The sequence below is a fragment of the Sphingobium terrigena genome, assembly GCF_003591655.1.
Taxonomy (GTDB): domain Bacteria; phylum Pseudomonadota; class Alphaproteobacteria; order Sphingomonadales; family Sphingomonadaceae; genus Sphingobium; species Sphingobium terrigena.
On sequence record NZ_QVRA01000017.1, the window covers coordinates 1 to 57671 of the forward strand.

Sequence of the window (57671 nt, forward strand, 5' to 3'; positions counted from 1 at the left end):
TTCTGGGAGAGCAAATCAAGCTCCTCAAGGCCCGATAGATTTTGCCATCCAGGGTGGGGCTCGCCCCACCCTGGATGAAATGCTACGCATCCCATGGATGTCGCGCTTCAAATCGAAACCGCCGATTTTCAGCAGGAGGACCATGCGGGCGACCGTATGGCCCTCCTTATCGGCTGACCTATCGACGCTCGATTGCAAAGGCCGGTTGCCCTCTCATGACTCCGTGATACATCGATGCCGCTGGCAGTCGGCTTTGTTGCGGTGCGAAGATGCTTCAATCTCCGTTCACATTCGGAATGCCAGAGAGAATTGCACACTGGTAGAGAATCAGCGGCAAAGTGAAGGGATGAATTGAAGCATGACAATCGCGCGGAGCTTGACGGGACTGACAATCGCTGTAACCGCCATGGTCGCTACGCCCGTGCTGGCCCAGGCTGGCGATGCCGCCAAGGGCAAGATTGTCTTTGCGCGCTGCGCGCTGTGCCATGATGTCAAGCCCGGACCCAAGAAAATGGGGCCGAATCTGGCGGGCCTGTTCGGCCGCACATCGGGTACGGTGGCGGGTTTCGCTTACTCGCCCGCGATGCAGAAGGCGAAGATCCGCTGGGACGCCAAGACGCTTGATGCGTTTTTGACGAAGCCAAGCGGCGTTGTTCCGGGTAACCGCATGGCCTTTGCCGGTGTGCCGCAGGCGGCGGATCGTGCCAATTTGATTGCCTATCTCAAGGCCGAAGCGAAATAGGCTAGCTGCTTAAACCTGCGTGCCGACAATGCGTTTCCCCCCGGCCCCGTTCGTTTCGAGCGAAGTCGAGAAACGGTGGCGCGGGGTTTCTCGACTTCGCTCGAAACGAACGGATGAAGGGAGAGCCATCGCCCGCGAGGGGGATCGGGTGCTGTACAGCTAGCCCTTCATGTCGATGGTGGCGATCAGGCCGCCGTCATCGGCATTGCGCAACCGCACCGACGCCTCGAAACTCATCGCCAGCGAGCGGGCGATGGTAAGGCCGATGCCGGTGCCGGTGCGTCCGCCCGGCTGACCGGTCGCGCCGCGCGTGAAGGGTTCAAACATCTGGTCGAGCCGGTCCGCGGGGATGCCCGGTCCACGGTCGCGGATATGGATCAGCACCCGCCCCCCTGCCCGCGCGCAGCTGATGTCCGCGCTGCCGCCATAGCGCACGGCGTTATCGACCAGATTGGCGATGCAGCGGGTCAGCGCATTGGGTTTGACCCGGACGGTGCCACCGCAACCAGTCAGGAAGCGGACCGGCGCACCCAGTTCCTCGGCATCCTCGGCCATGCTGGCGAGCAACGAGTCGATGTCGAGGACCGACCATTCTTCCCGCGCTTCAGTGCTGCTGGCCAGGTCCAGCCCCTCGCGCACCAGTCGTTGCATCGCTTCATGATCGGCCAGCAGGCGCGCGCGTAGCTCCTCATTCTCGACCAGTTCCAGCCGCAGCCGCAACCGGGTGAGCGGTGTCTGTATGTCATGGCTGATCGCGGCGAGAAGCTGGGTCCGTTCGGCAAAACCCGCGCGGGCGCGCCGCTGCATCAGGTTGAAGGTGGAGAGCGCGGCGCGCACTTCCTCTGGCCCGCGTTCGGGAATTTCCTCCGGGTCGAGCGAGACCGAAAAGGCCTCTGCCGCCTGCTCGAGCCGCCGCAATGGCTTTGACACGAAGCGGGCGACGAATATCGCAAGCCCGGCCGACGCGGCGACGATGACCAGCAAATAGAGCGGATTGAAGATGGTGCTGGGCGGTTTGGCCAGGCGCGGGAAGCTGAGCGCCATTTCGCGGCGTTGACCGGCATGATCGGTGAAGCGGACGATCCAGCAGTCGGGACGCGGCGCATCGACCAGGCCTGCCGCCCGTTCCCATCGACCGGTATAGGTGGCAAAGCACAGCCCGGTCGGCACCTGCCCGGCTTCGGGTTGCGAACGCGGACCAAAGCGTTCGACAAGCGACTGTTGCAGGGCCGTATCCGGCTCCGTCAGCGAGATGCCGGGCGGCACCGGCGCTGCGCCCATGATGCTGTGATCGGCCATCATCGATTCGATCCGGGCGGGATCGCGCCGCAGACGGTCGGCTATATCGACCGCGCTGGCAACCACGCGCTGCCGCCGCACCCGCTCAAAATCATGGCGACGGGTCTGTTCGGCGACCAATAGCGCGATGATGGCGGCGATCGTCATGCCCAGCGTCAGGATGACGAAAATCTGCCCCGCCATCGAGCGGAAGAAAGTGCGGACCCGGCCGCCCAGCCGCCTGATCATGAATAGTCCACCGCGCTGGCCAGCACATAGCCTTCGCCGCGCACCGTCAGGATCAGTTCGCTGCCGCCCGCCACGTCGGCCAGCTTCTGGCGCAAACGGCTGATCTGGAGGTCGATCGAACGGTCGAACGCGGCAGTGGCGCGCCGTTCGGGCAGCAAGGCTTCGCGCCCCAGCACAATATTGGGTTGCTCGATAAAGTGGCACAGCAGCCGATATTCGGCTGACGACAGCATCACCAGCCGATCGTCAGGTGCGATCAGCCGTCGCTGCACCAGGTCGAGCCGCCATGGGCCGAAATGGGCGTAGCGCATCGTGCTTGCCCTGCCCTGCGTTCCGGTGTCGCCCCGGCCCCGGCGCAGCAGGTTGCGGATGCGCACCAGCAATTCGCGCGGCTCGAAAGGCTTGGTCAGATAATCGTCGGCACCCAGTTCCAGCCCCAGCACCCGGTCGATCGCGCTGCCCCGCGCAGTCACCATGATGATCTGCACGTCCGATCCCTCCCCGCGCAGTTCGCGGCACAGCGACAGGCCGTCGCCATCGGGCAGGTTGAGATCGAGGACGATCAGGTCGACCGGATGATCACGCAGCATTTGGCGCAATTCGCCAAGGTTCGCCGCCGCCAGCAGCCGGTAATTTTCCTGGGCCAGTTGGCCGACGATCAATTCCCGAATGTCCGCGTCGTCATCGACGACCAGCACGGTAGCAGCACGGGCAGGAGCAGTGTCAGGCATCCCCCTTTCCTAGCGCGTTGCGGGGCGAAAGTCTGCCCGGCGGCCAGCGATGATACAGGCTGATACAAAGCGATACGCTATGCCGCACAGTGCCACAGATCGAAGCCAAATTCCGCTATGCTGCCGCTGCCAAAATAGCCAAGAGGCTGAGGTCGGCTGGCCCCCTCGCCGACACCATGCGGAGTCCTTGCGATGCCTGTCGGTCCACCGGGACGGACAATCGTTGCGATCGATCCGGCCGTCAGCGTGCGTCCTCCTCCCCCTCGTGCGCCCCGGCAGGTCGAACCCCGCGCGAAAGCGCATCGCAAGGCTCCGCCTGGTCAACAAGGAACCTGCCCGACGATGTTAGCACCTTTTTCTGCCCGCTCCCTGCCACTGCTGGCGCTTTGCCTGGCCGTCGCGGCCTGTGGCGACAAGCCGCCGCCGCAAAAGGGACCGGTCGAAGTGGGCGTGGTGACGCTGACGGCGCGCAATGTCACGGTGGCGAGCGAATTGCCGGGCCGCACCGTATCCACCATGATGTCGGAGGTCCGACCGCAAGTGGCGGGCGTCATCCAGAAGCGGCTGTTCACCGAAGGATCGCTGGTGAGCGCGGGCCAGCCGCTCTACGAGATCGACCAGCGGCTGTATCGGGCGTCGCGCGACGAGGCGATGGCGGCGCTGGCAAGCGCGCAGGCGACCGCCGCGGCGGCGCAGGCGAAAGCGCGGCGCTACGCTACCTTGTCCGACAATGAAGCGGTCAGCGCGCAGGATCGCGATGATGTGACCGCGACCGCGCGGCAGGCCGCCGCCGCTGTCCAGCAGGCGCGCGCCAGTCTGGCGACCAGCAACGTCAATCTGCAATTCACGCTGGTTCGTGCGCCGATCAGCGGCCGGATAGGGCGCACCCTGTTCACGCAGGGCGCGCTGGTGACCGCCAGCCAAGCCGATCCGCTGACGACGATCCAGCAGCTTGACCCCATCTATGTCGATATCACCCAGTCGAGCGCGCAGCTGTTGCAGTTGCGCCGGTCGCTGGCGGCGGGCAAGACGCTGCCGGCCAGCGCGACGATCCGGCTGAAACTGGACGATGGCAGCGATTATCCGCAGGAAGGCCGAATTGAATTTGCCGAGCCGATCGTGGACGTCAACAGCGGCACCGTAACGCTGCGCGCCCGCTTCCCCAATCCCGACGGGCTGTTGCTGCCCGGCATGTTCGTGCGCGTCGTCGCGCCGCAATCGGTCGTGCCCGGCGCAATCCTGGCCCCGCAACAGGGCATCAGCCGCGATCCCAAGGGCAATGCGACCGCGCTGGTGGTGACGAAGGATGATAAGGTCGAGCGGCGGATCGTCACAGCCGATCAGGCGATTGGCGACGCATGGCTGATCACCGACGGGCTGAAGGCGGGCGACCGGCTGATCGTCGAGGGCACTGACAAGGTGAAACCCGACGACAAGGTCAAGCCCGTCACCATCGCGACGAAGAAGTAGGGACCGGATCTTGCTCAGTCGCTTTTTTATCGAACGGCCGATTTTCGCCTGGGTCATCGCCATTGGCGTGATGATCGCGGGCATGGGATCGATGCTGTCGCTGCCGATCGCCCAATATCCCGACATCGCGCCGCCTTCGGTGGGTATCAACGCGACCTATCCGGGCGCGTCGGCGGATACGGTGGAAACCAGCGTCACGCAGGTCATCGAGCAGCAGCTGACCGGCGTCGATGGCCTCATGTATTTCTCGTCTTCCTCCTCGGCGACCGGGCGATCATCGATCACCGTGACGTTCGAGAAGGGGACCGATCCCGACACCGCGCAGGTGCAGGTGCAGAATAAGGTGCAGCAGGCGCTGAGCCGTCTGCCCAATGCAGTGCAGCAGCAGGGGCTGACCGTCACCAAGTCGCAAACCGACTTTTTGATGCTGGTCGGCATTTATGACGAGACCAACCGGGCGTCGCAGTCCGACATTTCCGACTATCTGGTCAATAATTTCCAGGATTCGATCGCGCGGATCAGCGGCATCGGATCATCGCAGATTTTCGGATCGCAATATGCGATGCGGATCTGGCTGGACCCCTATAAGCTCGCCGCCGTCAAGCTGATGCCGTCCGACGTGCAGAGCGCGATCAGCGCGCAGAATGTCGAAGTGTCTGCGGGACAGATCGGCGCCGATCCTGCGCCTGCCGGGCAGCAGCTCAACGCCACGGTGACCGCGCGCGCGCGGCTCCAGACGCCGGAGCAATTCCGCAATATCATCGTCAAGACGCAGAGCGACGGGTCGATCGTCCATCTGTCCGATGTGGCGCGGGTGGAGCTGGGCAATGAAAGCTATACCACCGCCGCGCGGCTGAACGGCCATCCGGCGTCGGGCATGGCGTTGCAGCTGGCACCGGGGGCCGATGCGCTCAAGACCGCCGAAATGGTCAAGGTGCGGGTGGCGGAGCTTTCGACCAACCTGCCCGATGGCTACAAGATCGTGTTCCCGCGCGACACCACGCCCTTCATCAAATTGTCGGTCGAGGAGGTCATCAAGACGCTGATCGAGGCGGTGCTGCTGGTCGTCGTCGTGATGTTCCTGTTCCTGCAAAGCTGGCGGGCGACGCTGATCCCGGCGATCGCGGTGCCGGTGGTGCTGCTCGGTACCTTCGGCATATTGGCGCTCTTTGGCTATTCGATCAACACGCTGACTTTGTTCGGGATGGTGCTGTCGATCGGCCTGCTGGTGGACGATGCCATCGTTGTGGTCGAAAATGTCGAGCGCATCATGGCGGAGGAAGGGCTTTCGGCGCGCGAGGCGACGATCAAGTCGATGGAGGAGATTGGCAGCGCGCTGGTCGGTATCGCGCTCGTCCTGTCCGCGGTGCTGCTGCCCATGGCCTTTTTTGGCGGATCGACCGGGGTGATCTACCGGCAATTTTCGATCACCATCGTGTCGTCGATGCTGTTGTCTGTGCTGGTGGCGCTGATCCTGTCGCCTGCCTTGTGTGCGACGATCCTGAAACCGATTGCGGAGGAACGGCGGACCCAGGGCTGGTCGGGCAAGTTCAACCGCTGGTTTGAACGGCTGACCAACGGCTATGTCTGCCGCACCACGCAGATGCTGGGCAAGCGGACCTTATTCTGGGGTGGCTATGGCGTGATCATCGCCATCCTGATCCTGTTGTTCGTGCGGCTGCCGTCCAGCTTCCTGCCGGTCGAGGATCAGGGGCAGGTGATGGTGCAGCTGACCCTGCCCGCCGGTGCGAAGTCCAGCCGGACCGCCCATGCGGTCGAACAGATGCAAAATTATTTCCTGAGTGACGAGAAGGACAATATCTCCTTCGCGTTCGTGATGGTGGGGTTCAGTTTTGCCGGGCAAGGCGAAAATACCGCGCAGGGCTTCATCAATCTGGCACCATGGGGCGATCGACCGGGGGCGGTGAACAGCGCCAATGCGATTGTCGGGCGCGCCAACAAGCAGCTGGCCGCCATCCGTGATGCGCGGGTGCTTGCGATGACGCCGCCTGCCATTCGTGGCCTCGGCCAGTCCAACGGCTTTACCTTCGAACTGCTCAACACCGGGGGGCTGTCGCGGGCGCGCTTCCTGGAGCTGCGCAACCAGCTGCTCGCCGCCGCGCAGAAAGACCCGGTGCTGGCCGGGGTGCGCGCCGCCACGCTGGAGGATACGCCGCAGCTCAAGGTCGATGTCGATTCCGAAAAGCTGGCCGTGCTGGGGCTGACCCAGGGCGATGTCGACAATGTGCTGACGTCCGCCTGGGGCAGCCGCTACGTCAATGATTTCGTGGATCGCGGGCGGGTGAAGCGTGTCTATATGCAGGCCGACGCGCCATATCGCGCGCTGCCGAGCGATCTCGACAAATGGATGGTGCGGTCGAGCGCGACGGGAGAGATGGTTCCCTTCTCCGCCTTTGCCACGACGCACTGGACGATGGGACCGACGACGGTTGCGCGCTTCAATGGCCAGTCGGCCTATGAGATTCAGGGACAGGCTGGCCCCGGCGCGAGTTCGGGCGAGGCGATGGACCGGATCGTGGCACTGCAAAAGCAGCTGCCGGCCGGCACCAGCTATGCCTGGAGCGGCCTGTCCTATCAGGAGCAATTGTCGGGCGGGCAAGCGCCGTTGCTTTATGCGCTGTCGGTGCTGATCGTGTTCCTGTGCCTGGCTGCGCTCTATGAAAGCTGGTCGATCCCGTTCGCGGTGCTGCTGGTGATCCCATTGGGCCTGGTCGGCGCGGTGGTCGCGGTGTGGGCGCGCGGGCTGGAGAATAATATCTATTTTCAGGTCGGGTTGCTCACGACCATGGGGCTGGCCGCCAAGAACGCGATCCTGATCGTGGAATTTGCCGAGCTGGCGCACCGGCAGGGCAAGGATGCGCTGTCGTCGGCGCTGGAGGCCGCGCGGCTGCGGTTCCGGCCGATCCTGATGACCAGCCTGGCCTTTATCGCGGGCGTCATGCCGCTGGCCATCGCCACAGGTGCGGGCGCGCAGAGCCGCATCGCGATCGGCACGGCGGTGGTGGGCGGCATGGTCACGGCGACGGTGCTGGCGATCTTCTACGTGCCGCTCTTCTTCGTCACCATCGCCCGGCTGTTCGGCAATGACCGGCCCGTGCGGCCAGACCCTGGGCCGGAACCGACACCGCCCGGCGCAGGCGTGCCCGCATGAGCCGCGCCGTCCTTCCGCTGATCCCGGCGCTGATGCTGGCGGGTTGCAATATGGCCCCGGCCTATGTCCGCCCTGCCCCGCCAGTGCCTGCGGCGTTGCCGACGGGTGAGGCCTATGCGCCGACACAGCCGGGCGTGCAGGCTGGGCTGGCCTGGGGGCAGTTGGTGAGCGATCCGGCACTGCGCACGGTGATCGAGCGGGCGCTGGCCAATAATCGCGATTTGCGCGCGGCGCTGGCCAACATCCTGTCGGCGCGCGCCCAATATCGGGTGCAGCGCGCGGCGCAATTGCCGACGCTGAGCGGGGACGCGGGCGCGAATGTGACGCGGCAGAATGACAGCTATAGCGCGGATATCGGCATCAGCGCGTTCGAGATCGACCTGTTTGGCCGGGTCCGCAACCTCAGTGAGGCAGCGCTGGAAAATTATCTGGCGACGCAGGAGGGTGCGCGGGCGACGCGCATCACCCTGATCGCCGAAACCGCCACCGCCTATGCGACGCTGGCGGCGGATCAGGAATTACTCGCCGTGTCGCGGCAGACGCTGGCGAGTGCGCAGCGCAGCCTGACGCTGACCCAGTCGCTCAAGGGCGCGGGGCTGAGCGGCGGACTGGACGTCTATCAGGCGCAAACCATAGTGGAACAGGCCGCGTCCGACGTCGCCGCCAATGTCACGCAGGTGGCGCAGGACCGCAATGCGCTGAACCTGCTGGTCGGCGCGCCAGTCGAGGATGCGCTGCTCCCCGCTTCGCTCGACGGCCTGATCGCAGGCGTTGCCAGAGTGCCTGCCGGTCTGTCGTCCGACATGCTGCTCCAGCGTCCCGACGTGTTGCAGGCAGAGCATCAGCTCAAGGCCGCCAATGCCGATATTGGCGCAGCGCGCGCGGCGATGTTTCCCAGGATCAGCCTGACATCGGCCATCGGCGTCGCGAGTTCCGCCCTGTCATCGCTTTTCACCGGCGACGCCTTCACCTGGTCGGCCAGCCCGTCCGCCAGCCTGCCGATCTTCGGCGGCCCGGCGCGCGGCAATCTGGACTATAGCAAGGCGCAGCGCGATCTGGCGGTGGCGCAATATGAGAAGGCGATCCAGACGGCGTTTCGCGAGGTTGCCGATGCGCTGGCGCGGGACGGCACGATCGACGCGCAGCAAGCGGCGCAACGCCGCCTCGTCACCGCCAGCCAGCGCGCCTATGACCTGTCGGAACAGCGCTACCGTTCGGGGATCGACACGTTTCTGAATACGCTCGTCAACCAAAGATCGCTCTATTCTGCGCGCCGGTCGGCCATCGCGACCGACCTTGCCCTCGTCAGTAACAGGCTGCTGCTCTACCGGGTGATCGCCGCCGACCAGTAGAGTCGCATGGTGGTGCCGGCGCTGCTCACCCCTTCAAGGCACGCAGATACTCCGCTGACCGCCCGATCGCTTCCAGGCGCGGTATCGTGAAGGGCGGTTCCTGCTCGACATAGAAATGCCGCACTCCGGCCTTATAGGCAGCAGGCAGAATTTTGCCCCAGTCCAGCACGCCACTGCCCACTTCGGCAGGCTTCATCGACAGCGCGAAATTCTGGCTGTTGTCAGCCGCGACATCCTTGACGTGCATTTGCAGGACGCGGCCCTTGAGCTTTTGCAGGAAGGCGACCGGATCAAGCCCCGCCGTGGCGATCCAGCCTGCGTCAATTTCGAAATGGACCAGGCGTGGATCACATTCGGCCAGCAATATGTCCCAGCCGGTTGTGCCACCGGTGGGCGCAAATTCCAGATTATGGTTGTGGTAACCCAGCCGGATTCCAAACGGCTTGAGCGCTGCTCCGCGTTCGTTGAGCATCGCGGCGGTCCGCTTCCACAGGTCCGGCCCCGCCTCCGCCATGCCGCGGCTGATGGCCGACTGGAATGTTTCGCCAGGCTGCCGCTTGATATTGGGCGGGAAGATCATGATCGGCATCACCACCTTGTCCGCGCCCAGAGCCTTGACGGCTTGCGCGATGGTTTCGGCGGGACTGGTCAGCATCACGCCGGTGGCGGTGCCGAACGAGCTGGCCGAAAGGTGCAGGCTGCTGATCGCGACACCGGCGCGATCAGCAGCGGCGCGTATGTCGGCAGGCTTGCGGTCATAAAGTCCGGGCAATTCGATGTCCCGATAGCCCAGAGCAGCGACGCGCGCGAAGGTGGCGTCGATGTCCCGCCCCGCTTCATCGCCCAGCGTGTAGAGTTGCAGGCCCATCGGGCGCCCGGTCCGCTCGAAAAAGGGCTTCCGGCTGGCGGCGTGCACGCTACTCTCCATCATCGCTGCGGCGATGATGGCACCAAGGCCGGTGGTGAAAGACCGGCGATTCGATAGCATGTCCATGGGCAATCCTTTCCTGCACCCTACCCGGATCATGGAAACGGGCGGCTTAAATATAGCGCTACCATTATGCAGCTTGACCTTGGCTTCTACACGGGCATATTCGAACCAACAAGTTCGATAATGGTGCTTGGCAGTCAAGGCTGCGGCGAAAGCACCGGGAGAGGAAGATGCGCCGCCTATGTCCGAGTCAGACACGTCCCTTGCCCGCCAGTCATGCGATTGACGTGATGAGCAGCCCATGGGTGTTAGCGCAATCGTCGCTGGCGGCAGTCAGCATCGGCTGCCTTGCCGGTCGCATTGGTGGAGACCGGGCATGAAACCTGTCCGTTACGGCATGATCGGTGGCGGGCAAGGCGCGTTCATCGGCGGTGTCCATCGCATGGCAGCGGCGATCGCGGGCAATTGGCAACTGGTCGCCGGCGCTTTTTCATCCACCCCTGAAAAGTCGCGCGCATCCGGCGCGGAGATCGGGGTGGCGGCAGACCGCACCTATGGTTCATGGGTCGAGATGCTGGAGCGCGAGAAGGCGCTGCCCGACGATCAGCGGATCGAGGTGGTGGCCATCGTCACCCCCAACCATATGCACGCCCCGCCCGCCATTGCCGCGCTGGAGGCCGGTTTCGACGTCATCATCGACAAGCCGCTGGCGGACACGCTGGCCAATGCGCGCGCGATCGCCGACGCCGCCGCACGCACGGGGCGTAAAATCGCGGTCACCCACACCTATACCGGCTATCCGCTGGTCAAGCAGGCCCGCGCGATGGTGGCGAGCGGCGAATTGGGCGCAATCCGCCGCGTCATGGTCAAATATACCCAGGACTGGCTGTCGCGCCCCGACGACCTGATCGGCAACAAGCAAGCCGAATGGCGGGTCGATCCGGCGCGATCGGGGGAAGCCGGGGCGTTTGGCGATATCGGCACCCATGCCGCCAATCTGGTCGAGTTCATCACCGGCGAACGCATCACCGCGATCTGCGCTGAACTGGCCATGCTGCCCGGCCGCCGGATCGATGATGACGGCGCGGCGCTGTTTCGCCTGTCGGGCGGTGGCAGGGGGACGCTGACCGCCAGCCAGATTTGCGTGGGCGACGCCAATGACCTGGCCATTTCGGTCTATGGTGAAAAAGCGGGCCTGCACTGGCGGCAGGAACAGCCCAACAGCCTGACCGTCGGGCGGCGGGACCAGCCGACGCAAACCTGGCACGCGGGCGCCAATCGCGCCTATCTGTCCCCTGCCCTCCAGGCGATCCAGCGCACGCCGGGCGGCCACCCGGAAGGCTATCTGGAAGCCTTCGCCAATATTTATGCGGCCTTCGGGCGATCCATTCGCGGCGTTGCGAGCGAAGATGGCGAACCCGGCTTTGCCACAATGGACGATGCAATTGCCGGCATGACCTTCATCCGCGCCAGTCTTGATTCCAGCAGCAAGGGTGCTGTCTGGGTCGATCTTTCCACCATAATCTGAAGGACATAAGAGGATGAAGGGACCGGCTATCTTCCTCGCCCAGTTTGCGGGCGATACGGCACCGTTCAACTCGCTCGATGCGATTACCCGCTGGGTGGCGGACCTGGGCTATAAGGGTGTGCAGATCCCGACCTGGGACGCGCGCCTGTTCGATCTGAAACTGGCAGCCGAGAGCCAGGATTATGTCGACGAGATCAAGGGCATCTGCGCCGCGAACGGTGTCGAGATTTCCGAGCTGTCGACCCATTTGCAGGGGCAATTGGTCGCGACCCACCCGGCCTATGATACGCAGTTTGACGGCTTTGCGCCCGCCGCGCTGCATGGTGATCCGGTTGCGCGGCAGGCCTGGGCGGTCGAGCAGGTGAAGATCGCCGCCCGCGCCAGCCGCCGCTTCGGCCTTTCCAGCCACGCGACCTTCTCCGGCGCGCTGATGTGGCACATGATCTATCCCTGGCCGCAACGCCCCGCTGGGCTGGTCGAGGCCGGCTTTGCCGAACTGGGCCGCCGCTGGAAGCCGATACTGGACGTGTTCGAGGAGGAAGGTATTGACGCCTGCTTCGAACTGCATCCGGGCGAGGATCTGCATGACGGCGTGACGTTCGAGCGGTTTCTGGACGCGGTGGACGGCCATGCCCGCGCCAACATCCTGTATGATCCGTCACACTTCCTGTTGCAGCAGCTCGACTATCTGGCCTTCATCGACATTTATCATGAACGCATCAAGGCCTTCCATGTGAAGGATGCCGAGTTCCGCCCCAATGGCCGCGCGGGCGTTTATGGTTCCTATTCGGGCTGGGTCGATCGCCCCGGGCGCTTCCGTTCGCTGGGCGACGGGCAGATCGATTTTGGCGCGATCTTCTCGAAATTCGCCCAATATGGCTATGCCGGATGGGCGGTGCTGGAATGGGAGTGTGCGCTCAAACATCCCGAACAGGGGGCGGCAGAAGGCGCGCCCTTCATCGCCCGGCACATGATCCGCAAGGCGGAAAAGGCATTTGACGATTTTGCGGGCACAGGCGCGGATGAAGCGGCGATCCGCGCCGCACTGGGACTGAACGCCAACTAAATAATCAGAATATATAAGGGGTTGAGGGACATGGAAGGCGATACGCATAACCGCAGGGCCATATTCTGGATATGCGTGCTGGCGCTGTTCACGGCGGCTTTGTCCTTTTCGATCCGCACCGGCGCATCGGGCGCGATCAAGGCGGCGCTGCTGGATTCGGCGGTGCCGCTCCATTCGGGTGAGATGATCGCCGCGGCGCTGGGCAACAGCTTCCTTGGCTTCGCGCTCAGCCTGCTGGTCATCAGCCCATTGCTCGACATTTTCGGGGCAAAGCGGGTCATATTGTTTGCGTCGGCCTGCTTCATCGTCGGGCCGCTGCTGATTTTGCTGTCGCCGCGTATGGACGGCATCGACGCCATATATCGGCTGCTGACCATGGGCATGGTCGTGTGCGGCTTTGGCTGGGGCGCGACCGAAGCGTCGATCAACCCCGTCACGACCGCGCTTTATCCCGATGACAAGACCGGGCGGCTCAACATATTGCACGCCTGGTGGCCCGCGGGAATCGTGGTCGGCGGGCTGACCAGCATTCTGTTCTTCGAGCAGCTGCATCTGGGCTGGCAGGCGCTGGTCGCGCTGATCGCGGTGCCGGGCATCATCTTTGGGCTGTGGACGATGACCCAGACCTTCCCCAAGACCGAAAGCACCGCGCTGGGCGTGCCGTTCCGCGACATGCTGGCCGAACCGTTCAAGCGGCCGACCTTCTGGATTTTCCCCGCAATCATGTTCCTGACCGCGTCGGCGGAGCTGGCACCCGGTTCCTGGGTCGACATCGCGCTGACGCAGAGCGTGGGGATGCCGGGCATTTTGGTGCTGGTCTATGTGTCGGCGATCATGTTCGTGATGCGCCATTTTGCCGGTGCGCTGGAACATCGCTTTTCGGACATGGGCCTGCTGTGCGTCTGCACGATACCGGCGGCGGCGGGGCTGTATCTGCTCAGCCTTGCCTCAACCCCTTTTACCGCGATTGTCGCCGCGACGCTCTGGGCGTTTGGCGTCTGCTTCATGTGGCCGACCATGCTGGCGGCGTCTGCACGCCGTTTCCCGCGTGGTGGCCCGTGGAGCATCGGCATTGTCGGTTTTGCCGGGGCCATGGCGATCTATTTCGTTCTGCCCGAAATCGGTAAAATCTATGACAAGGCCAAGCTGGCCAAGGCTGGCGGACAGACCGCGTTCGAGGCGCTGCAGCCGGGACCGGAGTTGCAACAGGTTCTGGGCTTTGCCGCGCAACAATCCTTTCAGGTGATCGCGCTGGTGCCGATCGCGCTGTTCTTCATCTTCGGCGCGGTCTGGCTGGCCGAACGCAGGCGGAAAGGCTGAACCCCATGAAAGTCGGCATCAACATGCTGCTTTGGACCGGCCATGTGACGGACGCGCATATCCCGGTTCTCCAGGCGATCAAGGACACAGGCTTTGACGGCGTCGAAATACCGGTGTTCGACGTCAGCGACCCGGCGCATTATCGCTGGCTGGGCGGTGTGCTGGACGACATTGGGCTGGAACGCACGGTCGTCGCCATCATCCCCGATGCGGCGCACAGCCCAATCTCGCCCGATGCAGCGGACCGCGTTCGCGCCGTGGAGCATTTGACGCGGGTCATTGATTGTTCGGCGGCGCTTGGCGGCACGGTGCTGGCCGGGCCGTGGTTTCAGCCGCTCGGCGTGTTCAGCGGAGAACGGCCCAGCGACACTGAACTGGACCATTGCGCCGATGTCCATCGCCAGATCCTGCCGCTGGCGCGCGCTGCGGGGATCATCGGAGCGCTGGAGCCGCTCAACCGGTTCGAGGCGCATCTGCTCAACACATGCCAACAGGCGATCGCCTATGGCGAGCGGCTGGCAGAGCCGGGCTTTGGCATCCTCTACGACACGTTCCACGCCCATATCGAGGAGAAGGACCCGATCGTGGCGCTGCACGCCGTCCATGCGTCGGGGGCACTGACCCATGTCCACATTTCCGAAAATGACCGGGGTACGCCGGGACGTGGCCATGCCAGGATCCGCGAGACGATCGCGACGCTCAAGGCGCTAGGCTATGATGAATGGCTCACGATCGAGGCCTTTGGCCGGGGCGTGCCTGAACTGGCGGCGGCGACCCGCGTGTGGCGCGATTTCTTCGCCGATCCAAGCGATGTTTATGTCGAGGGCCATGCCCTGATCCGCGACTGCTGGGCGCAGCCGTCATGATGCGGCCATCACATCCCGCCCAAACCCCATCGAACGACGACAAGGAGTGAAGCTGATGAACGACCTGATGGCCCTTGATCGCCGTTCCCTGATCCAGCAGATGCTCGCGCTGGCAGGCGCTGGCGCCGCCGTTGGTTTCAGCCCGGCTGCGCTGGCGAAAGCGGCTGCGCGCGCCAAGCCCTATCTGTCGCCGACCCATTATGCGCTGGTGACTGCGGTGGCGGATACCATCATCCCGCGCACGGATACGCCCGGCGCTGTCGATGCCGGCGTGCCAGCGACATTCGACGCGCTGATTGCCAACTGGGCATCGCCCGACCGGCGTCACCAGCTAAGCCACGCGCTGGGCGAGATCGACGCGCTGGCGCGCGAGAAGAAGGGCATGGGCTTCGCGCAATTGTCCGCCACAGAGCGGCTGGCGTTGCTGACCCCCTATGATGCCGAAGCATTGCAGGTCGTGCCGAGTCCGGCCGGTGGCCGCGGCCTTTCCATGATGCGTGGCCCCACATTCGCCAACCCTGGCTATGGCAAGCTCAAGGAGCTGATCGTCATCCTCTATTATATCTCGGAAACCGCGCTGACGCATGAGCTGACCTATGACCATACGCCCGGCGAATGGCTGCCTTCCGTCCCCGTGACCCCCGATACGCGCCCGTCTGGCGGCGCCGGCCTGTTTTGAACGGAGTGTTCGACAATGTTTGATGCAATCGTAATCGGTTCGGGCATGAGCGGTGCCATCGCCGCCAAGGAATTATGCGAACGCGGGCTCAAGACGCTGGTGATCGAGCGCGGCCGCAAGATCGAGCATGGCGTGTCCTACACCGACTCGTTGCAACCCTGGGAGCTACCCAATGCAGGCATGGTGCCTGAAGAGGAGGTCGCGCGCGACTATCCGGTGCAGAGCCATTGCTATGCCATGACGTCGGCGAACAAGGCATTCTGGGTCAAGGATAGCGACCATCCCTATTCGACGCCGGCCGACAAACCGTTCGACTGGATTCGCGGCAATCATCTGGGCGGCCGCTCGCTGATGTGGGGACGGCAATCCTATCGCCTGTCGCCGATGGATTTCGAGGCCAACGCCAAGGACGGCCATGGGTCGGACTGGCCGATCCGTTATGACGACCTGGCCCCCTGGTACGATCATATCGAACGCTTCATCGGCGTCGCAGGATCGAAGGAAGGACTGGCGCAATTGCCCGACGGCGAATTTTTGCCGCCCTTTGCGCTCAACGATGCCGAGGTCCTGTTCAAGCAGGCGGTGGAAAGCAAATTTCCCGGTCGCAACGTCATCCCCGGTCGCGTCGCCAACCTGTCCAAAGCGCAGCCCCATCATGAGGAACTGGGCCGCGTCAGTTGCCAGGTGCGGTCGTTGTGCGAGCGCGGGTGCAGCTATGGTGCCTATCATTCCAGCCTCAGCTCATCGCTGCCCGCCGCGACACGCACCGGCAACCTGACGATCGTGACCGACGCCATCGTCCATTCGATCGTGCATGATCCCAAGACCGGCAAGGTCACCGGCGTGCGGGTGATCGATGCCAATACCAAACAGGGCCAGCTCTACGAGGCGAAGATCATCTTCAGCTGTGCCTCCACCATCGGCACGACCCAGATCCTGCTCGGATCGACATCGGAAGCCTTCCCCAACGGTCTGGCCAACAGGTCCGACATGGTGGGCCGCAATCTGATGGACCATCTTTATGGCCTGACCGTCGCAGGCGTGCTGCCCAAGGGACCGAATACATTTTACAAGGGGCGTCGCCCGACCGGCCTCTACATACCGCGCTTCCGCAATGTGTCCGAACCCGGATCCTTCCTGCGCGGCTACGGCTATCAGGGCGCTGCGTCGCGCATGGGCTGGCGATCGGCGGCGCTGGGGAAACCGGGGCTGGGCACCGATATCAAGGACCGTACCCGTAAGCTGGGACCATGGATGCTCTACATCTCCGGCTTTGGTGAAATGCTGCCCAACCCCGAAAATCGCGTTACCCTGCACCCCACCCGCACCGACAAATGGGGCATCCCGATCGTCCATATCGAATGCGCCTTTGGCAGCAATGAGCAGGCCATGACCAAGCAGATCATCGCCGACGGCAAGGCGATGGTCGAGGCCGCTGGCGGCATGGTGGTCAACACCAGCGCGACGCCCGGTACGCCGGGACTGGGCATTCACGAAATGGGTACTGCCTGCATGGGCAAGGATCCGGCGAAGTCGGTCCTTAACGGCTTCAATCAGGCGCACGACATTCCCAACCTGTTCATCACCGACGGGTCAGCCATGGCGTCGAGCGGATGCCAGAACCCCTCGCTCACCTATATGGCGCTGTCGGCGCGGGCCGCCCATCACGCCACGGAATTTCTGCGCGGAGGCAAGATCTGACATGCGCAATATCCCCTCTAAAGGATCAAAGATCATGGCAATAAAACAGGCTATTGTGGGCTGTATTGCAGTTCTGGTCTCAACAATCGCGACTCCTGCTATCGCAAAGCCCGTCACTGATTGCCCAATGCGCGACATGCCTTTTTCGGCGGCCACGCCGCTGATCGACATATTGCTCAGTCCCGCGGCGCGGGCCGTGCTGGACAAGGCTGTGCCTGGCCGGTTCGACAAGCTGCCGCCGCAATTTGCAGGCACGACGCCACCGACCTTTGCTGCCATTCTCTCGCTGCGCGAAGCCGCCGGTTTTCTGCAGATCAAGCCGGACACACTCGCGACGATAGAGGCCCAGCTCACCGCCTTGCCGGTGACCGCCGCTGACAAGGTTGCGCGCTGCGCACGCTACGACAATGACGTGCCCAAATTCACGCTGCCCGCTGGCCGCCCGCGCCTGCTGCTGTTCGAGAAAATCAACGGCTTTCGCGACGTGCCATCGGTTAATGCCGCGCGCGAAGCCTTGCTGGCCATGGCCAAGCACAAGGGCTGGTCGATGGTCGTCACCGACAAGGGCGGCGCGATCAATCCCGCCACGCTGCGCAAGTTCGACGCGGTCATCTGGAACAATATCAGTGGCGACGTACTGACGCTGTCACAGCGTCGCGCGCTCCAAAACTATCTGGCACGGGGCGGCGGCTTTGTAGGGATGCACGGCTCTGCTGGCGACCCGGTCTATTTCTGGGACTGGTATGCCGACACGCTGATCGGTGCGCGGTTCAAAGGGCATCCATCCAAGCCGCAATTTCAGGAAGCGCGTATCGCCGTGAACAAGGCGCATCCGCTGGCAACCGCCCTGCCCGCCGAATGGCGCATGACCGACGAATGGTATTCTTTCCGCACCAACCCGCGCACGGCGGGTGCCGATGTGCTGCTGACATTGGACGAAAGCACTTACCAGCCCGCCGGGATGATGAACCAGGATTTGCGCATGGGCGACCATCCACTGGCCTGGACCAACTGCGTGGGCAAAGGCCGGATGTTCTATTCCGCCATCGGTCACATGCCTGAAACCTATAGCCAACCCCAGCATGTCGCGCTGCTGGAAAGTGCGATCGGCTGGACCGTCGACCGTGGTGCGGCGTGCAAGGCCAAGGGTTGAGCCGATAGGGCGACCGGGGCATGAAATGGCATGATGCACCATAGCAAACCGCCAAACCGTCCCGGTCGCCCCACGGCTGCGCGCGCAGAAACGATCGATGCCACAATCCGTCGCGCGGCACGGCTGCACTTTCTGGACAAGGGCTTTGGCGCGACGCGGATGGATGACATCGCGATCGCAGCGGGCGTTTCCAAAGGCACTGTCTATACGCGCTATGCCAGCAAGGAAGCGCTATTCCGCGTTGTCGTTGAAGATGTGCTGGGTGCCATGTCGCGGCGCGCGGCACGGCAGAATCATCTGCTCAGCGACGATCTGGAACAACGCCTGCACCATCACGCGCGGGTTCTGATATCGGTCCATGGCTGGAAGGATTATCGGCTGGCGACGCGGATGATTGCGGACGCATCCCGCACTTTCCCGGAAGTCGCCATCGTCTGGGAAGAATTGGGCACCCGGCGCTATATCGACTTTATGGCGGCCGACATGGCCGTTGCCAGTCGCTTGCCGCCAGGCACTGGCCCTGACTGGACGATGCTGGCCAACCTGTTTCTGCACGGCATATCGGGCTGGCATAATCATCAAAGCGCAGTCGGCAAGGTCAGCGAACAGGAAACGGAGGCCTATTGCCGCAAGGTGATCAGCGCGATCGTGACGATCATCGACGCGCAACGGGCGACAGGATAGGCCGGGTTGGCCTGTCCGATACGGTCGGCGGGGCGGGCAAGCCTGTCGCCAGCCCCGCCGTTCCAATCACTTGCGTGGCAGCAGAACCTCCGCCTTGGCTGTTGCCAGCACGGTGCCGGACTGATTGGCCATCCGCACGTCCACCTGTACGACTTCGCGGCCTTCATCATCGACAAACTTGTCGACGATCGTGCCGGTCATGATCGTGATGTCGCCGGTGAAGGCGGGACCGCGATAGGAGGCTACCGAATGGGTCACCATGCCCCATTCGCCTGCCCAGCCCGACAGATAATCGACCACCCAAGCGCCCATCGACGCGCCATAGCCATAGGCGCGCGGCATCCCGATGAAGCGCGCCCAGCGGGGGAAGAGATGCCCGCGCGACGGACCGAAATAGGCGCCGTCGGTCAGTTCCGGGTTGATCCGCTCCATCACCGGATCATTTTCATGGCCCGCCATTTCATCGACAAAGCCCAGCGCGGCCAGATCCAGATCGGTCCGCCGGTGCGTGCCGCCCCAGATGGTGAACAGATAGGCGCGCCATTCGGTGGTGAAGCTGGCGATGCTGTGCGGGCCGAACACCCGTTCGGGCAGGACATCGCCCACTGCGACATCCTCCAGATAGCGTTTGCCATGGCCCAGATCGTGCAGCATCTGGACCCAGCGGAACTTGCGTTCCTGAATCTCGACCAGTTCCTGGTCGGTCCAGACCGGATCCTCGGTATTTTCGACAACCTCAGCCGATGTCTTTTCCCGGCCCGCTTCCGCCGAATAGCGGATCGCGGTCGATCGCTGCTTGGCGATCAGTTCGCCATTCTGGTTGTAATAATTATTGTCGCCGCGCTGGAAGCAGGTGGGACCAGCAAATTTCGTATCCTTGACGACATAGTCGAACGGCACCCGCTCATTATGGACCATATCCCCGCCCTGGATGCGCGGGCCATAGAACCACCATTCGTCACCGCCGAACAGCAGATGCGAATTGGGGATGCTGCCGACACAGGCGGGGCCGGCACCATGGCCATCGTCCATCGTCACGGCGAAGCTCTGCGGCGCGACCAGCTTGCCCCAGCGGCTTTCCTCCGCATAGTCGGCATCATAGTGGAGCAGATTGGGATAATGCATAGCCTGCGCCCAGCGGCGAATGTCATTATTGTGGATCGGCTCGCGCATCCGGGCGGGCTGCATCGGCTTGCCGAGATATTGGTCGATGTCCGAACAGTCGAAGATGGTCTCGCTCACAGGTCAGATGCCTCTCTTACGCAATCATGGCGGTCGCCAGCGCCCTCCGTCATCGAGGCGCATGGCATGGATGCGCATAACAGTCGGGCGCGGCGCATCTGCCAAGAGCGGGGTGCCGGGCGACACCCGCGCCTGGCGTTCAGCATGGCGATTTTTCGGCGGATTTTCGCGGATTTTCGGGCTTTATCGTCGTGCCGATCTTTGCATGTGCATGTGATCATGGTGGCAAAAGCCGCAATCTAGCGCCGAGCTTGCCCATAGGCATGACATTCTTGACTGACAGGACGAATCGCACAGACGCTGTGCGGTCATTTGGGCATTTCGGCCACCACGCCTCTTTGCCCCGAAATGGCGGCAAAGGGTGGCGGCCCGTTCAATTGGATGGTAGGAGCGGTGCAAGGCAGATAGTGACATGATATTCTCACCCTCCCGTCCCGGCATCTATGCACGCGGGACCGAAACGGTCGATCAGATCCTGAAAGCCGCGCTGGCGGTGTTGATCGACGAAGGGTCCGATGCCTTCACCCTGCGTCGCATCGCCGCGCGCTGCGACATGAAGGTCGGCAATGTCAGCTATCATTTCCCGCGCAAGGAAATGCTGATCCAGGTGATGCTGGACGAACTGGTCGATTCCTATGGCGCGATGATGGACCAGACGGTTCGCAAGCCCGGCCTGACTGCCGAAGAGCGGCTGAGGCGCGTCATCATCCTGTGCCTGGACGATATACAGACCAAGCGCACCACCCATTTGTTCACCGAATTATGGGCGCTGGCCAATCATAGCGATTTCGTCGCCGATCGGGTCCGCGCCTTTTACGAGCGGGTTCATGGTGCCATCGGCGAATATGTTGCCGAGCTAAATCCGGCGCTGACCGCCGACGAAGTGCATAGCGTAGCCCTGTTCATCAGCGCGTCGATGGAAGGATCGACCCCGTTTCTGGGCCATGGCAAGCCCTGGGCGCACAAGATGCCGGCTTTCACCGCGCTTGCCGCTACGTCATTTGTGCACCTTGCCAAAACGGTGACGTCGCGCGACCTTGCAGGATTGATAGCGCAGGCCGCCTGAGACCCGCCGATAGCCCGATTTTACGCTACATTGCTGCAACGCAAAATATATTTACGTCCCGCCCGCCAAAGCGCTTGACCAATATCGGACAGCTGTCCAATCTTTGCGCAGACGCTGATATGTGGGCCGTTGAGTCCATCTGTCCGTCCGCACGATCAAGGGGGATCACGCCAGATGCCGAGGACCGCCGCCAGGGGATTGTTCGCCGCCGCCGCATGGGGCTGGGCACTGCTTGTCAGCCCGGCTCAGGCCGCGCCCGCCGATACCAGCGCCGTGCTGGAAATGGAGACGTCCGACGTCCTGACCATCACCCCGCCCAAACCGACCTGGTTCTTTGTCGATGGTGGCTGGGACATGCCCGGCACCAGCATCTTCGACGGCGAAACCGGCAAGATGAAGGGCATGGTCGAAACCCGCCGCCTGGCCGATTTCGCGATCGATCCGGCGGGCAAATTTTATTATGTCGCCGAAACCATCTGGTCGAAGGGCGATCGCGGTACGCGGCAGGACATGGTGTCGGTCTATGACAGCCAGACATTGAACCTGATCACCGAAGTCCCCCTGCCCGGCCGCATCTTGATCGGGTCGCGCAAAAATAACTTCATCGTGAGCGACGATGGCAAGACCGCTTATGTCTATGATTTCAGTCCTGTGTCCGGGGTGAATATCGTCGATCTGGTCAAGCGCAAATTCGTGACTGCGGTGGAACTGCCCGGCTGCGCCAGCCTGATGCCCAATCCCGGTATTGGCTTTTCCGCACTCTGCTCGGACGGCTCGCTCGCCACGGTAGCGATCAAGGGGACCAAGGCGGATATCAGCCATAGCGCGCCCTTCTTCTCGGCGACCGATGATCCGATTTTCGACAACTTCACTTATGACAAGCGCAAGAAGGAAACGACCTTCCTGACCTATACCGGCCAGATTTATCAGGCCAAGCTGGGTGCGACGCCGACCATCTCTGCCCCCTTCTCGATCCAGGCGGCGGCGGGTATTCGTCCGGGTGAAACCAAGCCGCTGGAGCTGAACTGGTATCCGGGCGGCCGCCAACCCATGGCGCTCCACCGTCCGTCCGGCCATCTGTTCGTCTTGATGCATATGGGCGAATATTGGTCGCACAAGGCGTCCGGCACCGAAGTGTGGGAGGTTGACCTGGCCACGCAAAAGGTTGTCAAGCGCCGCGCCCTCAAGGAGCCGATGAACAATATCGAAGTGTCGCAGACCGACAAGCCGCTACTGTTCATGAACGGCGAAGAAGGCAGCGCGATCGTCGTCGACGTCGCGACTGGCGAGGAAAAGCACAAGATTGAGAAGGCCGGGGGCAGCACCATCACGGTTGCGGACCCGTCCTGACCATGGCGCTGGGGCTGGCGATCATGGGATTGGCCGCATCGGTGGGCGTTGGCCTGATCCTGCTGATCGCGGGCTTGGAAAAGCTGCGGCATCGCATAGTGCTGCCGGGCGTGATCGCCAATTACCGGCTGCTCCCCGCCGGGCTGGGCGGGCCTGCCGCGATGATCCTGCCGATCGCTGAAATCGGGATTGGCGGCGCGCTGATCGCGGGTGTTGCGCCCTTGCCGGTCATACTGGCTATCCTCCTCCTGACGCTGTTCGGGGTGGCGATGGCGATCAATATCCGGCGCGGCCGCACCCAGATTGATTGCGGTTGTGGCCGGTCGCAATTGCGCCATCCGATCGGCTGGCCGCTGGTTGCTCGCAATGCCGTGCTGGCCCTGCTGCTGGTGCCGCGCTTGTGGCCTGCGGCGCCGCTCGGTGCGATGGATATCGGCACGGCCATGGTCGGCGGTGTCGCGCTCTATCTGGCCTATCTGCTCTGCAATTCCATCGGCGCGCTGATCGCGTCGCCCGCCGCCTACCGGAGATAAGCATTCATGATGACATCGCTCATTCTCTCGCAAATTCTGTCATGGATCGTGATCCTGGGCCTTGGCGTGGCGCTGCTGGCGGTCGCGCGGCAGGTCGGTGTGTTGCACATTCGGGTTGCGCCCGCCGGAGCGCTGACCACCAGCGGTGGCCCGGCGGTCGGCGACGCCACGGTCAAGGTCGACGCCCGCCTGCTGGACGGCGCGCCGGTGACGATCGGCGGTCATGCGCATGACGTGCCGCTGCGCCTGCTTATGTTCGTGTCGGCGCAATGCCCGTTGTGCAAGTCGATCATCCCGATGGCCAAATCCTTCGCCCGCGACGAGCGGGTTGCGCTCAGCTTCGTCGGTGATGATGACGCCGCCGCCCAGCGGGCGATGATCGCGCAGCACGGGCTGGAGGCCTATCCCTTCGTCAATGGTCCCGAAGTCGGCCAGGCCTTTGGCGTTGCCAAGTTGCCCTATGCCGTGTTGCTGGACGCGGAAGGGACGATCCTGTCCAAGGGGCTGGTGAACAGCCGCGAACATCTCGAAAGCCTGGTTGTGGCCCATGAAATGGGGATCAAAACCGTGCAGGATTATATCGGATCGTTAAAGGCGCAGGCAGCCTGAACGGCATATAGGGGGTCAGTGACATGAAGAAGTTTGACGCCGACGCCATGGGGGAACGCCTGTTGCGCAAGCTGGCTGGCGGCACATCGCGCCGTTCGATGCTCTCGCGGCTGGGGGCGGCGCTGGTGGCGGCGCCCGCTTTCCCGCTCTTGCCGGTCAGCCGCGCCGAAGCGGCCAAGCCCGACCGGTCGCCGGAGGGCAAGACAGGTTTCGCGCGTAACGCCCAGACCAAGGATGATACCAAATGCGATTATTGGCGCTATTGCGCCATTGACGGTGCGCTTTGCACCTGTTGCGGCGGCGGTATCCACAGCTGTCCGCCAGGGGCCGAGCCATCGCCTGTTTCCTGGGTCGGCACCTGCATCAACCCGGACGACGGCAAAGCCTATCTGATCGCCTATCGCGACTGTTGCGGCAAACCCGCCTGCGGCCAGTGCGGTTGCGACAATACCGACCGCGAAACCCAGCTCTATATGCCACAGCTCAATAATGACGTGATCTGGTGCTTCGGCACGACCAGCATGGAATATCATTGTTCGACCGCGGTGCTGGTGGGAACTGCCAGTTAGGGTGCAGACCCATAAATTGCGAGGTCGAGATGGAGACGAAAATGGTTGGTGGGAGGGAGCGAGCGCTGCGAGATAGCGGGACTATCTTGCAAGCGTTCGACCGCTCCACCGGTCATTTTCGTCCCACCCCTCCGGGGCAGGATTGTCCGGGTCCTGTGGCACGTCGAAGCCCTCGACCGGGCAATCTTGCCCGCTCTTCGCGCTTCTCCTCCCACAGAATCCCGGACAATCCTGTCTCGATCCTCGCAATTCATGCGTCTGCACCCTAGGGCTTTATTGCGATGCGCAGACTATTATTCGGCTCCCTGCTCCTGATCGGCGCGGTCGGCATTGGCCGCGCCGCGCTGCCGCCATTGGGCGTGCTGCCTGCTGCGATCACCGACCCGGATATGGCACGGACCGACTATGCCGAACATTGCGGCGGCTGCCATGGAATCCAGGGCAGCGCGGCCCCTGCGGCCCTTCCCGAACTGCGCGGGCGGGTCGGCTGGTTTATGTGTACGCCCCAGTCGCGCGCCTATCTCATCCGCCTGCCCAATATCGCGCATAGCCGGATTAGCGACAATCAGCAGCTCGCCGATCTGGTCAATTATATGGTCTTTGGCCTGGGCGGGGCGAGTGTCCCCAAGGGTTCAAAGCCTTTCACAGCCGATGAGGTCGCGCATGAGCGGCGATTCGCCCTGACATCGGCTTCGCTCAAGGCCGAACGCGCCCGCTATGTCGATGTCGCGATCCGTCAATGCGGTGCGCCGGTGACCATGCGGCTGCTGTATCCGGGGCAGAAATAGGCGGCTCTAAAACCAAATGGGTAAAATAATGCCGCCGGATCGCTGACCCGGCGGCATGTTCAATTTCATCCCTAGCCCGTTAGAATTTCTGGCCGAAGCGGATGCCGAAAAATTGCGGCTTGATGGTGAAGGTGCGCGACGAGCCGGAACAGAAGTCGATCGAACAGAAGGTATTTTTGGTCAGCTGCCCGCGCTTGTCAAAAGCGTTCTGGATGAACAGCGTCAGGCTCCAATTGTCCTTCTTGACGCCCCCGGAAAAGTCGAAGCTGACAAAGCCCTTCGTGTTGCCGAGCAGCGCATTATTGTCGACGTTCAGATCCTGCGTCGCCCCGGTCTGGTAGAGTGCTGCACCCTGCACATAGGCGCTATAGTCGCCCAGATAGGTGTCGTAGCGGATTGAGGTCGTGCCCTTGAACTTGGGCTGGCGCGGCAGGCGGGTGCCGTTTGCGGCAGCGACCTGTGGCGTTGGCGGACTAGATTCCGGCACATCCTCACCCAGCGTACAGCTGGACAGTTGGGAAATGGACGAGGTGTCACGGTCCAACGCGAAGTTACAGAAATTGCCCTTCAACTTGCCGTCATTATAAGCGCCGGAGGTGGAGATCGTCACCTTGCCCAGCTTCAGGTCGGCATCATATTCGATACCCTTGACCACCGCCTTGCCCGCATTGCCGGTCATGCCCGCACCCTGCGCGCCCGACACGACGACACCATATTGGATATTATTCCATTTCTCATAATAGACCGCCGCATTGAAGCGGAAGATATTGTTCCAGGTCGTTTTGACGCCCAGCTCGAAATTGGTGAGCGTTTCGGACTTGAACGGGGCGACATCCACTGGACCAAAGTTACGGATGCGCAGCGGACGGTTGAATCCGCCGGGACGGAAGCCGGTGGAATAGTTGAAATAGACCATCTTGTCGGGCTGGAACTGCCAGTCGAGCGCCACCTTATGCGTCTCGCCCTTTTCCTTGTATCGCCCGGTCTGGTCGGGCGCGCGGAAATTGGTGTTGAGGCATTGCAGGCGCTCGGCAGGAAGCGGGGTGGGGCAGCCCATTTCCCCGGTCGGGACAAAAACCGACGTGACCGTATTGGCCGCAGATCCCGCGACACCGGCAAAGCCCTTGACCGCATAATCGGTCCAGAAATAGCGGATGCCGCCGGTCAGCTTCAATGTCGGCGTGATGTTGTAATGGCCTTCGGCGAAGATCGCCTTGTCATGATAAAGCTGGTTCTGCTCCGTGATGTAGAAGCCGTCACCCTTTACCGCCTGTGTCCCCAGCAGCATCGTGCCAAGCGGATTGCCGTTGGGGTTGATGACGTTGCCGGTGTCGAAGAAGGGGTTGCCATCCTCATCATAGTCAATCCCGTACATGGCCGGGACGCCGATCAGGCCACCCGGCACGTCGCCGCCGCCGGTTGCGGTATAGCCGGTGATCGTGTCCAGCCCGCGAATGGAATAATAGGTGTTCGTCTTGTTCTTCTGCCGCTGGTAAAAGCCGCCGATCGTGACGTCGAACGGCCAGTCCTTGGGCGTCGACAGGCGCAATTCCTGTGTGAATTTGTTGCGGTGCGTATCGGCATGATAGAATTGCGTCGGGTCGATCAGCGAACATTTCTGCGCAGCGCCTGACCCGGTGCAATTGTCGAAAAATTGCAGATAGCTTTCATAGCCCGGCCCGAAGCCGTCATAGGTGACGGTGTAATAAGTATAATCGTTGAGCGTGCGGGTCCGGCGCTTGAAGAAACCGGTGGCGGAAACCAGATCCCAGTCGCCGATATGGCCATGGATGCTGAGCGCCGCCTGATACCAGCGATCGTCATTTTTGGTCTGGTCGTAATCATGCACTTCCAGATCGCCGACGCGGTGATCGAAGCCGAAATAGCCGTTGGCAACCTGCTTTTGCGCCGTGATTTCCGGCGCGACCGACCAGCCATCGACCGGTTCCCACAGCAATTGCACGCGACCGCCAAATTCCTTGATCGTGTTATAATCATCTTTGGCGATGTCGCTATTGTCGAGGTTGAAGAAGGTCGCCGGATTATTGTCGCCCAACGTGTAAACAGCTGGCGCGCCATTGTTGAGCAGGCCGTTATTGGGCGTATTGTCGATATAGCCGCCATCGCGCCGATAATAGCCCATGGCGCGCACGGCCAATGTGTCGCTCAGCGGCACGTTGATGTAGGATTCCAACTGACCGCCAAAGTCGCCCTTGCCATATTTATTGGCCTCGACATCATAACCAAACTCGAACTTGTCCATATTGGGCTTGTTGGTGATGATGCGGATGGTGCCTGCCAGCGATCCCGCGCCATAAAGCGTGCCTTGCGGCCCGGCCAGCGCCTCGACCCGTTCCAGATCATAAGCGTGAATATCGGGCACTTCGGTGCCGGTGATGGGAATGTCGTTAAGATAATAGCCGACCGAGGCATAGGCACCGCCCGCAGGCACGATGCCGCGGAAAAAGGCGGTGTTGCGGCCCGGCCCGATCCCTTCGAACGAAACCGACGGCAGCAGCGCAGCGAAATCGCTCAAGCCCTTGACCTGCCGTTCTGCCAGCGTTTCGGCACCCAGCGCCTGCATGGAGATCGGCACTTTCTGGATGCTCTGCGCGCTGCGGGTCGCGGTGACGACGATTTCAGTCAGGCCGCCGCCTGCTTCATCGGCTGGCAGCGCCATTGCCGGATCGGCGGCGGGGTCTGCAACGGCATCGGCGGCGCGCGCCATACCTGCTGCGCCCAGACCGGCCAATATGGTTGTCACCCCCAATATCTTTACAAACTGCGACCGGCGGCGAGACTGAATCTTCATGGTGTTGGACTCCCCCTTGAAAAGATGCCCTCCACTCTCCCAAATCGCGGTTTCCCCGCGTGATTATGACGCATTGCAGCACATTGTCAGATGGCGCGTCGCAGCCCGCATTTTGCAAGAGCAAAACAACCCCGCGACCAGAAACGGCGCACGCCTCCAGACCTGCCGTACAACGGCACGGCATCATAATTTACCTGTATTCCCCTTGGACTTTCGTCATTTCGTACGTTTGTCCAACTTTGATAATGCTGTAACGATTGCAGGAGTCAACAGCCTAATTTTGCTGTTCCTGCCCTTCAATCGCACCTTTTGTTGCGCAACTGCAATATCCTGTTCATTGTGCAGACGAGAAAGGAAGCAAAACCCGCCATGGAAGCTGCCTCGCGCCCTGCCACCCCCCCTTCCGTTGCGCTCAGGGAGGCGCTTGGCCATGCTGCCACCTTACTGGATGCGCAGCCGGCGGAGGCGCTGGCGCAGGCCGAATCGATACTGAAGCAAGCCCCCGGACTCCCGCCCGCAGAGTTGCTGGCGGCACAGGCGCTGCGACGGCTGGGTCAGGCCGAAACCGCTCTTTCGCGCCTTGCCGCGCTTGCCCGTCGCCAGCCCGGCGTGCCTGCATTGCTTTGGGAACTGGCGCAGGCCGCCAGCGAAACGGGCGACAGCCCGCAGGCCATCGCCGCGCTGGAAAGCCTGACCCGGCAGCAACCCGGCGTGGCAAGCGGCTGGTTTTTGTTGGCTAGGGAATTGCGGAAGGTCGGCCGCACCGACCATGCGTGGCGCGCCGACCTGTCAGGCATCCATGCTTCCTCGCGCGATCGCGACCTGCTCGAAGCGGCGATGGCGATGAATGAGGGGCGTCTGGAGGATGCAGCGACGATCCTTGATACGCGACTTGCGCGGTTGCCAGACGATCCGGCCGCCACCCGGTTGCTGGGCGAAATATATTGGCGGCGCGGGGATATGAGTGCGGCGCTGACGCTGGTCGAACGCGCGGTGGCCACCGCGCCCGGATTCGATCTGGCGCGCGATTTTCTGATCCGCCTGCTGCTCCAGAATAACCGCCTGACCGACGCGCTTGCCCATGCCGAGATATTGGCGCAGTCGCCGCTCGACAATCCGGGCTATGCGCTGCTGCGGGCGTCGGTGCTGGTGCGGCTGGGCGATCAGGCGCAAGCGGCGGCCATTTACGAAGGATTACTGGCGCAAAAGCCGGATCAGCCACAGCTGTGGCAGAATCTGGGCCATGCGCTCAAGACGCTGGGGCGGCAGGCCGACGCCATCCACGCCTATCGTCAGGCGGTATATTATCAACCGACCATGGGAGAGGCCTGGTGGAGCCTCGCCAACCTCAAGACGGTGAAGCTCGACGCGCAGGATATTGCGGCGATGGAGCAGGCGCTCACGACCCTGGCGCCAGAGGCAGCGGCGAAAAGCGAGGATATTTTTCACCTCCATTTCTCGTTGGGCAAGGCGCTGGAGGATGCACACAATTATGCCGCATCCTTTGGCCATTATGATCGCGGCAACCGCCTGCGCCGCACTTTGCTATCCTATGACGCCGATGAATTTGCCACCGAAGTGCAGGCGACCGCAGACTGCTTCACCAGCGCCTTTATCACAAAGAGCGGCAAGGGCGGCTGCCCCGCGCCCGACCCCATCTTCATCGTCGGCCTGCCCCGGTCAGGCTCCACATTGATCGAGCAAATCCTCTCCAGCCACAGCCAGGTCGAAGGGACGATGGAATTGCCGGAGATGATGATCATCGCCAGCCGCCTGCAATCGCGCATCGACGAGGGTGAATTTCCCGATTTCGCCACGATGATCGCGTCGCTCACCCCCGCCGACCGGCAAAGACTGGGCGAGGAATATGTCGAACGCACCCGCGTCCACCGCCAGAGCAACCGGCCCCGTTTCATCGACAAGATGCCCAATAATTGGCAGCATGTCGGGCTGATCCGGCTCATCCTGCCCAACGCCAAAATCATCGACGCGCGGCGTCATCCGATGGGCTGCTGCTTTTCAGGCTGGAAACAGCATTTCGCGCGCGGTCAGGCCTTCACTTACGACCTGAACGAAATCGGCCGCTATTATAGCGATTATGTCGCGCTGATGGCGGCGTTCAATGCCGCCGCACCCAGCCATGTCCACCGCGTCCATTATGAGCAGATGGTCGCCGACACGCCGGGCGAAGTCGCACGGCTGCTGGATTATCTCGGCCTGCCATTCGAGGAAGCCTGCCTTGCCTTCTGGCGGACGGAGCGGGCGGTGCGTACCGCCAGTTCGGAACAGGTACGCCAGCCGATCTTCACCGACGGCGTCGATCATTGGCGGCATTTTGCGCCATGGCTCGGCCCGCTGGAGCAGGCATTGGGACCGGTGATCGCGGCCTATCCAGCCTGAAGCGAGGCGGGCGAGGGGTGCCAGCGCCGTTGCCCCATCACCAGCGCAATGCCCAGCACGAGCCAGCCCAGCATCAGCCAGATTTCCAGTGGTATGCCCGTCGCCATGCCAAAGGGCGCGATGATCGCTGCACTTGTCACGATCGTCGCGCCGATCGCGACAGGCAAGAGCAGCCCCTGCCCGCCCGGCAGAATGAAGGCAGGGCGGGTCTCTCCCCTATCGATCGCGCGCAACCGCATCAGCGCAAAGAGCGCAACCGCCGCGATCGCCGTGGTGCAGATCGTCCCCATCGCAATGATCGGGCTGATCGCGCCGCGCCCGGCCAGCACGCCAAGGCAGGTCCATCCGCCGACCAGCAATGCCGCGCGCCGGGGCGCGCCGCTCTTTGCGTCAACATGGGCAAGCCCCGCTGGCAGGAAACCCGCCCGTGCCTGCGCCAAGATGACCCGCGTCGCCGACAAATGCATCGCGTTCCAGGTTTTGAGCAGCGACGCCATCGCGACCAGCAATATGCCCTTGGTCGCGACGCCGCCGGCCAGCGCATGGTCGAACGCCGCTGCAACCGGCAGCGCGCCCGACGTCAGATCGCGCCAGGGGATGAGCGAGGCGGAGGCGATGATGATGAGGCTGTAGAAGATCGCGGCGACCACAACCGCCAGCATCATCGCCTTGGCTACGGTATGGAAGCTGGTGCCGGGCGCGCGTTCCTCGACGGCGGACGCTGCCGTCTGGAAACCCGACAGCCACATGCCTGCCACGCCCAGCATCACGAACATGCCGCCAGCAAAACTGCCGCCATGGGCAGGCTCGAACAGGGGTTGCCAGTTGGCGGGATCGCCCTGAACGAAACCGATCACCACCAGCAGCGCCGATGCGCCGAGAAAGGCGAAGGTCACCAGCTTTTGAAAGCCCACCGCGACCTTGGCTCCCGCCGCATTGAGCAGCGTCATCACCACCGCCCCTGTTAGCCCGATACCCAAGTCCAGCGCCGTGATCGACTTGCCCAGAAAGCTGTAGAGCGGCGGCCACCCGGCCATCGCCGACACCAGATTTTCGAGGAACCAGGACAAGGCCAGTCCTTCAAAGGCGCAAATGCCCACAAAATAGAGGGTCAGGAACCAGCCGGTGACAAATCCCGGCCACGGGCCGAACGCCTTTTCGACAAAGACGAACTCGGCCCCGGCGCGCGGCACTCGCGCGACCAGTTCGGCATAGGCGGCGGCGACCGGCACCATCAGCAGCGTCATGCCCAAAAAGGCGAGCACCGCGCCGCCCGGCCCGGCGGGCGTCACCCACTCGCCCATCAACACCATCCATGCCGATCCGACGATGGTGCCGAAAGCAAGCGCAAAGAAGCCGGGACCGGTAACGCCGCGCCGCAGCGCCGGTTCGGGTGGAATGCCGGTGTCGCTCATCGGCGCAGATACACCAGGCAAAGCAATTGAAACAGCATTTGCGCGGCAGCCTGCGCCGTCACCGTGCCGGGATCATATTCGGGCGCGACTTCCACCACGTCGCCGCCGATAATGTCGATGCCGGCCAGCCCGCGCAGCAGTTGCAATGCCTCCCGCGTGGTTAGCCCGCCTACTTCCGGTGTGCCAGTGCCGGGTGCGAATACCGGGTCGAGGCCGTCGACATCGAAAGTGACATAGGTGGGGCCATCGCCGACCACCTCCAGCGCCTTGGCCACCACCGCGTTCATGCCCATGGTCGCGACATCTTCGGCATGGATGACCGTCATGCCGCTGGCATAGGAAAATTCCCACAGATATTCCGCGCCGCCCCTGATGCCGATCTGGATCGATCGCTTAGGGTCCAATACCCCGGCCAGCACGGCTTCACGGAAGGGCGCGCCGTGATGGAATTTAGAGCCTTCATAAATGCCGCCCGTGTCGCAATGGGCATCGAAATGGACCATGCCCATCGGCCCGCGCGTGGCCGCCAGCCCCTTCATGATCGACCCGGTGATGCTGTGATCGCCCCCCACCGACAGCGGGATCGCCTTGGTCGCGCCGATCATGGCATAGCAGGCTTCGATATCGGCATGGCACAGCGCCAGATCATAGCGGCTCTGCATCGCCACATCACCGACATCGGCGACCGTCAGATGGTTCATCGGCGCGACCCGCAGCGCATGTTCATAGGGACCGATGCGGTCGATCGCGCGGACGGCGCGCGGGCCATAGCGTGCACCGGGTCGATTGGTGACGCCCAGATCCATCGGCACGCCGATCAGCGCCACGTCCAGTGTATCAAGCGTCTCCGCTGCCAGCCCGCCCGCAATATAGGGCGCATCGAGCAGCGTCGAAGGCTCGGCAAAGGGCCACCGCCTTTTGTCCCCGCTCTTGAACTGAAGCCCAGCCACCTCGCGAAAATGCGAATCGTGAATGTCGGCCCCGCCGCCCCCGGCATAAAGGCGGCGAAGGTCGTCGAGATCGATCGGTTCGTCGGGCATGGCGTCCAGTCTGGACGGCGGCGAAAGGGCGGCAATGGGGCAAAGAACGTATGGCTTCGCGCGCGCGAAGCGTTGCGCCCCGATGCAAAGCAGGAAAGGGTAGTGCCATGACCCATATGGATTTCGACGCGCTGGTCGCGCTGCTCCGCCGCATCTTCCTGGCCAATGGCACGTCCGAAGCGGTGGCCGACATATTGGCCCGCAATTGCGCCAGCGCCGAACGGGACGGCGCGATGAGCCATGGCCTGTTCCGCATGGCAGGCTATGTCTCCACCCTGCGCAGCGGCTGGGTCGATGGGCGGGCGCAACCACAGTTGGAGGATGGTGGCGCGTCCTTCCTGCGGGTGGATGCCGCCAACGGTTTTGCCCAGCCCGCGCTTGCCATCGCCGCGCCAATGGCGATCGACAAGGCGCGCGCGACCGGCGCCTGCGTCGTCGCCATCCGGCGATCGCATCATTTCGCTGCGCTCTGGCCCGATGTCGAACCGTTCGCGCAGCAGGGGCTGGTCGCCATCGCCATGGTCAACAGCATGGCCTATGTCGCGCCGCCCGGCGCGCGGCACCCGGTCTATGGCACCAACCCGCTGGCCTTCGCCGCGCCGCGCGCCGACGAGCGCATTGTCGTGTTCGATCAGGCGGTCAGCGTGCTGGCCCATGGCGACGTGCAAATCGCCGCGCGCGATGGCCATATGTTACCCGCCGATGCTGGCGTCGATGCGGCGGGGCAGCCCACGCGCGATCCGCAAGCTGTGCTGGATGGCGGGGCGCTCCTGCCCTTTGGCGGGCATAAGGGCGCGGCCATTGCGCTGATGATCGAGATCATGGCCGCCGCGCTGACCGGCGGGTTGTTTTCGGCGGAGGTGGATTGGTCCGCTCATCCCGGCGCGCAAACGCCCTGTACTGGCGAGTGCCTGATCCTGATCGATCCCAGCCGGAGCGGATCGGCGGTGGGGTTTGCGGATCGGGTGGAGCAAATGGTCACCGCGCTGCAAGAAGCGGGGCAGGCCCGTATGCCCGGCGACCGCCGCTTCGCCGCGCGCGAAAAGGCAATGCGTGAGGGCATTCCGGTCAGCGCACACATGCTGCGCCAGTTGGAGGCGCTGACCACGGCATAGAGAGCGATAAACTCACCTTGGCCCGTTCGTTTCGAGCGAAGGTTGGGAGTTTTGCTCTAACCTCATCTCGCCCTAAATCTGCACCAGATGCGCGACATCTTTCGCGCTTTCCTCGGCAATCGCGCCCTGCCGGATGATCCGCCCATTCTGCATCGCGCAATAGCGATCGGCAAAGCGCCAGACGAAATCGAGATATTGTTCGACCACCAGCACCGTCATGCCCAGCTGGTCGCGGACATGGACCAAAGCCGCCTCGATCTGCTGCACGACATTGGGCTGGATGCCCTCGGTCGGCTCGTCCAGCAGCAGCAGGCTGGGTTCGCCCGCCAGCGCGCGACCGATCGCCAGTTGCTGCTGCTCGCCACCCGACAGAAACCCCGCCGCGCGGGCGCGAATGTCGTAGAGTTTGGGGAACAGGTCGAAAATATGCGGCGGCACTTTGGCTGCCCCCCCGCCCCGCCCGGTCAGCGCCGACAGACCCGTTTCCAGATTTTCCATCACCGTCAGTTGCGGAAACACATGCCGCCCCTGCGGCACGAAGCCGATCCCCGCACGCGACCGTTTGTGCGCAGGCAGCGCGGTGATGTCCTGCCCGTCGAAGCGGATCGTCCCGCCCGTCACCGGCCGCGTCCCCATGATCGTGTGCAGCAGCGTCGTCTTCCCCACGCCATTGCGGCCGATCAGCGCCATCACCTGCCCGCGCGCCAGCGTCAGTTCCACGTCCCACAAGACCTGGCTCTGGCCATAGGCGCTCGACAGGCCGTCCATTTCCAGCAGCGCGCTCATGCGGTGTGGCCCAGATAGACGGCGGCGACTTCCGGGTCGGCGCGCACTTCGGCGACGCTGCCCTGCTTCAGGAATTTGCCCTGATGCATCACCGTGACCGGCGCGGCCAATTGCTCGACAAAGCTCATATCATGGTCGATCACCAGCACGGTGCGGCTGTGGCCCAGCCCCAATATCAGCTCCGCCGTGCGGCTGGTTTCCGCCGGCCCCATGCCCGCGGTCGGCTCGTCCAGCAGAAGCAGTTCCGCGCCCGTCGCCATCACCATCGCGATTTCCAGCCATTGCTTCTCGCCATGGGCCAGCGTCCCTGCCTCCACCGTGGCGCGATGGGTCAGGCCGACGCTCTCCAGCGCCTCGTCCACCGCTGCGCGCTCGTCCGCCGGGATGCCGGTGCCAAGGCTCTTCCACCAGCGCCGGTCGCGGCGGGCGGCGAGCGCCAGATTGTCGCGCACGCTCAAGGTCGGCAGCACGCCGGGTGCCTGAAACTTGCGGCATATGCCGCGCGCGACGATCGCCTGTTCGGGCAAACGGTGGATTTCCTCGCCCTTGAAGATCACCCGGCCCGTGCTGGGCCGCACCCGGCCGATGATCGTGTCGCACAAGGTCGATTTTCCTGCCCCGTTCGGGCCGATGACCACGCGGGTTTCGCCCCGGTTCAGCCTCATCGAAAATCCGTCCAGCGCCTTGAACCCGCTATAGTCGATGGTGACGCCATCGACGCTCAGGATCAGGTCGGATATGGCCGACCCGCTCACGCTGCCTTGCCTTTGGCGATGCCAGCCAGCCCGCGCGGCAGCAGCGTGACGACGAAGATGAACAGCGCGCCCATCAGATAGAGCCACAATTCGGGGAAAGCGCTCGACACCGCATCGCGCGCCAGATTGACCAGCAAGGCGCCGACGATTGCGCCTGCCAGACTGTAGCGCCCGCCGATCGCTACCCACACGACCATTTCGATCGAGGGGACGACGCCGATCAACGCGGGTGAGACCACGCCTGCGTGCAGCGTGAAGAGCGCACCGCCAATCCCGGCCAGCATCGCCGCGATGGCGAAGGCCGCAACCTTGAAGGGCGTCGGGTTATAGCCCAGGAACCGTACGCGATTTTCGCCATCGCGTGCAGCCCGCAGCAATATGCCAAAGCGCGACGCCAGCAGCCAGCGCAGCGCAACGAACGCCCCGCACAATATGGCCAGCGTGATCCAGTAGAGCATCGACCCGGTGCCAGGGCTCGTCAGCCCCACGCCAAAGATCGAGTAGAAATCGGTGAGGCCGTTAAAGCCGCCGGTCACGTCTTGGCGCGAGATGATCAGCGTCGCAAAGGCAAGGCTCAATGCCTGCGTGATGAGCGCGAAATAGGTGCCTCCCACCCGCCGGTGGAACACCGCCCAGGCGAACAGAGCGCCTGCCAGTGTCGGCACAAGGATGATCGCCGCCAGCGTGAAGGCCGGACTGGCAAAGGGTGTCCACCAGAAGGGCAGGCTCTCGCGCCCGCTCCACACCATGAAGTCGGGCAATTCGCCCGCTGGCAGATCGGCCAGCTTCATGTGCAGCGCGATGGCATAGCCACCGAGGCCAAAAAACACGCCCTGCCCCAGGCTTAAAATACCGCCATGGCCCCAAATGAGGACTAGCCCGAGGGCAAGGATGCCCATCGCCATGAAGCGGGCGAGCAGGTTGAGATCATAGCTGGACAGCGCAAAGGGCGCAGCGATGCCCAGCGCCAGCAACAGCCACGGCAATACCGGTTTGAGCGGCGAAAGGCGGGAGAGATCAGGCATCGAGCTGGCGGGTCTTTACGGCGACGACGCCTTGCGGGCGCACCTGGATGAAGAGGATGACGAACACCAGCAGCAGCATCTGCGCCACGCTGACATCGACGAAGATCTGCGCCAGTGCGGCGAACAGCCCCAATATGATCGCCGATGCGGTCGTGCCGACGATGCTGCCAAGCCCGCCCATCACAACGACCAGGAAGGCGGGGATGATATAGCTTTGCCCGACATTGGGCGTTACCGGACCCAGCAGCGCGAGCATGACGCCAGCCAGCCCCGCGACCCCGGAGCCAAGGCAGAAGATGGTGAAATCGACGCGCTTGACGTCGATGCCGCTGGCCGACGCCATCATCCGGTCCTGATTGACGGCCCGCACCAGTAGGCCGATCCGCGTCTTGAGCAGCAGCAATGCCAGCCCACCCAGCACCAGCGCGGCAATCGCGATGATGAACAGCCGCGCCGACGGCAAAGTGACGCCGAACGCCACGAAGTTGCCCGTCAGCCATTCGGGCGCGCGCACCTCCACCCCGATCGCGCCAAACAGGTCGCGTGCGCCCTGTTGGAGGATGAGGCTGACGCCCCACGTCGCCAGCAGCGTGTCGAGCGGGCGCGCGGACAGGTGGCGGATGAGGGTCGACTGGATGAACCCGCCCATCGCCGCTGCGCCCAAGAACGCGACCGGGATGGCGAGCAAAATCCCCAGCGCGCCCGGCACCACCAGCAATGTCATCCAGGCGAGGTAGCCGCCCAGCATCAACATTTCGCCATGCGCCATGTTGATGACGCGCATCAGCCCGAAGGAGAGGGCAAGGCCAAGCGCGGCCAACAGATAGAGCGAGGCGAGCGAGGCGCCGTTGAACAGTTGGTTGAGGAAAAGGGCGTCCATTATACCACCGCCCGGAAGGATCGTTTCACCCCGTTTTTTCCGTCATTCCCGCGAAGGCGGGACACGAGAGTGCGCCGAAGGCAATCCATCTCCCGACTTCGCGCCGGTCGCTGGGGCCGGAGATGTATCCCCGCCTTCGCGGGGATGACGGGTTTGATCGGCATTTTACAGCTTGCAAGACTTGCCGGGGAAGGCCAGCGCGTCATAGGGTTCGGGGGCGATGTCCTTGCCGCTGTCGGCGATGATCTCGAACTGGCCGTCGGCCTTCAATTTGCCGATATAGGCTTTCTGCACCAGGCTTTGGTTGGCCGCAAAGCTGACCGTCCCCATCGGCGTGACAAAGCCGCCGAGCGAAGCCGCCGCCTTGCGCACCGCGTCGGGATCAAAGCTCTTGGCCTTCTCCACCGCCGCCTTCCACGCATAGACGTCCAGATAGCCATGGACCATCGGGTCGGTGATCGCCGCGTCCTTGCCGAACTTGGCCTTGTAGGCGGCGATGAACTTGGCGTTGGCGTCGCCGGTCAGGCTTTGAAAATAATTCCAGGCGGCATAGCTGCCCTCGACCAGACCCGCGCCCATTGCCTGCGCTTCCTGTTCGCCGATGGAAAAGGACATGACCGGCATCGTCTTGGGGCTGATCCCGGCGGCCTGCATCTGCTTGAAGAAGGCGACATTAGAGTCGCCGTTCAGCGTGTTGATGATGATCGCGGGTTTGGCCTGTGCGATCTTGGCGATGACGCCGGAAAAGTCGGTGCCGCCCAATGGCACATAGGCTTCGCCCAGCACCTGCATCCCGCCCTTCTCGATATGCTTTTTCAGGATCAGGTTGGCGGTGCGGGGATAGACATAGTCGGACCCGACCAGAAAGAAGCTCTTATAGCCCTGTTTCACCGCCCATTCGAGCGCTGGCAGCGCCTGCTGATTGGGCTGCGCACCTGAATACATGATGTTGGGCGAACATTCATTGCCCTCAAACTGCACCGGATACCAGAGCAGGTTCTTGGTCCGCTCGAACACCGGCAGCATCGCCTTGCGGCTGGCCGACGTCCAGCCGCCAAACACGGTGGCAACCTTGTCGCTCTCGATCAGCTTGGAGGCTTTTTGCGCGAAGGTCGACGGATCGGACGCGCCATCCTCGACCAGCGCGTTGATCTGCTTGCCCAGCACACCGCCAGTCGCGTTAATCTCCTCGATCGCCAGCATTTCCGCATTCTTCACGGTGATCTCGCTGATCGCCATCGTGCCGGTCAGCGATTGCAGCACGCCCACCGCCACGCTGTCGCCCGCAGGCGCGCTCGCCTTGTCCCCGCCGGAACAGGAAGCCAGCGCCAGCGCGCAGGCAGAGGTGGCAAGCATGAGCAGCCTGGATCGGATCATGATGTGTAGGTCTCCCCCTGGCAGGCCGGTTGTGGCGCTGCAGCAATCTGGACCGCTAAAGGCTATGGAAAGCCGCCTATCCCCCGTATGCGTCATTTGACGTAGGCACCCGCGCGCAGGCTCATCCTAATATTGCGCCATGGCAGACGGGGCGGGACAGATGGCGACGGACGCGATGGTGGCGAAATCTTCAGCTTCGGCACCCCATATCCTTGCCATGGCGCGCAAGGCCATCCGCGATCCGCTGGTGGCTTTCATGGCTGCCGGAGTAGCGCTGTTCGGCGGCTATTCCATCATCGAACGCGCCCAAAAACCGCCGGTCGTTTTCACCCCGCAGGTCGAACAGGCGATGGTCGGGGAATATGAAACGCTGGTCGGTCGCCCCGCCACTGCCGCTGACAAGGCGCGGATCAAGCGCGATTATCTGGCCGAGGAACTGCTGTTTCGCGAGGCGATCGACCGCAACATGCACCTGACCGACGGGGAAACCCGCAAGCGGCTGGTGGACAAGGTTCGCTACCTGATCGCGGGCGCGCCGCCCGAACCAAGCGAGGAGCAACTGGTCAATCATTATGCCGACAATCTGGCGCAATATCGCGCTGAGCCGCGCACAAGTTTTACCCAGGTCTACTTGGCGCAGAAGCCTGCCGACGCCGCATTGTTACTGGCGCAGCTCAATGCTGGCGAAACCATAGCGGGCGACGATTTCTGGCTGGGCCGGGCCTTCCCGCGCTATGGCGATTCGATGGTGCGCGGCATTTTCGGCCAGCCTTTCGTCGCCACGCTGAAAGCCGCGCCGGAAGGCCGCTGGTTCGGCCCGGTCCGATCTCCGCGCGGCTGGCATTTCGTGCGCAAGAGCGAGAGCATCGCCAGCGCCATGATCCCCTTCCCCGCCATCCGCGATCAGGTGCGGCAGGATTATATGATCGCCCACAGCAATGCCGCCATCGACAAGGCGCTGTCGGGCCTCAAGGAGAAATATGATGTGGAAGAATAGTCTGGCCGCGCTCCTGCTCTTGTTCGCCGCGCTGCTGCCGGGCGCTGCGATGGCCGACATCTTCCTGTCCGCCGATTTCGCCCTGACGCGGGGTGAGGACGCGAACACATATGAATTTACCGCCGCCGTGCCGGAAACGGTCGGCCAGCCTGCGCCGGTCGTCTGGCCGGATGGGTGTAGCCAGACCGCCATGACGCGCCAGTCGAGCGGCGGGCGGGCGCAATATGCCTTTGAATTTGCCTGCGAACGCCCCTTTGCCGCAGGTGACATGATCCAGACGCCGTGGCGCGCCGATGGCGGACGTTTCGTCACCAATGTCATGGGTAGTCAAGTCGATCGCAGCCTGACCGGGGATAGGAACGGTATTGCAATACCCGTTGGTGAAGCCGCTGCAACGCAGCGCCCCCTGACCCAGATCGCGCCGGAATTCCTGGCGCAGGGGGTCTGGCACATCTGGCTGGGCTGGGACCATCTCGCCTTCGTCCTCTGCCTCGCCCTGCTGGCGCGGGGCCGGGAATTATTGTGGCTTGTCAATGCTTTCACCGCCGGTCACTCTGTCTCACTCGCTGTCGCCTTTTTTGAACTGGTTCGCGTTCCCGTCCCCCCGGTCGAGGCCGCTATCGCCCTGTCGATCGCCTTCATGGCCCGCGAGGCGCTGCTGGTCGGGAAGGGGGAACAGGGGTTCGCCTTCCGCCGACAACTGACTGTCGTCTCGCTGTTGGGCCTGCTCCATGGCCTTGGCTTTGCCACCGCACTGGGCGAACTGGGCGTGAAGGCGGGCGAGAAGCTACCTGCGCTGATCTTCTTCAACATTGGCGTCGAAGCCGGGCAATTGCTGTTCGTCGGCGCAATCATCGCGGCACTGGCGGGCCTGCGCGCTATCTCGCTGGCCACACCGGTGCGGGTCGCTGCGCTCTATGCGGTCGGCGCGATCGGCTGCTTCTGGATGGTCGAGCGGGTCGCGGGGTTCGGCATTGCCTGACGCTCCCGCGCGATGATCCCGCTGACATTGGCGACAGCGAAGCTGACCCCGTAAAGATTGCGCCGCTGTTCGACACCGGGGATTGGGCGGGGATGGCCAGAGGCATGGATGATCCCGCCCCGCTCAACATAGGTTTCACGGGGACAGTCCCAGTCGAGACTGACGCCCCACACCCCGTCCAGACTGCCCGGATAGCAAAGCTGCCCATCCACATCGCGCGCCGCGACGATCAGCACCCCCGCAATCTCGGCCCGTGCCACCGCTGCCGCAAGGGCCGCGCCATGCGCCGGATTGATTGTACCAAGGCTGAGGTTGATCATATCGACCCGCGCCTCCACTGCCCGGTCGATCGCGCTGACCAAGGCGCGCGCGCTGGCACGCAGGGCTTCGTGAAAGACCCGGATCGGCAGGCATAGCGCATCGGGTGCCTGCTCCATGATCGCGGCAGTCACCGCCGTGCCATGGCCCAAACTGTCCAGCGTATCGCCTTCGCTTACGCCGCCATCGCGCGCCACGGCACAGCCCGGCAGCAAGCGCGCGGCATCGATATGCGGATGGTCGGGATGTACCCCGCTGTCGATGATGGCGATGCGCACTGGATCAGGCATGAGCCATTTCGCCGCGCTGCGCCACTTGCGCGCGTCCATCGGCCAGCGTCACGGTCATGTCGGCCATCTGCGCCATGGCGGGCTTGTGGGTGATGATGATGATCGTCGCATCCGGCAGCGCGCCACGCAGTCGCCCGGCGATCAGTTGCTCGGTCTCGCTATCCAGCGCGGAGGTCGGCTCGTCCAATATCAATATGCTGGGCGACCGCAGCAGCGCCCGCGCCAGCACGATCCGCTGTCGCTCCCCCGCCGACAGCGCCATGCCGCGCTCCCCTGCCCGCGTCTCATAACCCAGCGGCAGCCGTGCGATAAAGTCGTCCAGTCCCGCCGCATGGGCCGCTGCCTCGATCTGGGCCTGCCGCACGCCGGGCGAGGCAAAGCCGATATTGGCCGCGATCGTATCGTTGAACAGATAGGGCGACTGGTCGACCAGGATGATCTCCCGCCGCACATCGTCAAGGCGGTAGTCGCGCAGGTCGCGACCATTGACCAGCACCCGCCCCGCATCAGGATCGAGATAGCGGACCATGAGGTCGGCCATGGTCGATTTCCCCACGCCGCTCGGCCCCAAAATCGCGCACAGACTGCCCGCCGGGATCGTCAGGTCAATGTCGCGCAACACCGCGTCACGATCATAGCGCATCGCCACCCGATCAAACCGCATCGCCCCCGCCCGCGTCAGCTGCACCGCATCAACGCGCTCGACCACTTCAGCCTGCGTGTCGAACAGCTCGAAAATCCGCCCCAGGGACACCCGCGCCGACGCCAGCCCCGACGTCAGCCCCATCAGCGTCTGGATCGGCGAGAGCAGCCGCATATGATAGGTCATGAACGCGACCAGCGTGCCGATGCTCATCCCATCCTCGATGATGCGCCAGCCGCCATAGAGAATCACCGCAGACGTCGCCGCCGTCATCAGCGTGCCGGGCAGCGCCCCGGTCATATAGGAGGCGACCTGCATCCGCAGCATCGCGCCGACAAAAGCGTCATTCTTCTGCCGGAAGCGCCCGACCTCATGCTCGCCCGCGCGGAGCGAGGCGACGACCCGCATCCCCATCACCGTATCAACCAGCAGGCTGCCCAGATCTGCGCCCTTTTCCCGCATGTCGCGGGTCAGTGCGGTCAGCCGCCGCTGATAATAGGCGAAGGTTGCAAGGCTGGCCGGGACGAGCACTACGCTCACCAGAAACAACCGCCAGTCGAGCCACAGCATCATCGCCACGCAGCCGACGAAGAATAGCAGATTGCTGACCACCGACAGCAAGGTGTCCGACGCAATCCGCTGGACGTCGCTCACATCGCTGTTCATCCGCGACACGAGATCGCCCAGGCGGAAGCTGCCATAGAAACGCGGCGAGAGCGTCTGGAGATGGCGCAGCAGGGCCGCCCGAATATCGTAAAGCATCGCTGCCGATAGCGAAACATAGCGATAGCTAGCCAAGATATTGACTGCGAACCCGGCGATTGTCACAGCGATCATGATCGCCGCAATCCGCACCAGCGCGCCCATATCCCGCCGCAACAGCGCCTCATCGATCATCAGCTTCGACAGATAGGGTTGGGCCAGCCCCAGCGCGGTGGAGATGAGGCTGATCGCCAGCACCATGATGAGCGCGCCGCGATAGGGCCGCAGGAAGGGCGTCAGCCGCTTGTAGGCGCTCCAGTCGGCGACGGGGGGCGAGAGATTAGTCACCCGAATGATCTTCTACTCGTCGTCCCCGCGCAAGCGGGAACCCATCTCGCGTCCCGCAATCCAGATGTATGACGAGACATGGGTTCCCGCTTGCGCGGGAATGACGGAATGAAATGGATGTTCGCAATGCTCACGCTGCCTGTCGCCGGGGCAGCAGCCGCACACCGTCCAGCACAAAGGCAGGCTCCGGCATCTTGGCCAGCAGGCCGGTACACCAAAGATGCCCCTCCATCAGCGCGTCATGCTGCGCCCGCCACCAGTCGCCCGTCCCGCCGCTGGCATAAAACTGCGCGCAGAGCAGCAGATGCCGCCGCATCGCCGCGATCAGCATCGACTGGTAATGGGTCAGCAGCGCCGCCGCGTCACCGCCCTCCGCTATCCCGATCAAAACGGCGGACGCCAGTATCGCCTCCCGCACCGACTGCGCCGTGCCGTCGCCGCAGATCGGATCGAAACCCAACGCCGCCGTGCCGCAAGCCAGCCAGTCGTCGCCGCAAAGAGGCAGATGCAGGCGCGGCGCAGCGAGAAAAGGCGTCGATACCGCCTCCACGGCATCGACCACCGTCGCAATCAGCCCGCTCTGCGCCAGAAGATCGTCCAGCGATCCCCCCACGCCCAGCAACCAGCCTTGGTCCACTCCGGCAGGCACCAGAAACAGCCAGCCGTTCGGCACCGCCTCGATCCGGCCTTCTTCGCTACAAGCGGGATCGCGCAGCCGCACTTTGGTCGCCACGGCATGGCGATCGCCAAAGATGCGTGTCTCGCCCAGTGACATTGGCGGCGCGGCGTGGATGGTGAAGTCGACCGGATCGTCCCCTGCGACAGGCTCGTCCCCCGCCAGCGCCGCCTGTACCTGATCTTCCGACGCCAGCGCCGCGCCATGCGGCACCACCACCGGCGCGCCACCCCAGGCGACCACACGGCGCTTGATCCGGGGACTGTCAGCAAACAGGCCGGGCCGTGCGAAGATGTCGCGCAGCAGCGCCAGGGCCGGATCGCTGAGCATGATCGTCGGCACCGGCGCGCGACGGGCGGCTTCGCTTGCAACCCGAAGGCCCGCCCCCTGTAACAGATGTGCGCATGTCGTCGCGGCAATCCCGCTGCCCCTTATGCCGACGATCATGCGCTGTTCGTTCATTCCACCGCGACCATGCCCGCACCGGTGGTGTCATAGCCCAGGTCCAGCGTCACCTCATGCTTCAATGTCTTGGCGTCATAGACTTCCAGATCATAGCTCGCGCCATAAATGTAGAGTTTCGCCCCATCGGTCGACATGCCCAGACGGAAGCGTGATCGGCAGGGAAATTCCGCCTTGTCCAACACCGCGTTGCTGGCCATGTCCATATGCCAGAATTCGCAGCGTTTATTGCCATATTTGCCGTTGGTAACGACGGTATAGGCCTGCTTGCCGTCGGGCGTGACCTGCAACCCGGCCATGGCGTCGGGCGCGGGGCCGATGGGGGTGAAATCAAACTGCCGCGTGGACAGGTCGAAGCGCGCCATGCCGAACATCTTGTTATGGACATAGGCGTCGGCGGCATTGAACAGTGACACATATTGGCCGGGCGTGCGGATCGCATCCAACGTGCCGCCAAAGCCGACATTCTCCATGCCGGTGCCTTCGGGCTTGGCGAGGTCTATCCGGTCGGTGACCTTCAATGTCGCAACGTCGATAATCGCGACCTTCTCGCCAAAGGCGTAAAGCGTCTTTCCGTCGGGCGACACTTTATAGCCCGCGCGCCAGCCGCCGGAACGCTCATCCTCCTTGTCGATCTCGGCGGTGCGGACGACCTTTTGCAGCTTCAGGTCGATGACGCCATACATGGGCTTGCTGACGGTATAGCGGTCGATCCCCTTCTCGAATTTCGAGATGACGGTATAGAAATAGCGCCCGGTCGGATCGGGCACGCCGCCCCAGAAACGATAGCGGGTCGTGCCATCGTTCAGGCTGAACTTGTTGATCACCTGGCGCGTCGCGGTGTCGATCACCTCGATCCCGCTGGTGGTGATGGTGGTCACATAGATGCGCTTGCCATCGTCGGACAGTTGCATCGATGTCGGCAGGCCGGTGTCCAGCTTGATCGTGCCGGTGACCGCGCCCTTGCTCTCCTCGAACACCAGCAGCCGGTCGGGATAGGACCCCATGAAGAGCGTCGCCGCATTCAAGGGCATAGCGCTCAGCATCGCCAGGCCAGCGCCCAGCATGAGACGATATTTCGGCATGGCGGCCCTCATGGGAAAACGAGATCGAGACTGCGCCAGTCCTTGGTCGCAGTGGCGCAGTTGCTGGCCCAGTCGGGCGAATAGTTGACATGATCGGGCACCTGCACTGGCCAGAAACAGGTGACGTAGCAGTCGTAAATGTCGCGCTCGACCGGCTGGCACAGGCCCGCGGTGCCGCCACTAGCATCGACCTCCCAGCCCGGCGAGAAGGATAGCGAGCAGCCCATCGGTACATGCGGGCGCGGTGCCTGCTGGAGGGCGACGACATCCTCCTCCATGTCCGCGTTCGGCGCGGCGGCAGCCTCCATCTGCGTCACGGCCTCGTCGATCCGCTGCGCCTTTTTATTGATGGCACGAAGATGCTTCATGACAGCCCCTTTCTTTCGACGAAGCGTTCCAGGAAACCGGGATTACGCACCGACAGCACGCCGTAGATACGCAGGCAGGTGTCGGTCCACTGGCGTATCCAGTCGCAATAATGGAGGTTGGCGTGGCCGGTGTCGCCATAGCGGACGAACGCCTCATGATGGCACCCGCCCGCACAGAGCGGTCGCGCCCAGCAACTCTGGCAATCATATTTCGCCTCGACATGCCCTTTAGCCAGGAACTCGCCCTGCTTGGCCCGGTCGATGCCGCTGGAGACATGCCCCATCGTATGCGTGTCGGCGTCGGTGAAGCGGTGACAGGGCGACAGGTCGCCCGATGGGCTGACCCCCATCAGACCCAATCCTGCGCCGCAGGGATGCGATTTGTTGACGCCCGAAATCAGCTCGCTGATCGTTTCGCTGACGTTGGTGAAGCCGTGTGATTCCCCGCGCAGGGCATATTCCAGCCACTCGTCCGCTAGGCTGTTAAACTGCGCCAGCACGCTGTCCATGCCATTACCATCCAGCGAATAGGCGCGCTCCTCGCCCGTCGTCACCGGCGCGAAGCCGACCTCGTGAAAGCCCAGATCATCCTTCAGATGGCGGAAGATACGAACCACATCGGTCACGCCCTCGGTCAGCGTCACCCGCGCAGTGATCGCCCGCGTCTTGTGATGCGCGATCAGCGTGCGCAGGCGCGGTTCGATCACCGCATAGCTGCCCTTGCCATTTTTATAGACGCGATGCTTGTCCTGCACTTCTGGCGGACCATCCATGCTGACCGTCACGCCGACCCGGTTGTCCGACAGGAAGGTGACGATCTCCGGCGTCAGCAGGGTCGCGTTGGTGGTCAGGCTATAGGTGATCGCCTTCCCCGCTGCGGCCGTTGCATGATTGGCATAGGCCACGACGTCGCGCAGCAGCTTGAAATTCATCAGCGTTTCGCCGCCGAAGAAGGTGATATGCACCGACTTGCGCCCGACCGCCTCGGCAATCAGCAGATCGACCGACGCCATTGCCGTGTCGAGCGTCATATATTTGGGTTTGCCCGCTGGCGTCGCGATCTTGTCCGCGCCAAATTCGTAGCAATAGGTGCAGGCCAGATTGCACTGGTTGGTGACGTTCAGCACCAGCGCCTGCAATGGGAAGTCGGCGGGCGGTGCCTGCGGCACCTGCGCCACCGGCATGGCATGGCCCAGATGGATCAGGCGTGCCTGCCGCAATTCGCGCACCAGCCCGTCGGCTTCTTCCGCTGCGCGCCCTTCGGCCACCAGTTCGCGGACCAGCGCCGCATGGGTCAGTTCCTGCCCGTCGAGCCGATCCAGAACCGCGCGCACATCGGTGTCGATCTCGAAGATCGCGCCTGCGCTCACCAAATAGACAAAATCGCTGCCTCCGGCGTCAAAACCGTGATATTCCGCCCGGCGATAGGTGGGTGCCTGCATCACGGTCATTGCGACACCTCCGGTTGATCCCATTTCTGATAGGCAGGCACGGTGACGACCATGTAGGAACGGGCGGTCAGCGGCTTGCCGAACTTGTCCTTCTCGGCCTTGGCCGTGGCGACGACCCAGACATCACCATAATTGTTGCGGCCAAAGCGGCGTGCCGGGTTCGGCCCCTCGCTATTGGGGGTAAAGAGCGCAGCCGGGCTGAGCGCGCCGACATATTTGGCGTCATCATCATAATAGACCGCCAGATATTCCTGCGTGGACCAGGTGACGTCGACCGGCCCAACCGCAATGTCATCTGCCGTGCCCTGCTTGCCGTCGATGCCATTTTCGAACCCGGTCGCATCGAACTGCGCATAGCCTTTGGGGAATTTGATCCCGCCCAGCCGCGACACAGCGGTTTCGGGTGTCACCTTGATGTAGTCGATCTTGCTATAGACCGGGAAGGCCTGCTCCAGCACCGCGCCACCGACGGCAACGTTGCGCTGTCCAGATGCCGCCCCGGCGGCGACATCGGCAGTCACCACCAGTTCCTGCGGGCTGGCCGATACGATCTTGGTTGCGGTCACGCCAACGCCCAGATCAATGTCTGCGGGGGTGAGCGATACGGGCAGATTATGTCCCACGATACGGAATTGCGTGCCCTTGGTTCCGGCCTTGACCGGGCCCGGCACCACCGCCAGCACAGCGGGCGCAGCCGTTGCGCGGATCAGTTTCACGTCCAGCCCAAATTCCTGATAGTCGCCCCAATACCAGCGGCCGATGGCGCTTTGCTGGTCAGGGGCGAACCACATCGTCTCTCGCGCGGCGCTCGCCAGATCATCGGGCTTGCCAGCGGCTGCGGCGCCTTTGGACGATCCGCGCCAGCTATAGCCTGCATAGACGATGCCAGCGCCGCTGCGGCTCACGGTGCCGCCATTGGTCAGCGACCGCAGCGTGCTGCTGGTCACAAATTCGTCCGCCGATTTGCCCGGCTTGACGCTGAAGCTGCCCACGAACCGCCCCTGCCCCGGCGCGGATGCCACGACCAGCCATTCGCCTGCCAGACGCGGCACGCTCTGGCGCGATCGCCATGCCGCCCATTCGGGCGTGTGCAGCGGCGCAGTCTTGGCCATATAGGTCAGCGCATATTCGCCGCGCAACATCTTGTCCTTGGGGTCGCGGCCGGCTGGCTGTTCGCTATCCTCGGCGGGGCGACGATATTGCGCGTCCGCCTGCGAATACATGGCGACATGCAGATCCTGCAACTGCTTCCATTCCAGCTTCGACCGACGCCACGACAAGGTCTGGGCGAAACTGTGACAGGCGGCGCACGCGCCGCGCATGGTTTCGTTGGGGATATTGCTTTCGTCGATCGTCCGCTTTTCCGCCAGATACATGACCGGCAGCGCCTCTTGCGGGGCCAGGCCATGGGACGAGGACAGGGATTTGACGATCGCCCGCGATTCATCGGGTGTAATCGCCAGGCCGTTCAACCGCACCATCCGCTTGATCGCCTGCGACCAGCCCTCCGGCGTCGTGCGGACCCAGCTGATCCGCGACAAATTCCCCTTGGCATCGGGCGTGTGACAGGTGCCGCACTTTTCCTTGACCAGTGCATCGGCGACCGGGATGCCCGGATCGCTTTCCTTCATCGTCGCGCCGTCCGGCCCGCCATCGGCCTGTGCGACGACGATCGAAGCGGAAAACAGCGCCAGCAACCCGAATTTCGAGAGTGTTACCCGCTTCACCCTGTTTCCCCCTCAAGCACCATCTGGTGCGCGAAACCCAAGCCTAGGCAGGCGCACATCGCGCGCCATTGCCCAAATGACGTATGGCCCCATGACAATCCGCCATAGAAAACTGGACAGGTATCAAGATTTTTTCGGGCTGGTCTGCTCCGCATCCTTTTGCTCGGCCGAAACCGGGGCCGCAGCGCCCTTCTTGCGCAGTGCGATGCCGCTGAGGCAGGCGTGCAATATATAGTTGGCGCTCATCCGGCTGACATAGGTGGGGTCCAGGATCGGCGCGGCATCGAGCAGGTCGAAGCCAACCACCCTGGTCTGTGCGCAGAGTTGCCGCACCATCGGAATCGCCTCCCGCATGGTGATGCCGCCGGGCACCGGACGGCCCGACGCAGGTGCGTCGCCCGGATCAAGGACGCTCATGTCGAACGAGATAAAGACATGCTCCGGCCCCTGTTTCAGGCCCGCCAATATGTCCTTGGTCACCGCCTGCCAGCCGCGTTCCTGTATCGCGGCGGTAGGCAGGATGCGCGCGCCGCTGTCGGTCAGCCGCTTCTGCGTCGCCGGATCAGCGTCGCGTCCGTGCAGGCCGACCAGCGTCACGTCGCTGCCGCGCAACAAATTTTGCTGCATCAGTCGGGTCAGGGTCTGCGTGTCGGAGATCAGATGGTCGCCGTTCAGTTCCGCTCCGGCATGGGCATCGAACTGGACCAGTGCGACCTTGCCAACGCCATAGGTGTCAACCATCGCCGCGACATCGGCAAACATCACCGCATGATCGCCCCCGACGATGAAAGGCACCACGCCCACACTCGCCATCTCGGCGATCATCGTGCGGACATGGGGCAGCCCGCGTTCGGGCGCCATCGGGTCGATCGCCAGATCGCCATAGTCGGCGATCGACAGCACAAGGCCCGGATCGACCCCGCCATCGGCATCCGCGCCGACCAGCCCGTCCATGCCGCGCAACGCCATCGGTGCATGTTTGGAGTCGCGCCAGCCCGACGAAAAATCGAGCGGCACGCCGACAAAGGCGACCTCCACCTTGCCCGCGACCAGATCTTCCTTGCGCAGCGCGACCGGCGCGTCGGCAAAGGTCGGCACCGCGCCGCGCTGGAACAGATAGCGTTTCAGGCTGAACGGGCCATCGTCGCGCTGGCGCTTATCGAACAGCTTGGGGCGCACCGTCGTGCTGGCGTTCCACCCGCGCGCCTGCGGGTTGAGCGCGATCTCCGCCGGATCGCGCCCGGCCCTATATTTGCTATCCTCCACCACCGCCATCAGCGCGCTGGCATAGGCGTCGACATCGGCCGCTGAGCGCCCGGCAAGCGCCACCTGCAACTTCTCGTCCGTCAGGCCGAAGCGGGCCAGCACCGCCGGATCGGACAGAAATACCTTCTTCTCCGACGACAGGCTGGCCAGCGGATCGCTGCCCTGCGCCATGGCGGGGACGGACAGGGTTGCGAGGGCCAGAGCAAGAGTGGCGCCACGCACCAGCAAAGCGGCGCGCGCCATCAGTTCTTCTTCCCATAATAAGCGTCCAGCCCATGATCGACCGATACCGGGTTGAGATAGCCGGGCTTCAACCCTTTCTTGCGCATGGCAATGCCCGCCAGACAGGCGTTCAGCAGGAAATTGCTGTTGAGCGCGGTCTTGTAGCTGGTGTCGAGATAGGGCGCGACTTCGACGATATCGATGCCTGCAATGTCATTTTCAGCGCACAGGTTGCGCATGATCGGCTGCGCCTCTCGCATGGTCAGGCCGCCGGGAACCGGGGTGCCCGTGCCGGGCATGAAGGCGGGGTCCAGCACATCGACGTCGAAACTGATCCACAATTTCTTGGTGCTGGTGCGCGCTTCTTTTAGCGCACGGGCCATCACCTTGTCCCAGCCCCATTTCTCCACCTCGACCATCGTGTGATATTTCATGCCCTTGTTGCGCATCCAGCCAAAGGTTTCGAGATCGGGTCCACGCGCGCGCAGGCCCACCTGGATATAGTCGCTGCCCCGGACATGGCCTTCATTGATGACGCGATAGACCGGCTGACCATGGTCGAGCAGATGCACCCGGCCCCGGCCAATGTCATAATGGCTGTCGAAATGGATGACCCCGACATTACCCTTGCCATGGACATCGGCCGCGGCGGCGACATTGGGATATTCCAGGCTGTGGTCACCGCCGATGACGATCGGGATCGCGCCGGTGCGGGCGATCTCCGCCACCATCGCGCGGACATGATCCACGCTGCGCTCGGTCGAATTCTGGTCGATGGCGATGTCGCCATAATCGACGACTTTCAGCGCGGCATTGGGGTTGATCATCGAATACATGTCATTGCCGCCAGCCCCGCCGGTCATCCGCATCGCGCGCGGCCCGTCGATCGCGTTGCGCCAGCCTGACCCCATGTCGAGCGGCGCGCCGACGATGGCGACATCGACCTTGCCCGCTTTCAGATCCTCCGGTGTCATGGCCAGCGGCGCCCCCGCGAAAGTCGCAAAACCCCCGCCATAGCCACCGATATAGCGGGTCAGTTCCATCGGACCGGCCTCACGCCGTGGGTCCATCGTTGCGGGGCGCTTCGCCTTCCAGGCGTTGAACCAGGGCGATGATGTGTCGAGCGGGATCGCCGCGACATCGCGCCCGGCCTTGAACTCCACCTGCGCGTGCAGGGCCTGCATGGCGTCGATATAGGCGCTGATCTCCTCCGGCTTGCTAATGCGGATACGATCGAACAGGGCGTCCTTTTCGACATAGCGCCCGGTAACGCCGCTTTTGAGGAAATCGACTTTGGCCTTGTCGATCCCGGCCAGCTTCGCCTCGACATCCTTGGGCAATTCCAGCGGCTTTGGCTTGCCCATATCATCTTCGGCCGGCATTTGCGGCGCAGGCGTGGCCGCGTTGGGCAGGTCGCCTGCCAGCACGGCCCCGATCGCCGCGATCCCGGCCATGCTCCATCCTGTAACGGCGGTCAAAGAAGGCATCATCGTCTCCGGCCCGCGCGGCGCAGGCAAAGGCTGTGGGCAGGAAAAGGGCGCACCTGCCCCGATCCCGACAAGCTATGCGGCCAGCCCCCCACTCCCCATGGGGCATTTGACGTAGGATGGCGCGCCATAGGAGCAGACGAACAGGCTACGTCAAATGCCCCATGTCTGACTGCCTGCGCAATCCATAGCCTTTCCACCATTGCAGAAAAGCACGAGGCGGCATCGCGGTCGCCCACAGCGTGATGGCCCCCGCAAAAGGGGCAGCCAGACGCACACCGGGAGGGGCTGATGTCAGGGAGCTATTGGACAAAAAAGGGGAATAGCATGTCATATCGCAAGACGCTGAGGCTGGGACTGCTGTCCGCCACGATGATGACCAGTGCGGCCCTTGCCGCACCCGCGCTGGCGCAGGACACGCCCGCCGCCGCCGAAGCCGACAGCGACGTCATCGTCGTCACCGGCACCCGCCGCAGCACCACGCTGATGGAAACGCCGATCAATATTGCCGCCGTCGGGGCGGAGCAGCTGGCAAACGAACGGATCGACGATATTCGCGACATCGCGGCCTTCACGCCGGGCATCACCATCACCGATACCGGTCCCTATGGCGCGGGAAACATCGTGATGCGCGGTCTGTCGGCCAGCGATACCAGCTCGACTGGCGGTAACAGCGACACCGCGATCGGCATCTATCTGGGCGATGTTCCGCTCTACACCGATTACAAGCTGATCGATCTGGAGCGCGTGGAAACCCTTTTGGGGCCACAGGGCACGCTTTACGGTCTTGGCACGCTGGCCGGTGCGATCCGCTACATGCCCAATCGGCCCGATCCGACCAAATTCAGTGGCGAAGCCTATGGCCGTCTCTATGATGTCGCGCACAGCAAGGGGCTGGGCTATGTGGCCTATGGCGTGCTGAACGTACCGATTGTCGCGGACTCGATCGCCTTCCGCACCGTCACCGGCTATTATTATGATCCCGGCTTCATAGACTATCCCTTCCTACTGAAACAGCCCGGCGTATCGCTGCCGCAGCCGGGTCCGGTGTCCAATCCGATGGGCAGCGACGCCGACAAGAACGCAAATTTCGCGGGCAAGAAGGATCTGAACTTTGAAAAGACCTTCACCAGCCGCAACCAGCTGGGCTATGTCGGCACGGATTTTGAGGCCTATTTCACCTACGCCTTTCAGCAGACCAAGACCAACGGGCGTCAGGCGACGGGCGGCAATGTCGTGGGCGAAGGCAAATATGAAGGCCCATGGCGTTCGGAGGAGCCGTCCAAGCGTACATCGCACCTGATCTCGCTCGAAATGCAGGGTAATGTTGCCGACGTTGCGCAGGTCGTGTTCGTCTCTGCCTATACCAACAAGAAGCGGCGCAGCTCGATCGACGTCACCGATCTGCTGATCGACCTTGATTATGACTATGAACTCTTCCCGTCCTTCTCCGGCTACACCAGGTCGCGTGGAACCGACGAGCAATATAATCAGGAAGTCCGCCTGGTTTCCACCCATGGCGGGCCATTCAGCTGGGTAGTGGGCGGCTTCTGGAACAGGCAGAGTAGCGATTCCGATTATCGTGAAATCGTACCGGGCTATCCGGCCTATGCCGGTATCGACCGACCCGACGAAGTCGAATATGCGTCTTATGTGAACACCAAGCTCGACGAAAAGGCGGTCTTTGGCGAAGGCAGCTTCAAGATCACGCCGGAGTGGCAGGTGACAGCGGGCATCCGCTATTTCAAATATAAGGCCGATGTCATTGGCGGCACGGCGCTGCCGCTGTTCCAGACTTTTCCAGCCATCAACTTTCGTTCGCGCGCTGGCACGACCGGTCAGGATGGCACTGTCTGGAAATTCAACACATCCTACAACATTACGCCGGACCTGATGGTCTGGGGGACTTACTCGAAGGGCTATCGTATTGGCGGCGTAAACCGCGTCGCCCCCTGCGTCCTGCCGCTCCCGCCTGGCCAAAATCTCTGTGCGCTTGAAAACGAGCTGTTTTATGGCCCGGACAAGGTTAAAAACGCCGAAATTGGCGTGAGGGCGCAACTGTTCGATCGCAAATTGTCAATGAGCCTCTCAGCGTTCAAGATCAAATGGAACGGCATCCAATTGGACGGCCAGACCGTCAACGGCGCGATCGGCATCATTACCAACGGCGGCGCGGCGGAATCCAAGGGGATCGATTTCTCCTTCGATGCCCGACCGATCGAGGGGCTGAGCATCCGCGGCAATTACAGCTATCTGGACGCCAAGCTGACCGAAAGCGTGACACAATTGCTGTCTATCCAAGGCGGCGCATTAGTCGATGTGTTCGCCGGCGGTCGCCTGCCTGGTTCAACCAAGAATAGTGGCGCGATCGGTGTGACCTATGAAATGCCGATGGGCGACAATGCGCTGGTTCTGGGCTGGACGACCACCTATTCGGGCGGCATCTACAGCCGTCCGGGTCTGCGCGGCGGCGGCGAGCGTATTCCCTCCTACACAATGAGCCGGGCGAACATCACGTACAAGACCGACGTTTATGAAATCGGCCTGTTCGCGAACAACATCTTCGACAAATATGCCATCACCGGGATCGGCAACGACCTGACCCGCTACGGTCTGGTCAATGACGGGGTGATCTATCGCGGCTATGCGCAATCTGTCGCGCAACCCCGCGTGCTCGGTATCGAAAGCCGGGTCCGGTTCTGATCCGTAGGGGCGGCCTTGCATCGGCAGGTCGCCCCTATTCTATCTCTATCCCTTGGCTTCCCAGCCAATCGCGCACCGGGGCCAGCGCGACGACATGCGCTTTCCAGCGCGCCACGGCATCGGCGTTGATCGGCCTGCGGACCTGCGCGGCGCTGGGGGTGGCGACGGCGGCCTGATTTTCGTGGAAGGACAGGCAGGCCGCGTCCCATGCAAGCCCGCAATGGGTCAATAGCTGGCGTGTCTGCCCTTCCTGATCCGCGACCAGCGCTTCATAGGAAAGCTCTAGCACCCGGCCGGGAAACAGCCGTTCCCATAGCGCCATCAACCGATCGAAGCGCACATAATAGCGGGCGATGTCCATAGGATCGTAGCTATAGGCATAATAGGCCGACTGGCTGGCGAAGAGATTTTTATAATTGCTCCACAGCGTGTCCATCGGGTGGCGGCGCAGGCAGACGATCCGCGCCTGTGGCAGGGCGTGCAATATGTGGCCGATATAGAGGAAATTGGCGGGCAGCTTGTCGATGAAGTGGGGCTTGCCCGGCGGGCGATGATGGCTGGCGCGGGCCATATAGGCTTGGGCGATCGCTGCCGGATCGGCCGCAGCGCTGGCCGCGATCGTTTCCGGGTCGATCACCAGTCGCGACCTTGTGCCAGCCAGTTGCTTGACGGCCAGCGGCATCGCCTGCAATTCGCCCGCTGACCCGACGTCTGGATGGGATGACAATATCCGGTCCACCAATGTCGTGCCGGTGCGCGGCATCCCGACGATGAAGAGCGGCGCGTCCTCCGCCAGCCCCGCACCCCACCCGCGCGGCGGCCCATCGCCAAACAGCCGCTCGATGGCGTCGAAAATCGCGGCGTCCTGCGCAAAATCATAGCCGATGGCGCGTTTATGCGCGGCATTGGCCTGGCTCAGATGGGCAAAGGCGGCGGGCGCATCGCCCAGATCCTCCGCCTCTTTGGCCAGCGCATAGCGAATGCGCAGAGCATCGTCTGGGCGGGTCGCGGCGTTCAGCGCCGCCTCCAGCCGGGGGACATGGTTGGCTGCTTTCGTCTGGCGCGACAGGATGGCGAGCGCATAATGGGCGCGGGCATGGCCGGGATCGGCGGACAGGATCGCCTCATACTGGTCCCGCGCTGCCTCCACACGCCCGGTAAAGCCGCAGGCAGCGGCGAGATTGTAACGATAATCGAGATTGTCCGGTTCGCCGGCCACGGCGGCCTCGAACGGCGGCACCGACGCTTCATGGTCGCCCAGCCGCGCCAGCACGCAGCCGATCGTATCGGACGTCAGCGCATCCGCCCCGCCCAGCGCCAGCGCCTGCCGCGCTGCCTGCCCCGCCTCGCCATCGCGGCGCAGCAGGGTCAGCAGCCTTGCATATTGCGCCAGATGTTCCGCCACCGGCCCGCGTGCTACCGCCTGCTCCAGCATCGGCAGCGCCTTGGCCACCTGCCCCGCTTCCGCTGCCGCCAGCCCCAGCAGGAAGAAGCCGGCGGGCTGGTCGGGATGCGTCATCGCCAGTTGCTGCGCCGCCTGCGCCGCCTGCGCCAGATCGCCCCGCGCCAGTGCCGCGCGCGCCCGCGCCTCCAGGCTCATGCCGCCCCCAAGGTGAAGCCCACCACCCGTTCGATCATCCAGAAACAGCCGACAATCCCCGCGCCATAGAGCGCCGCCTGCCGCACCATCTGCTGCCGGTCGAAAATTGCGGCAAGCTTCATGACGCCCAGCACGCAGCCGACGAAGAATAGCTGCCCCAGTTCCACCCCGCCATTGAAGAAGAGAAGCCCCGGCAGCCGCTCCTGCGGCGCTACGCCCAGTTCGCGCAAAACGGTCGCAAAGCCAAGGCCGTGAAGCAGGCCGAAACTCGCCACCACCGCCAGTTGGCGGCGTTGTTTACCGGGATCGGGAAGCGCATCGTCGCGGGTGCGGATCGCCTCGCGCGCCATGAAGGCGATGGAGAGCGCGATCACCGCCTCGACCGGCGGCACCGGCACCGTGACGACATCGAAAAAGGCCAGCGCCAGACTAAGCGAATGGCCAATGGTGAAGGTGGTGACGAGCAAAAGCAGGAAGCGCCCGCGCGCCAACAGGCAGAGGCACAGCACGAAGGCGAGATGGTCCCAGCCACCCAGAATGTGGACGATCCCCTCCCATGTATAATCGACCGCAATCTCTGGCAGCGCCCGTTCGCGCGCCGCGACCGCGCCGATTGGCAGCGACAGGCTGTCGCCGTCGGGCTGGAGCGCCTGCTGGACGCGGGTGCCGGTCGCGGTGGAGAGGAACGTGCCGCCATCGACTGCCCAAGGGGTGACAATGACGTCATCGGGGGCAATGGCGCGGTCGCAGGCGATGGTGATGGCATAGCGGGTGACGGTCGCCTCATTGAGCCGTTCGCGCGCCGTTTCCCGGCACCCGTCGGGCAGACCGAGCGGTGCATTGCTGGCCAGCACGGAGGGGATGGAGGCGCTGAGGTCAAAGCTGCCGGGGTCGATGCCCGGCTGGATGCTATAGTCGCCGACCCGGAATATATCCGCCTGTGCCGGGGCGGCCAGGCCCAGCAGCGCAATGGCCAGCCAGAACGCGCGAACCAGCATATTATGGCTCCACCCGGATATGATAGCGATCCTCCAGCCGGGCGACTTCCTTGTCCACCCGCGTGCCGGTTTCCGCCGCCAGATAATCCTGCTTCACCTGATCGCGCACTGCCGGATAGGGGAGCATCGCCACGCCCCCCCGGTCCCGCACCCGCGCAAAATGCCAGCCACGGGTCGATCGGAGCGGGCCGATCCATGTGCCTGTCTGCGCCTTGTTCACCGCGTCAAGGAAGGGCGCGCCGAACATGCCGCGCAGCATCGACACACCATAATCGGGCAGGTCATGCCCCATCCAGAAATCATCGCCGTTCACCGTCCCGCCGAATTGCAGCCGTGCGAGCAACGCCGGGGCATTGGCAGGCGCTTTTTCAAAAAACACATGGGTAAGCGACAGGCGCGGTTCGGCGCGATAGAGGTCGCGATGGGTGGCATAATAGCCGATCAGTTGATCTTCGCTCGGCTCAGGCGGCGCACCGGCGATCAGGAAGCGGACGCGGTCGATCAGCCGCTGCTTGGTGGTCTTGTCGGTCATGTGCATCCCACGATCCACCGCTTCACGGAACAGCAGTTCGTCGGCGATATAATCGTGAATAAGTTTGGCTTTGGCGGCCGCGTCGGGTGCCTTGCCCGCCATCATCGCATAATCGTCGGACAGGATTTGC

General features: G+C 63.2%; 47 protein-coding genes (1 of these 47 running past the window's edge). 23 read left to right on the plus strand and 24 right to left on the minus strand.

Translation table 11 applies throughout. From position 1 onward, the window contains the following. Positions 1-358: 358 nt before the first annotated feature. Positions 359-742 carry a c-type cytochrome gene (locus D0Z70_RS16605; protein ID WP_119748384.1) on the plus strand — a complete coding sequence of 128 codons (384 nt, stop codon included), beginning with the start codon at positions 359-361 and terminating at the stop codon, positions 740-742. A 159-nt stretch (positions 743-901) separates the two neighbouring features. Here D0Z70_RS16605 and D0Z70_RS16610 read toward each other — a convergent pair whose 3' ends face one another. Beyond that, positions 902-2269: an ATP-binding protein gene (locus tag D0Z70_RS16610; protein WP_119748386.1), complete on the minus strand. Its 1368-nt coding sequence runs from the start codon at positions 2267-2269 to the stop codon at positions 902-904. Further along, positions 2266-3000 (minus strand): response regulator transcription factor, encoded by a 735-nt coding sequence (locus tag D0Z70_RS16615; RefSeq protein WP_119748388.1) that lies wholly within the window; start codon positions 2998-3000, stop codon positions 2266-2268. The genes D0Z70_RS16610 and D0Z70_RS16615 overlap by 4 nt, the downstream gene beginning before the upstream one ends. A gap of 342 nt (positions 3001-3342) precedes the next feature. Between D0Z70_RS16615 and D0Z70_RS16620 the strand changes: the two genes are divergently transcribed. The 3 genes from D0Z70_RS16620 to D0Z70_RS16630 are packed head-to-tail and all read left to right on the plus strand — an operon-like array spanning position 3343 to position 8994. Then, positions 3343-4470, plus strand: coding sequence for an efflux RND transporter periplasmic adaptor subunit (locus D0Z70_RS16620; RefSeq protein ID WP_182914002.1), 1128 nt, complete (start codon positions 3343-3345; stop codon positions 4468-4470). Between the two features lie 10 nt (positions 4471-4480). Beyond that, entirely contained in the window at positions 4481-7642 is a 3162-nt protein-coding gene (locus tag D0Z70_RS16625) for an efflux RND transporter permease subunit (RefSeq protein ID WP_119748390.1), read from the plus strand. Beyond that, complete coding sequence (locus D0Z70_RS16630) at positions 7639-8994, plus strand: efflux transporter outer membrane subunit (RefSeq protein WP_119748392.1); 1356 nt, start codon at positions 7639-7641, stop codon at positions 8992-8994. The genes D0Z70_RS16625 and D0Z70_RS16630 overlap by 4 nt, the downstream gene beginning before the upstream one ends. 25 nt (positions 8995-9019) lie before the next feature. On the opposite strand, the gene D0Z70_RS16635 is transcribed toward D0Z70_RS16630, so the two are convergent. Continuing rightward, on the minus strand, positions 9020-9988 hold the full coding sequence (locus tag D0Z70_RS16635; protein WP_182914003.1) for a sugar phosphate isomerase/epimerase family protein: 969 nt from the start codon (positions 9986-9988) through the stop codon (positions 9020-9022). A gap of 313 nt (positions 9989-10301) precedes the next feature. Between D0Z70_RS16635 and D0Z70_RS16640 the strand changes: the two genes are divergently transcribed. The 8 genes from D0Z70_RS16640 (at position 10302) to D0Z70_RS16675 (ending at position 18922) form a co-directional block, all read left to right on the plus strand. Continuing rightward, entirely contained in the window at positions 10302-11453 is a 1152-nt protein-coding gene (locus D0Z70_RS16640; protein ID WP_220475659.1) for a Gfo/Idh/MocA family protein, read from the plus strand. Positions 11454-11466: 13 nt separating this feature from the next. After that, positions 11467-12519: a sugar phosphate isomerase/epimerase family protein gene (locus D0Z70_RS16645; RefSeq protein ID WP_119748398.1), complete on the plus strand. Its 1053-nt coding sequence runs from the start codon at positions 11467-11469 to the stop codon at positions 12517-12519. Positions 12520-12549: 30 nt separating this feature from the next. After that, positions 12550-13839 (plus strand): MFS transporter, encoded by a 1290-nt coding sequence (locus D0Z70_RS16650; protein WP_119748400.1) that lies wholly within the window; start codon positions 12550-12552, stop codon positions 13837-13839. A gap of 5 nt (positions 13840-13844) precedes the next feature. Beyond that, positions 13845-14705 (plus strand): sugar phosphate isomerase/epimerase family protein, encoded by an 861-nt coding sequence (locus tag D0Z70_RS16655; RefSeq protein WP_119748402.1) that lies wholly within the window; start codon positions 13845-13847, stop codon positions 14703-14705. Positions 14706-14760: 55 nt separating this feature from the next. Continuing rightward, positions 14761-15384, plus strand: a complete 624-nt coding sequence (locus D0Z70_RS16660) for a gluconate 2-dehydrogenase subunit 3 family protein (RefSeq protein WP_147418782.1) — start codon at positions 14761-14763, stop codon at positions 15382-15384. A 15-nt stretch (positions 15385-15399) separates the two neighbouring features. Next, a complete protein-coding gene (locus D0Z70_RS16665) occupies positions 15400-17085 on the plus strand; it encodes a GMC oxidoreductase (protein ID WP_119748406.1) in 1686 nt (561 codons plus the stop codon). 136 nt (positions 17086-17221) lie between these two features. Beyond that, positions 17222-18238, plus strand: a complete 1017-nt coding sequence (locus D0Z70_RS16670; RefSeq protein WP_239018978.1) for a ThuA domain-containing protein — start codon at positions 17222-17224, stop codon at positions 18236-18238. Positions 18239-18268: 30 nt separating this feature from the next. Continuing rightward, positions 18269-18922, plus strand: coding sequence for a TetR/AcrR family transcriptional regulator (locus D0Z70_RS16675; protein ID WP_119748408.1), 654 nt, complete (start codon positions 18269-18271; stop codon positions 18920-18922). A gap of 66 nt (positions 18923-18988) precedes the next feature. On the opposite strand, the gene D0Z70_RS16680 is transcribed toward D0Z70_RS16675, so the two are convergent. After that, the gene (locus D0Z70_RS16680; protein WP_119748410.1) at positions 18989-20164 is read right to left on the minus strand and encodes an FAS1-like dehydratase domain-containing protein; all 1176 of its coding nucleotides are present in this window, start codon (positions 20162-20164) and stop codon (positions 18989-18991) included. A gap of 412 nt (positions 20165-20576) precedes the next feature. Between D0Z70_RS16680 and D0Z70_RS16685 the strand changes: the two genes are divergently transcribed. The 6 genes from D0Z70_RS16685 to D0Z70_RS16710 all read left to right on the plus strand — a co-directional run bounded on the left by D0Z70_RS16685 (position 20577) and on the right by D0Z70_RS16710 (position 25079). Further along, the gene (locus tag D0Z70_RS16685) at positions 20577-21230 is read left to right on the plus strand and encodes a TetR/AcrR family transcriptional regulator (RefSeq protein WP_119748412.1); all 654 of its coding nucleotides are present in this window, start codon (positions 20577-20579) and stop codon (positions 21228-21230) included. 174 nt (positions 21231-21404) lie between these two features. Continuing rightward, positions 21405-22580: an amine dehydrogenase large subunit gene (locus D0Z70_RS16690; protein ID WP_182914004.1), complete on the plus strand. Its 1176-nt coding sequence runs from the start codon at positions 21405-21407 to the stop codon at positions 22578-22580. 2 nt (positions 22581-22582) lie between these two features. Beyond that, on the plus strand, positions 22583-23113 hold the full coding sequence (locus tag D0Z70_RS16695) for a MauE/DoxX family redox-associated membrane protein (RefSeq protein WP_119748416.1): 531 nt from the start codon (positions 22583-22585) through the stop codon (positions 23111-23113). A gap of 6 nt (positions 23114-23119) precedes the next feature. After that, positions 23120-23722, plus strand: coding sequence for a thioredoxin domain-containing protein (locus tag D0Z70_RS16700; RefSeq protein WP_119748418.1), 603 nt, complete (start codon positions 23120-23122; stop codon positions 23720-23722). 23 nt (positions 23723-23745) lie between these two features. Beyond that, positions 23746-24291 (plus strand): methylamine dehydrogenase light chain, encoded by a 546-nt coding sequence (locus D0Z70_RS16705; protein WP_119748420.1) that lies wholly within the window; start codon positions 23746-23748, stop codon positions 24289-24291. A gap of 281 nt (positions 24292-24572) precedes the next feature. Beyond that, the gene (locus D0Z70_RS16710; protein WP_119748422.1) at positions 24573-25079 is read left to right on the plus strand and encodes a cytochrome c family protein; all 507 of its coding nucleotides are present in this window, start codon (positions 24573-24575) and stop codon (positions 25077-25079) included. 79 nt (positions 25080-25158) lie between these two features. Here the strand turns inward: D0Z70_RS16710 and D0Z70_RS16715 are convergent, their stop codons facing one another. Beyond that, a complete protein-coding gene (locus tag D0Z70_RS16715; protein ID WP_420820388.1) occupies positions 25159-27891 on the minus strand; it encodes a TonB-dependent receptor in 2733 nt (910 codons plus the stop codon). 369 nt (positions 27892-28260) lie between these two features. Between D0Z70_RS16715 and D0Z70_RS16720 the strand changes: the two genes are divergently transcribed. Next, positions 28261-30291: a tetratricopeptide repeat-containing sulfotransferase family protein gene (locus D0Z70_RS16720; protein ID WP_119748526.1), complete on the plus strand. Its 2031-nt coding sequence runs from the start codon at positions 28261-28263 to the stop codon at positions 30289-30291. On the opposite strand, the gene D0Z70_RS16725 is transcribed toward D0Z70_RS16720, so the two are convergent. Then, complete coding sequence (locus D0Z70_RS16725) at positions 30279-31706, minus strand: APC family permease (protein ID WP_119748426.1); 1428 nt, start codon at positions 31704-31706, stop codon at positions 30279-30281. The genes D0Z70_RS16720 and D0Z70_RS16725 overlap by 13 nt on opposite strands. Beyond that, entirely contained in the window at positions 31703-32746 is a 1044-nt protein-coding gene (speB, locus tag D0Z70_RS16730; RefSeq protein WP_119748428.1) for an agmatinase, read from the minus strand. The genes D0Z70_RS16725 and speB overlap by 4 nt, the downstream gene beginning before the upstream one ends. A 107-nt stretch (positions 32747-32853) precedes the next feature. Between speB and D0Z70_RS16735 the strand changes: the two genes are divergently transcribed. Beyond that, complete coding sequence (locus tag D0Z70_RS16735; RefSeq protein ID WP_119748430.1) at positions 32854-33861, plus strand: Ldh family oxidoreductase; 1008 nt, start codon at positions 32854-32856, stop codon at positions 33859-33861. 72 nt (positions 33862-33933) lie between these two features. Here D0Z70_RS16735 and urtE read toward each other — a convergent pair whose 3' ends face one another. From urtE to urtA, 5 genes are all read right to left on the minus strand, one after another. Next, positions 33934-34647, minus strand: coding sequence for an urea ABC transporter ATP-binding subunit UrtE (urtE, locus tag D0Z70_RS16740; protein WP_119748432.1), 714 nt, complete (start codon positions 34645-34647; stop codon positions 33934-33936). Further along, on the minus strand, positions 34644-35402 hold the full coding sequence (gene urtD, locus D0Z70_RS16745; RefSeq protein ID WP_119748434.1) for an urea ABC transporter ATP-binding protein UrtD: 759 nt from the start codon (positions 35400-35402) through the stop codon (positions 34644-34646). Before urtD ends, urtE begins: the two co-directional genes overlap by 4 nt. Then, complete coding sequence (gene urtC, locus D0Z70_RS16750) at positions 35399-36427, minus strand: urea ABC transporter permease subunit UrtC (protein ID WP_182914005.1); 1029 nt, start codon at positions 36425-36427, stop codon at positions 35399-35401. Before urtC ends, urtD begins: the two co-directional genes overlap by 4 nt. Beyond that, on the minus strand, positions 36420-37307 hold the full coding sequence (urtB, locus tag D0Z70_RS16755; protein WP_119748436.1) for an urea ABC transporter permease subunit UrtB: 888 nt from the start codon (positions 37305-37307) through the stop codon (positions 36420-36422). Before urtB ends, urtC begins: the two co-directional genes overlap by 8 nt. A 165-nt stretch (positions 37308-37472) precedes the next feature. Further along, complete coding sequence (gene urtA, locus D0Z70_RS16760; protein ID WP_119748438.1) at positions 37473-38684, minus strand: urea ABC transporter substrate-binding protein; 1212 nt, start codon at positions 38682-38684, stop codon at positions 37473-37475. 139 nt (positions 38685-38823) lie between these two features. On the opposite strand from urtA, the gene D0Z70_RS16765 reads away from it, so the two are divergent. Together D0Z70_RS16765 and D0Z70_RS16770 are read left to right on the plus strand one after the other, a co-directional pair. Continuing rightward, the gene (locus D0Z70_RS16765; RefSeq protein WP_119748440.1) at positions 38824-39681 is read left to right on the plus strand and encodes a peptidyl-prolyl cis-trans isomerase; all 858 of its coding nucleotides are present in this window, start codon (positions 38824-38826) and stop codon (positions 39679-39681) included. Further along, a complete protein-coding gene (locus D0Z70_RS16770) occupies positions 39665-40663 on the plus strand; it encodes a HupE/UreJ family protein (protein WP_239018979.1) in 999 nt (332 codons plus the stop codon). The genes D0Z70_RS16765 and D0Z70_RS16770 overlap by 17 nt, the downstream gene beginning before the upstream one ends. Here D0Z70_RS16770 and qhpE read toward each other — a convergent pair. The 9 genes from qhpE to D0Z70_RS16815 all read right to left on the minus strand — a co-directional run bounded on the left by qhpE (position 40597) and on the right by D0Z70_RS16815 (position 51711). Continuing rightward, positions 40597-41310 (minus strand): subtilisin-like serine protease QhpE, encoded by a 714-nt coding sequence (gene qhpE, locus D0Z70_RS16775; protein WP_239018980.1) that lies wholly within the window; start codon positions 41308-41310, stop codon positions 40597-40599. The two genes, D0Z70_RS16770 and qhpE, sit on opposite strands and share 67 nt — an antisense overlap. Next, a complete protein-coding gene (locus D0Z70_RS16780; protein ID WP_420820389.1) occupies positions 41264-42877 on the minus strand; it encodes an ABC transporter ATP-binding protein in 1614 nt (537 codons plus the stop codon). Before D0Z70_RS16780 ends, qhpE begins: the two co-directional genes overlap by 47 nt. A 217-nt stretch (positions 42878-43094) precedes the next feature. After that, positions 43095-44102, minus strand: a complete 1008-nt coding sequence (locus D0Z70_RS16785) for a hypothetical protein (protein ID WP_119748447.1) — start codon at positions 44100-44102, stop codon at positions 43095-43097. Then, entirely contained in the window at positions 44099-45187 is a 1089-nt protein-coding gene (locus D0Z70_RS16790) for a YncE family protein (protein WP_119748449.1), read from the minus strand. Before D0Z70_RS16790 ends, D0Z70_RS16785 begins: the two co-directional genes overlap by 4 nt. An 8-nt stretch (positions 45188-45195) precedes the next feature. Further along, entirely contained in the window at positions 45196-45555 is a 360-nt protein-coding gene (gene qhpC / locus D0Z70_RS16795) for a quinohemoprotein amine dehydrogenase subunit gamma (RefSeq protein WP_119748451.1), read from the minus strand. Continuing rightward, the gene (gene peaB / locus D0Z70_RS16800; RefSeq protein ID WP_119748453.1) at positions 45552-47006 is read right to left on the minus strand and encodes a quinohemoprotein amine dehydrogenase maturation protein; all 1455 of its coding nucleotides are present in this window, start codon (positions 47004-47006) and stop codon (positions 45552-45554) included. The genes qhpC and peaB overlap by 4 nt, the downstream gene beginning before the upstream one ends. After that, positions 47003-48733 (minus strand): quinohemoprotein amine dehydrogenase subunit alpha, encoded by a 1731-nt coding sequence (gene peaA / locus D0Z70_RS16805; RefSeq protein ID WP_119748455.1) that lies wholly within the window; start codon positions 48731-48733, stop codon positions 47003-47005. The genes peaB and peaA overlap by 4 nt, the downstream gene beginning before the upstream one ends. A 123-nt stretch (positions 48734-48856) precedes the next feature. Next, positions 48857-50242, minus strand: a complete 1386-nt coding sequence (locus D0Z70_RS16810; protein WP_119748457.1) for an agmatinase family protein — start codon at positions 50240-50242, stop codon at positions 48857-48859. Beyond that, a complete protein-coding gene (locus D0Z70_RS16815; protein ID WP_239018981.1) occupies positions 50242-51711 on the minus strand; it encodes an agmatinase family protein in 1470 nt (489 codons plus the stop codon). Before D0Z70_RS16815 ends, D0Z70_RS16810 begins: the two co-directional genes overlap by 1 nt. Before the next feature lie 324 nt (positions 51712-52035). On the opposite strand from D0Z70_RS16815, the gene D0Z70_RS16820 reads away from it, so the two are divergent. Next, entirely contained in the window at positions 52036-54411 is a 2376-nt protein-coding gene (locus D0Z70_RS16820; RefSeq protein ID WP_119748461.1) for a TonB-dependent receptor, read from the plus strand. A gap of 34 nt (positions 54412-54445) precedes the next feature. Here the strand turns inward: D0Z70_RS16820 and D0Z70_RS16825 are convergent, their stop codons facing one another. The 3 genes in view from D0Z70_RS16825 to D0Z70_RS16835 are tightly spaced (at most 1 nt apart) and all read right to left on the minus strand, a layout consistent with a single transcriptional unit that may run on beyond the window. After that, a complete protein-coding gene (locus tag D0Z70_RS16825; RefSeq protein WP_119748463.1) occupies positions 54446-56011 on the minus strand; it encodes a tetratricopeptide repeat-containing sulfotransferase family protein in 1566 nt (521 codons plus the stop codon). After that, a complete protein-coding gene (locus D0Z70_RS16830; RefSeq protein ID WP_119748465.1) occupies positions 56008-57009 on the minus strand; it encodes a HupE/UreJ family protein in 1002 nt (333 codons plus the stop codon). Before D0Z70_RS16830 ends, D0Z70_RS16825 begins: the two co-directional genes overlap by 4 nt. A 1-nt stretch (position 57010) precedes the next feature. Then, on the minus strand, positions 57011-57671 hold the 3' portion of the coding sequence (locus D0Z70_RS16835) for a peptidylprolyl isomerase (protein ID WP_119748467.1). The gene runs 143 nt beyond the window's last position; the window shows 661 of its 804 coding nt (coding positions 144-804); its start codon lies beyond the right edge, outside the window; its stop codon occupies positions 57011-57013.

Excerpts from the sequence above, each read along its gene's own strand:
- D0Z70_RS16605 (WP_119748384.1), top strand. The coding sequence starts at position 359 with ATGACAATCGCGCGGAGCTTGACGGGACTGACAATCGCTGTAACCGCC.
- D0Z70_RS16610 (WP_119748386.1), bottom strand. The coding sequence starts at position 2,269 with ATGATCAGGCGGCTGGGCGGCCGGGTCCGCACTTTCTTCCGCTCGATG.
- D0Z70_RS16615 (WP_119748388.1), bottom strand. The coding sequence starts at position 3,000 with ATGCCTGACACTGCTCCTGCCCGTGCTGCTACCGTGCTGGTCGTCGAT.
- D0Z70_RS16620 (WP_182914002.1), top strand. The coding sequence starts at position 3,343 with ATGTTAGCACCTTTTTCTGCCCGCTCCCTGCCACTGCTGGCGCTTTGC.
- D0Z70_RS16630 (WP_119748392.1), top strand. The coding sequence starts at position 7,639 with ATGAGCCGCGCCGTCCTTCCGCTGATCCCGGCGCTGATGCTGGCGGGT.
- D0Z70_RS16635 (WP_182914003.1), bottom strand. The coding sequence starts at position 9,988 with ATGGACATGCTATCGAATCGCCGGTCTTTCACCACCGGCCTTGGTGCC.
- D0Z70_RS16640 (WP_220475659.1), top strand. The coding sequence starts at position 10,302 with ATGAAACCTGTCCGTTACGGCATGATCGGTGGCGGGCAAGGCGCGTTC.
- D0Z70_RS16645 (WP_119748398.1), top strand. The coding sequence starts at position 11,467 with ATGAAGGGACCGGCTATCTTCCTCGCCCAGTTTGCGGGCGATACGGCA.
- D0Z70_RS16650 (WP_119748400.1), top strand. The coding sequence starts at position 12,550 with ATGGAAGGCGATACGCATAACCGCAGGGCCATATTCTGGATATGCGTG.
- D0Z70_RS16655 (WP_119748402.1), top strand. The coding sequence starts at position 13,845 with ATGAAAGTCGGCATCAACATGCTGCTTTGGACCGGCCATGTGACGGAC.
- D0Z70_RS16660 (WP_147418782.1), top strand. The coding sequence starts at position 14,761 with ATGAACGACCTGATGGCCCTTGATCGCCGTTCCCTGATCCAGCAGATG.
- D0Z70_RS16665 (WP_119748406.1), top strand. The coding sequence starts at position 15,400 with ATGTTTGATGCAATCGTAATCGGTTCGGGCATGAGCGGTGCCATCGCC.
- D0Z70_RS16670 (WP_239018978.1), top strand. The coding sequence starts at position 17,222 with ATGCCTTTTTCGGCGGCCACGCCGCTGATCGACATATTGCTCAGTCCC.
- D0Z70_RS16675 (WP_119748408.1), top strand. The coding sequence starts at position 18,269 with ATGATGCACCATAGCAAACCGCCAAACCGTCCCGGTCGCCCCACGGCT.
- D0Z70_RS16685 (WP_119748412.1), top strand. The coding sequence starts at position 20,577 with ATGATATTCTCACCCTCCCGTCCCGGCATCTATGCACGCGGGACCGAA.
- D0Z70_RS16690 (WP_182914004.1), top strand. The coding sequence starts at position 21,405 with ATGCCGAGGACCGCCGCCAGGGGATTGTTCGCCGCCGCCGCATGGGGC.
- D0Z70_RS16695 (WP_119748416.1), top strand. The coding sequence starts at position 22,583 with ATGGCGCTGGGGCTGGCGATCATGGGATTGGCCGCATCGGTGGGCGTT.
- D0Z70_RS16700 (WP_119748418.1), top strand. The coding sequence starts at position 23,120 with ATGATGACATCGCTCATTCTCTCGCAAATTCTGTCATGGATCGTGATC.
- D0Z70_RS16705 (WP_119748420.1), top strand. The coding sequence starts at position 23,746 with ATGAAGAAGTTTGACGCCGACGCCATGGGGGAACGCCTGTTGCGCAAG.
- D0Z70_RS16710 (WP_119748422.1), top strand. The coding sequence starts at position 24,573 with ATGCGCAGACTATTATTCGGCTCCCTGCTCCTGATCGGCGCGGTCGGC.
- D0Z70_RS16715 (WP_420820388.1), bottom strand. The coding sequence starts at position 27,891 with ATGAAGATTCAGTCTCGCCGCCGGTCGCAGTTTGTAAAGATATTGGGG.
- D0Z70_RS16720 (WP_119748526.1), top strand. The coding sequence starts at position 28,261 with ATGGAAGCTGCCTCGCGCCCTGCCACCCCCCCTTCCGTTGCGCTCAGG.
- D0Z70_RS16725 (WP_119748426.1), bottom strand. The coding sequence starts at position 31,706 with ATGAGCGACACCGGCATTCCACCCGAACCGGCGCTGCGGCGCGGCGTT.
- speB (WP_119748428.1), bottom strand. The coding sequence starts at position 32,746 with ATGCCCGACGAACCGATCGATCTCGACGACCTTCGCCGCCTTTATGCC.
- D0Z70_RS16735 (WP_119748430.1), top strand. The coding sequence starts at position 32,854 with ATGACCCATATGGATTTCGACGCGCTGGTCGCGCTGCTCCGCCGCATC.
- urtE (WP_119748432.1), bottom strand. The coding sequence starts at position 34,647 with ATGAGCGCGCTGCTGGAAATGGACGGCCTGTCGAGCGCCTATGGCCAG.
- urtC (WP_182914005.1), bottom strand. The coding sequence starts at position 36,427 with ATGCCTGATCTCTCCCGCCTTTCGCCGCTCAAACCGGTATTGCCGTGG.
- urtB (WP_119748436.1), bottom strand. The coding sequence starts at position 37,307 with ATGGACGCCCTTTTCCTCAACCAACTGTTCAACGGCGCCTCGCTCGCC.
- urtA (WP_119748438.1), bottom strand. The coding sequence starts at position 38,684 with ATGATCCGATCCAGGCTGCTCATGCTTGCCACCTCTGCCTGCGCGCTG.
- D0Z70_RS16765 (WP_119748440.1), top strand. The coding sequence starts at position 38,824 with ATGGCAGACGGGGCGGGACAGATGGCGACGGACGCGATGGTGGCGAAA.
- D0Z70_RS16770 (WP_239018979.1), top strand. The coding sequence starts at position 39,665 with ATGATGTGGAAGAATAGTCTGGCCGCGCTCCTGCTCTTGTTCGCCGCG.
- qhpE (WP_239018980.1), bottom strand. The coding sequence starts at position 41,310 with ATGGACGCGCGCAAGTGGCGCAGCGCGGCGAAATGGCTCATGCCTGAT.
- D0Z70_RS16780 (WP_420820389.1), bottom strand. The coding sequence starts at position 42,877 with ATGGTGCTGGCGATCAGCCTCATCTCCACCGCGCTGGGGCTGGCCCAA.
- D0Z70_RS16785 (WP_119748447.1), bottom strand. The coding sequence starts at position 44,102 with ATGAACGAACAGCGCATGATCGTCGGCATAAGGGGCAGCGGGATTGCC.
- D0Z70_RS16790 (WP_119748449.1), bottom strand. The coding sequence starts at position 45,187 with ATGCCGAAATATCGTCTCATGCTGGGCGCTGGCCTGGCGATGCTGAGC.
- qhpC (WP_119748451.1), bottom strand. The coding sequence starts at position 45,555 with ATGAAGCATCTTCGTGCCATCAATAAAAAGGCGCAGCGGATCGACGAG.
- peaB (WP_119748453.1), bottom strand. The coding sequence starts at position 47,006 with ATGACCGTGATGCAGGCACCCACCTATCGCCGGGCGGAATATCACGGT.
- D0Z70_RS16810 (WP_119748457.1), bottom strand. The coding sequence starts at position 50,242 with ATGGCGCGCGCCGCTTTGCTGGTGCGTGGCGCCACTCTTGCTCTGGCC.
- D0Z70_RS16815 (WP_239018981.1), bottom strand. The coding sequence starts at position 51,711 with ATGATGCCTTCTTTGACCGCCGTTACAGGATGGAGCATGGCCGGGATC.
- D0Z70_RS16820 (WP_119748461.1), top strand. The coding sequence starts at position 52,036 with ATGTCATATCGCAAGACGCTGAGGCTGGGACTGCTGTCCGCCACGATG.
- D0Z70_RS16825 (WP_119748463.1), bottom strand. The coding sequence starts at position 56,011 with ATGAGCCTGGAGGCGCGGGCGCGCGCGGCACTGGCGCGGGGCGATCTG.
- D0Z70_RS16830 (WP_119748465.1), bottom strand. The coding sequence starts at position 57,009 with ATGCTGGTTCGCGCGTTCTGGCTGGCCATTGCGCTGCTGGGCCTGGCC.